This window comes from Mesorhizobium sp. 128a (assembly GCF_053848025.1).
In genome coordinates, this window is sequence record NZ_JBSPKY010000008.1 from 220,513 (window position 1) to 264,347 (window position 43,835).

Annotated in this window: 38 protein-coding genes (1 of these 38 running past the window's edge); 21 read left to right on the plus strand and 17 right to left on the minus strand. The window is 63.2% G+C overall.

The genetic code is table 11. The features are described from left to right. The 9 genes from ACWTU9_RS15955 to ACWTU9_RS15995 all read left to right on the plus strand — a co-directional run. Window positions 1-16, plus strand: partial view of a type II toxin-antitoxin system TacA family antitoxin gene (locus tag ACWTU9_RS15955; protein ID WP_455859111.1) — the final stretch only. 251 nt of this gene lie to the left of the window's left edge; 16 of the gene's 267 nt are visible here — the last part of the coding sequence; its start codon lies off the left edge, out of view; the stop codon is at window positions 14-16. After that, on the plus strand, window positions 4-528 hold the full coding sequence (locus tag ACWTU9_RS15960) for a GNAT family N-acetyltransferase (RefSeq protein ID WP_455859112.1): 525 nt from the start codon (window positions 4-6) through the stop codon (window positions 526-528). The genes ACWTU9_RS15955 and ACWTU9_RS15960 overlap by 13 nt, the downstream gene beginning before the upstream one ends. A gap of 198 nt (window positions 529-726) precedes the next feature. Continuing rightward, window positions 727-1,029, plus strand: coding sequence for a virulence factor (locus ACWTU9_RS15965; RefSeq protein WP_454587842.1), 303 nt, complete (start codon window positions 727-729; stop codon window positions 1,027-1,029). Then, on the plus strand, window positions 1,022-1,645 hold the full coding sequence (locus ACWTU9_RS15970) for a methylenetetrahydrofolate reductase C-terminal domain-containing protein (RefSeq protein WP_454574347.1): 624 nt from the start codon (window positions 1,022-1,024) through the stop codon (window positions 1,643-1,645). Before ACWTU9_RS15965 ends, ACWTU9_RS15970 begins: the two co-directional genes overlap by 8 nt. After that, window positions 1,642-2,733, plus strand: coding sequence for a methylenetetrahydrofolate reductase (locus ACWTU9_RS15975; protein WP_455859113.1), 1,092 nt, complete (start codon window positions 1,642-1,644; stop codon window positions 2,731-2,733). Before ACWTU9_RS15970 ends, ACWTU9_RS15975 begins: the two co-directional genes overlap by 4 nt. Window positions 2,734-2,810: 77 nt before the next feature. Beyond that, window positions 2,811-3,785 (plus strand): methyltetrahydrofolate cobalamin methyltransferase, encoded by a 975-nt coding sequence (locus ACWTU9_RS15980; protein WP_455859114.1) that lies wholly within the window; start codon window positions 2,811-2,813, stop codon window positions 3,783-3,785. Continuing rightward, complete coding sequence (locus ACWTU9_RS15985) at window positions 3,736-5,865, plus strand: ASKHA domain-containing protein (protein WP_455859115.1); 2,130 nt, start codon at window positions 3,736-3,738, stop codon at window positions 5,863-5,865. Before ACWTU9_RS15980 ends, ACWTU9_RS15985 begins: the two co-directional genes overlap by 50 nt. A gap of 186 nt (window positions 5,866-6,051) precedes the next feature. Next, on the plus strand, window positions 6,052-6,219 hold the full coding sequence (locus tag ACWTU9_RS15990; RefSeq protein WP_454574351.1) for a hypothetical protein: 168 nt from the start codon (window positions 6,052-6,054) through the stop codon (window positions 6,217-6,219). Between the two features lie 250 nt (window positions 6,220-6,469). After that, a complete protein-coding gene (locus ACWTU9_RS15995; protein ID WP_455859116.1) occupies window positions 6,470-7,435 on the plus strand; it encodes an alpha/beta hydrolase in 966 nt (321 codons plus the stop codon). Window positions 7,436-7,496: 61 nt separating this feature from the next. Here the strand turns inward: ACWTU9_RS15995 and ACWTU9_RS16000 are convergent, their stop codons facing one another. Beyond that, window positions 7,497-8,396 (minus strand): LysR substrate-binding domain-containing protein, encoded by a 900-nt coding sequence (locus ACWTU9_RS16000; protein ID WP_455859117.1) that lies wholly within the window; start codon window positions 8,394-8,396, stop codon window positions 7,497-7,499. A gap of 203 nt (window positions 8,397-8,599) precedes the next feature. Between ACWTU9_RS16000 and ACWTU9_RS16005 the strand changes: the two genes are divergently transcribed. After that, window positions 8,600-8,785: a hypothetical protein gene (locus ACWTU9_RS16005; RefSeq protein WP_454574354.1), complete on the plus strand. Its 186-nt coding sequence runs from the start codon at window positions 8,600-8,602 to the stop codon at window positions 8,783-8,785. A gap of 170 nt (window positions 8,786-8,955) precedes the next feature. Here the strand turns inward: ACWTU9_RS16005 and ACWTU9_RS16010 are convergent, their stop codons facing one another. Further along, a complete protein-coding gene (locus ACWTU9_RS16010) occupies window positions 8,956-9,375 on the minus strand; it encodes a hypothetical protein (protein ID WP_455859150.1) in 420 nt (139 codons plus the stop codon). A 229-nt stretch (window positions 9,376-9,604) separates the two neighbouring features. On the opposite strand from ACWTU9_RS16010, the gene ACWTU9_RS16015 reads away from it, so the two are divergent. Next, window positions 9,605-10,543, plus strand: coding sequence for a GlxA family transcriptional regulator (locus tag ACWTU9_RS16015; protein ID WP_455859146.1), 939 nt, complete (start codon window positions 9,605-9,607; stop codon window positions 10,541-10,543). A 10-nt stretch (window positions 10,544-10,553) separates the two neighbouring features. Here the strand turns inward: ACWTU9_RS16015 and ACWTU9_RS16020 are convergent, their stop codons facing one another. From ACWTU9_RS16020 to ACWTU9_RS16085, 14 genes are all read right to left on the minus strand, one after another. Next, window positions 10,554-11,351 carry an ABC transporter ATP-binding protein gene (locus ACWTU9_RS16020; RefSeq protein ID WP_455859118.1) on the minus strand — a complete coding sequence of 266 codons (798 nt, stop codon included), beginning with the start codon at window positions 11,349-11,351 and terminating at the stop codon, window positions 10,554-10,556. Then, window positions 11,348-12,121, minus strand: a complete 774-nt coding sequence (locus ACWTU9_RS16025) for an ABC transporter permease (RefSeq protein ID WP_455859147.1) — start codon at window positions 12,119-12,121, stop codon at window positions 11,348-11,350. Before ACWTU9_RS16025 ends, ACWTU9_RS16020 begins: the two co-directional genes overlap by 4 nt. A gap of 107 nt (window positions 12,122-12,228) precedes the next feature. Continuing rightward, window positions 12,229-13,179 carry an ABC transporter substrate-binding protein gene (locus ACWTU9_RS16030; RefSeq protein ID WP_455859119.1) on the minus strand — a complete coding sequence of 317 codons (951 nt, stop codon included), beginning with the start codon at window positions 13,177-13,179 and terminating at the stop codon, window positions 12,229-12,231. Window positions 13,180-13,325: 146 nt separating this feature from the next. After that, on the minus strand, window positions 13,326-14,171 hold the full coding sequence (locus ACWTU9_RS16035) for a DUF1194 domain-containing protein (RefSeq protein WP_455859120.1): 846 nt from the start codon (window positions 14,169-14,171) through the stop codon (window positions 13,326-13,328). A 96-nt stretch (window positions 14,172-14,267) separates the two neighbouring features. Then, on the minus strand, window positions 14,268-16,829 hold the full coding sequence (locus ACWTU9_RS16040) for a GcvT family protein (protein WP_455859121.1): 2,562 nt from the start codon (window positions 16,827-16,829) through the stop codon (window positions 14,268-14,270). Window positions 16,830-16,983: 154 nt separating this feature from the next. Beyond that, window positions 16,984-17,742 (minus strand): FkbM family methyltransferase, encoded by a 759-nt coding sequence (locus tag ACWTU9_RS16045; protein ID WP_455859122.1) that lies wholly within the window; start codon window positions 17,740-17,742, stop codon window positions 16,984-16,986. Next, window positions 17,739-18,974, minus strand: coding sequence for a hypothetical protein (locus ACWTU9_RS16050; protein WP_455859123.1), 1,236 nt, complete (start codon window positions 18,972-18,974; stop codon window positions 17,739-17,741). The genes ACWTU9_RS16045 and ACWTU9_RS16050 overlap by 4 nt, the downstream gene beginning before the upstream one ends. Window positions 18,975-19,009: 35 nt before the next feature. Next, window positions 19,010-20,443: an aspartate aminotransferase family protein gene (locus ACWTU9_RS16055; protein ID WP_455859148.1), complete on the minus strand. Its 1,434-nt coding sequence runs from the start codon at window positions 20,441-20,443 to the stop codon at window positions 19,010-19,012. 69 nt (window positions 20,444-20,512) lie between these two features. Beyond that, window positions 20,513-21,520: an NAD-dependent epimerase/dehydratase family protein gene (locus ACWTU9_RS16060; protein WP_455859124.1), complete on the minus strand. Its 1,008-nt coding sequence runs from the start codon at window positions 21,518-21,520 to the stop codon at window positions 20,513-20,515. Continuing rightward, window positions 21,517-21,966 carry an EamA family transporter gene (locus tag ACWTU9_RS16065; RefSeq protein WP_455859125.1) on the minus strand — a complete coding sequence of 150 codons (450 nt, stop codon included), beginning with the start codon at window positions 21,964-21,966 and terminating at the stop codon, window positions 21,517-21,519. The genes ACWTU9_RS16060 and ACWTU9_RS16065 overlap by 4 nt, the downstream gene beginning before the upstream one ends. Before the next feature lie 122 nt (window positions 21,967-22,088). Beyond that, the gene (locus tag ACWTU9_RS16070) at window positions 22,089-23,441 is read right to left on the minus strand and encodes an FAD-binding oxidoreductase (RefSeq protein ID WP_455859126.1); all 1,353 of its coding nucleotides are present in this window, start codon (window positions 23,439-23,441) and stop codon (window positions 22,089-22,091) included. 3 nt (window positions 23,442-23,444) lie between these two features. Continuing rightward, on the minus strand, window positions 23,445-24,878 hold the full coding sequence (locus ACWTU9_RS16075; RefSeq protein WP_455859127.1) for a UbiA family prenyltransferase: 1,434 nt from the start codon (window positions 24,876-24,878) through the stop codon (window positions 23,445-23,447). Window positions 24,879-25,085: 207 nt separating this feature from the next. Beyond that, window positions 25,086-25,349 carry a hypothetical protein gene (locus ACWTU9_RS16080; RefSeq protein ID WP_023670370.1) on the minus strand — a complete coding sequence of 88 codons (264 nt, stop codon included), beginning with the start codon at window positions 25,347-25,349 and terminating at the stop codon, window positions 25,086-25,088. 146 nt (window positions 25,350-25,495) lie between these two features. Then, the gene (locus ACWTU9_RS16085) at window positions 25,496-27,985 is read right to left on the minus strand and encodes a mechanosensitive ion channel family protein (protein WP_455859128.1); all 2,490 of its coding nucleotides are present in this window, start codon (window positions 27,983-27,985) and stop codon (window positions 25,496-25,498) included. Between the two features lie 297 nt (window positions 27,986-28,282). On the opposite strand from ACWTU9_RS16085, the gene ACWTU9_RS16090 reads away from it, so the two are divergent. From ACWTU9_RS16090 to ACWTU9_RS16110, 5 genes are all read left to right on the plus strand, one after another. Next, on the plus strand, window positions 28,283-29,542 hold the full coding sequence (locus ACWTU9_RS16090) for a sarcosine oxidase subunit beta (RefSeq protein ID WP_455859129.1): 1,260 nt from the start codon (window positions 28,283-28,285) through the stop codon (window positions 29,540-29,542). 10 nt (window positions 29,543-29,552) lie between these two features. Further along, window positions 29,553-29,849: a sarcosine oxidase subunit delta gene (locus tag ACWTU9_RS16095; RefSeq protein ID WP_455859130.1), complete on the plus strand. Its 297-nt coding sequence runs from the start codon at window positions 29,553-29,555 to the stop codon at window positions 29,847-29,849. Further along, the gene (locus ACWTU9_RS16100) at window positions 29,846-32,839 is read left to right on the plus strand and encodes a sarcosine oxidase subunit alpha (RefSeq protein ID WP_455859131.1); all 2,994 of its coding nucleotides are present in this window, start codon (window positions 29,846-29,848) and stop codon (window positions 32,837-32,839) included. Before ACWTU9_RS16095 ends, ACWTU9_RS16100 begins: the two co-directional genes overlap by 4 nt. Next, the gene (gene soxG, locus ACWTU9_RS16105) at window positions 32,832-33,419 is read left to right on the plus strand and encodes a sarcosine oxidase subunit gamma family protein (RefSeq protein ID WP_455859132.1); all 588 of its coding nucleotides are present in this window, start codon (window positions 32,832-32,834) and stop codon (window positions 33,417-33,419) included. The genes ACWTU9_RS16100 and soxG overlap by 8 nt, the downstream gene beginning before the upstream one ends. A 176-nt stretch (window positions 33,420-33,595) precedes the next feature. After that, window positions 33,596-35,038, plus strand: coding sequence for an MFS transporter (locus tag ACWTU9_RS16110; RefSeq protein ID WP_455859133.1), 1,443 nt, complete (start codon window positions 33,596-33,598; stop codon window positions 35,036-35,038). A gap of 9 nt (window positions 35,039-35,047) precedes the next feature. Here the strand turns inward: ACWTU9_RS16110 and ACWTU9_RS16115 are convergent, their stop codons facing one another. Beyond that, a complete protein-coding gene (locus ACWTU9_RS16115) occupies window positions 35,048-35,752 on the minus strand; it encodes a nitroreductase (protein ID WP_455859134.1) in 705 nt (234 codons plus the stop codon). 282 nt (window positions 35,753-36,034) lie between these two features. Between ACWTU9_RS16115 and ACWTU9_RS16120 the strand changes: the two genes are divergently transcribed. From ACWTU9_RS16120 to ACWTU9_RS16140, 5 genes are read left to right on the plus strand one after another with little or no spacing between them, the layout of a single operon-like run. Continuing rightward, complete coding sequence (locus ACWTU9_RS16120) at window positions 36,035-36,577, plus strand: helix-turn-helix domain-containing protein (protein WP_455859149.1); 543 nt, start codon at window positions 36,035-36,037, stop codon at window positions 36,575-36,577. Between the two features lie 14 nt (window positions 36,578-36,591). Further along, the gene (locus tag ACWTU9_RS16125) at window positions 36,592-39,045 is read left to right on the plus strand and encodes a GcvT family protein (RefSeq protein ID WP_455859135.1); all 2,454 of its coding nucleotides are present in this window, start codon (window positions 36,592-36,594) and stop codon (window positions 39,043-39,045) included. Beyond that, a complete protein-coding gene (locus ACWTU9_RS16130; RefSeq protein ID WP_455859136.1) occupies window positions 39,042-39,941 on the plus strand; it encodes a homocysteine S-methyltransferase family protein in 900 nt (299 codons plus the stop codon). Before ACWTU9_RS16125 ends, ACWTU9_RS16130 begins: the two co-directional genes overlap by 4 nt. Further along, complete coding sequence (locus ACWTU9_RS16135) at window positions 39,941-41,122, plus strand: pyridoxal phosphate-dependent aminotransferase (protein WP_455859137.1); 1,182 nt, start codon at window positions 39,941-39,943, stop codon at window positions 41,120-41,122. Before ACWTU9_RS16130 ends, ACWTU9_RS16135 begins: the two co-directional genes overlap by 1 nt. Further along, window positions 41,119-43,581, plus strand: a complete 2,463-nt coding sequence (locus ACWTU9_RS16140) for a GcvT family protein (RefSeq protein ID WP_455859138.1) — start codon at window positions 41,119-41,121, stop codon at window positions 43,579-43,581. The genes ACWTU9_RS16135 and ACWTU9_RS16140 overlap by 4 nt, the downstream gene beginning before the upstream one ends. Window positions 43,582-43,835 lie beyond the last annotated feature (254 nt).

A 43,835-nucleotide genomic window follows, 5' to 3' on the forward strand; every position in this document is an offset into this window, starting at 1 on the left:
AGTATGGCAGGACTGACGCCGCCCCGGCCGCTTGCGGCCGATGATGACAGGGACGGCTTCGACTGCGGCCGCGAGTCACTCAACAGCTGGTTTCGCCGTCATGCCTGGCGCAATCAGCAGGACGGAATTTCGCGAACCAGCGTCATTTTCGATTCGGCCAGCGGCATGGTTGCCGCCTATGTTTCCTTGAGCGCCGGCCAGATCGAACGTGCCTATCTGCCAAAATCCGCGCAGCGCAACCGCCCGGACGCCATCCCGACGATTCTACTCGGCCAGCTCGCCGTGGATCGAAGGTATCAAGCTCGCGGCTGTGGGCGCTCGCTTCTCCTCTTCGCACTCAGGACGGCGGTTCGATTGTCGGCGGATATCGGCTGCTTCGGTGTCCTGACACACCCGCTTGATGAGAGCGTGCGAGCGTTCTATCGCGGCTTCGATTTCGTCGACACTCCCTTCGATCCCAAGCGAAGCATGATCGTGCGCATCGCCGACCTCAAAGCAAGTGGTTTCGGAGACGCGCGGCAAGCCTGAACGGACCACCTCGGTCAGCTGCCGGCACGGCCTTCTTCGCGCGCTCACTCCCAGCGTCGTTTTTGAATGCGCGCGCGTCGTCCCATAACAAGCAGCCTCATGGCGCATGCGGCAATGCTCGACACTGCTGAATAAAGCGGTAGAGCGTCCTTTGTGCGTCCAACTGGACGCACGGCGTTCTACGGGAGTGAGAGTTTCATGGCCGATCTGATTGTCGTCTACTGGCGCGACATCCCTGCCCAGGTCATCGTCAAGAAGGGTCGGCAGAACGCCAAGCGCGAACTGCCGCTGCGCTTCACCGAGGCGATCGACATGTGCGCCATGCGAACCGGCGCCGGCGGCACCGACGACTACCTCGCCGAATGGCGCAAGGCCGAACCGGTTCCGGTTGGTGACGATCTCGAAGCCGAAGTCGAGAAGGCCTTTCAGCAGCTCGATGCGAAATACGACCGCGAGCGGCTGGTCGCTCTGGTCAAGGCGGGTGGGAAAGAAAATGTCTGAAACTGTTCCTGGCAAAGACGGCCAAAGGGAAATCCAGACGGTTACCCAGGCCACTCTGGTCAAGAAGGCAGCGCCGAAATCCGACTACAAGCCGGCCGACGTGTCGCCGCAGCGGCGCGTGCAGCGCTCTTTTGCGGTGCGGCTGTGGTCGATCCGCCATTCGCGCCTGCTCGAATGGTTCTACTCTCGGTTCGCCGACATGTTTCTGCTTCTCCATCCTTTGTGGAAAGGCCTTGGCTACGGCCGCGTCGAGGCGCCGATCAAGTTCGTTGAAAAGCGCGTCAAAGGCTTCATGTTCGACTGCCGCATGTGCGGCCAGTGCATCCTGTCGTCGACCGGCATGTCGTGCCCGATGAATTGCCCTAAGCAGCTGCGCAACGGCCCTTGCGGCGGCGTACGCGCCAACGGCAATTGCGAGGTCGAGCCCGATATGCCTTGCGTCTGGGTCAAGGCCTGGGAAGGCTCTCAGAACATGGAGCATGGCGACAAGATCCTGACCGTGCAGAAGCCGGTCGACCAGTCGCTGCGCGAAACATCGGCCTGGCTGCGGGTGACGGCGCAGTCGGCAGCAGCCCGCGAGGCCGCGGCCAATGCCAAGACCGGAGCTGCCGCATGATCGCCCGCCAGCGCGACGAGAACCCGGCCGGCATCCATCTGCCGCTCGATCCCCTGCCCGGCCACTCCTCACGCGGCCGGCTGGAGCGCGTGCTGCGGCGCGGCGAATTCGCTGTCACCACCGAGCTCAACCCGCCCGACAGCGCCGATCCGGAAGACGTCTATAACCGGGCCAAGATCTTCGACGGCTGGGTCGATGCCATCAACGCGGTCGATGCGTCGGGCGCCAACTGCCACATGTCGTCGGTCGGCATCTGCGCGCTTCTGACCCGCATGGGCTATGCCCCGATCATGCAGATCGCCTGCCGCGACAGGAACCGCATCGCCATCCAGGGCGACGTGCTGGGTGGGGCTGCGATGGGCGTGGCCAACATGCTGTGCCTCACCGGTGACGGCGTGCAGGCCGGCGACCAGCCCGGCGCCAAGCCGGTGTTCGATCTCGATTCCATGTCGCTGTTAGAGACCTGCCGCATCATGCGCGACAACGGCAAGTTCCTGTCTGGCCGCAAGCTGACGACACCGCCGCAGATTTTCCTCGGCGCCGCCGTCAATCCCTTCGCGCCGCCCTTCGACTTCCGTCCGATTCACCTCGGCAAGAAGATCGCCGCCGGGGCGCAGTTCGTGCAGACGCAGTACTGCTTCGACGTGCCGATGTTCAAAACCTTCATGCAGAAGGCGCGCGATCTCGGCCACACCGAAAAGGTCTTCATCCTGTGCGGCGTCGGCCCGCTGGCCTCGGCCAAGACGGCCAAATGGATCCGCTCCAACGTGCCGGGCATCCATATCCCGGACGCCATCATCAAGCGGCTGGAAGGCGCGCAGGACCAGAAGAAGGAAGGCAAACAGCTCTGCACCGACATCATCAATGAGGTGAAGGAAATCCCAGGCGTCTCCGGCATCCATGTGATGGCCTACCGCCAGGAGGAATATGTCGCCGAGATCGTCGATGAATCGGGCGTGCTGAAAGGCCGCCAGCCGTGGAAACGTGAGATCCGCCACGACGACCAGATGGTCGCCGACCGGCTCGACCGCATATTGCATGACGAGATTACCGAAACACAGGTGGACATGGTAAAGACCGCGCACTAAGCCCGGCCGAGCACCAGACCCTGGAACGAAACCAGACACGATATAAAGAAGCACTTTATATCAGGCGGAGAGACTTCATGACCCGGACCATCGTCGCCTCGGCGACTCGCGAGATCATCATCGGCTTCGACCAGCCCTTTTGCGTGATTGGTGAGCGCATCAACCCCACCGGCCGCAAGAAGCTGGCCGCTGAGATGATCGCCGGCAATTTCGAGACCGTCATCAAGGACGCGCTGGAACAGGCCGCCTGCGGCGCCACCATGCTCGACGTCAATGCCGGCGTCACCTCGGTCAATCCGAACGAAACTGAACCAGGCCTCCTCGTGCAAACGCTTGAGATCGTCCAGGGGCTGGTCGACCTGCCGCTGTCGATCGACTCCTCCGTCACCGCCGCCATCGAGGCAGCCCTCAAGGTCGCCAAGGGCCGCCCGCTGGTCAACTCCGTCACCGGCGAGGAAGAAAAGCTCGAAGCCATCCTGCCGCTGGTCAAGAAATACAATGTGCCGGTCGTCGCAATCTCCAATGACGAGACGGGTATTTCGATGGATCCGGATGTGCGCTTTGCCGTCGCCAAGAAGATCGTCGAGCGCTGCGCCGATTTCGGCATTCCGGCGCATGACGTCGTCGTCGACCCGCTGGTGATGCCGATCGGCGCGCTGGGCGATGCCGGCCGCCAGGTGTTTGCGCTGCTGCGTCGCCTGCGCGAAGAGCTCAAGGTCAACACCACCTGCGGCCTCTCCAACATCTCGTTCGGCCTGCCACACCGCCACGGCATCAACGCCGCCTTCATCCCGATGGTGATCGGCGCCGGCATGACCTCGGCGATCATGAACCCGGTGCGGCCGCAGGAAATGGAAGCCGTGCGCGGCGCCAATGTGCTCAACGGCACCGACGAGAACTGCACCAACTGGATCAGGACCTACAAGGACTACAAGCCGGCCGAAGGTGGCCAGGCGGTTGCCGCGCCCGTGGCGGTCAACGCTCCGGGCGAAGCTGGCGGCAATGGTGGCCGCCGGCGCGGCGGCCGTGAAGCCCGCATGGCCAGGGGATAAGCGCGCAATCGTGAACTCGCCTGCCAACATCACCGATCCGCTCGTGCTGTTCATGCCGTCGGGCAAGCGCGGGCGGTTTCCGGTCGGCACGCCGGTGCTCGATGCCGCGCGCCAGCTCGGCGTCTATGTCGAAAGCGTCTGCGGTGGCCGCGCCACCTGCGGGCGCTGCCAGATCGAGGTGCAGGAAGGCAATTTCGCCAAGCACAAGATCGTCTCGTCCAACGACCACATCTCGCCCAAGGGCGCCAAGGAAGAACGCTATGAGCGCGTGCGCGGCCTGCCTGAGCGGCGGCGCCTGTCCTGCTCGGCGCAGATCCTCGGCGACCTCGTCATCGACGTGCCGCAGGACACCGTCATCAATGCGCAGACCATCCGCAAGGATGCCGACACCAGGGTCATCGCCCGCGATGCGGCGATCCGCATGTGCTATGTCGAGATCGAAGAACCCGACATGCACAAGCCGCTCGGCGATCTCGACCGCCTGAAGATCGCCTTGATGAGGGATTGGGGCTTCAAAAACCTCGAATTCGATTTCTACCTGATGCCGCAGGTGCAAAGCATACTGCGGAAGGGCAACTGGACCGCGACCGCCGCCATCCACAAGGATGCCGAGAGCGACATCGCCCGCGTCATCGCGCTGTGGCCCGGCCTCAAGAACGAAGCCTATGGGCTGGCCTGCGACATCGGCTCGACCACCATTGCCATGCATCTTGTGTCGCTGCTGTCGGGCCGCGTCGCTGCTTCCTCGGGCACATCCAATCCGCAAATCCGCTTCGGCGAGGATCTGATGAGCCGCGTCTCCTATGTGATGATGAACCCGGACGGCCGCGAAGGCATGACGGTCGCGGTGCGCGAGGCGATCTCCGGCCTCGTCGACAAGGTCTGTGCCGAAGGCAATGTCCAGCGCAACGATATCCTGGACAGCGTCTTTGTCGGCAATCCGATCATGCACCATCTGTTCCTTGGCATCGATCCGACCGAGCTTGGCGGCGCGCCCTTCGCGCTCGCCGTTTCGGGTGCCGTGCGCATAAAGGCTACCGATATCGGCCTGAAGCTCAACCAGGGCGCCCGCCTTTACATGCTGCCTTGCATCGCCGGCCATGTCGGCGCTGACGCCGCGGCCGTGACTTTGTCGGAAGGCCCGCACCGCCAGGACGAGATGATGCTGATCGTCGACGTCGGCACCAATGCCGAGATCGTGCTCGGCAACCGCACGCGCGTTGTCGCGGCGTCCTCGCCCACTGGTCCGGCCTTTGAGGGCGCTGAAATCTCCGGCGGCCAGCGCGCCGCACCCGGCGCCATCGAACGCGTGCGTATCGATCCCGACACGCTGGAGCCGAAATACCGCGTCATCGGCTCGGAACTCTGGTCCGACGAACCAGGTTTCCTCGACAGCGTGCAGGCGACCGGCGTCACCGGCATTTGCGGCTCCGGCATCATCGAGATCGTCGCCGAGATGTACCTCGCCGGCATCATCTCCGAGGACGGCGTTGTCGATGGCTCCCTTGCCGCCCGCTCGCCACGCGTCACCGCCAATGGCCGCACCTTCTCCTATGTGCTGAAGGAAGGCGAGCCCAAAATCACCATCACCCAGACCGACGTGCGCGCCATCCAGCTTGCCAAGGCAGCACTCTATGCCGGCACCAAGCTTTTGATGGAAAAGCAGAACACCGAGCACGTCGACCGTATCCATTTCGCCGGCGCCTTCGGCTCCTTCATCGATCCGAAATACGCCATGGTGCTTGGCCTGATCCCGGATTGCGACCTCGACAAAGTGTCAGCCGTCGGCAACGCCGCTGGCGCCGGCGCCCGCATGGCGCTGCTCAATCGCGGCTATCGCCGCGAGATCGAGGACACGGTCAGCCATATCGAGAAGATCGAGACCGCGCTCGAGCCGAAATTCCAGGAGCATTTCGTCTACGCTATGGCGCTGCCGAACAAGGTCGATCCGTTCCCGAAACTGTCGGCGGCGGTGAAATTGCCGCCGCGCAAGACGGTAAGCGAGGATGGCGTCGCCGGCGATGCTGCCCCACGCCGGCGTTCGCGCGAAGGCCACGCGGCCAGGCGCAGCCGCGAATAGGCCGGCCGCCAAGGCCGGCGAATTCTTTCAATTTCATTTGTATGCAAATGTTTCCAGATCGCCCCGATCCGGAAACCGAAGCGCTGTTTTCGCGCAATCCATCCGATACAGACGTGAAGCATTTAACGGACACCGAAAGGCGGGCCGGACTATTGCGCCCTCACAACGCTTCAAAGGAGAATGACGATGTTCGAGACCCTCGGCCGTTTTCGCGCGGCCATCAAGCATGCGCAGTCCGTGCGTGCCATGAACAGCCTGCCGCCTGAAGTGCAGAAGGACATCGGCTGGCCCGTGTCGCCGCGCATCGACGCGCAGGCCAATCTGACGCGCCTGATCCTGGGCTCGGGACGCTGATGACCTTCGCCGACAAGTGCAAGTTGCTGGCCAAACGCCGGGACCGCCGTGTGGTCCCGGCGACCACCGACATCAAGCTGCGCGCTGCGCTGCTGCCCCGGCGCTGAGACCGTTTGCGGGAAAACCGCAAACTCGGTTGATCAAACAACCGTGTTGCGCTGGCCAAATTCTTGACATTTCGGCTGGAGGTACGATCTTCGAGGTAGTGGAGAATTCTCTTAGTCGGCTGCGGCCGAGCCTGTGTATTCGAATGCCCAGTTTCAAAAGCCATCTCGTTTCCTTCATCCTTCGGCATAGCCGCAAGAAGGCATTTGCCAGCCCGGAAAACCTGCAGCGCTGGATCGCGTATGCGCGCAAGACCGAGGACCATCATCCGCCGGCATTACTGCATGAGCGTCTCCATATCACCGAGCGCAGCGTCGACGGCTTCCCCGTCTACGAGATCGCGCCGAAGTCCGGCGAGCGCAGGCGCATCCTCTACATGCATGGCGGCGCCTATGTCTTCCAGATCACCTCCTATCATTGGGGGCTGATCGCCGAGATGGCGGAACGGTTGGGTTTCGGCATCACCGTGCCGATCTACCCCATCGCGCCCGAACACGATTTCCACGCCATGTTCGGCATGGTCGGCGACGTCTACCGGCAGATGCTGGATGAGACGGACGCCGAAGATATCGTTTTCATGGGCGATTCCGCCGGCGGCAACATGGCCGTGGTGCTGACGATGATGGCGGCCGAAGAAGGCCTGCCCCTGCCGTCGCGCCATGTGCTGATCTCGCCCGGGCTCGACATGTCGCTGGCCAATCCCGAGGTCTTCGAGGCCGAGCGCAACGATCCGTGGCTGGGCATTCCGGGCGGCCTGGAAGCGATCCGGATGTACAGCGCCGGCATCGATCGCCGCGACTGGCACATCAGCCCTCTCTACGGCGATCTCTCCGTGCTGCCGAAGACGCTGTTGCTGGCCGGCTCGCGCGATCTGCTCAGCCCCGACAATCTGATCTTTGCCGAAAAAGCGCGTGCCGCCGGCGTCGATATCGACGTGGTCTACGAGGAAGGCATGTTCCACGTCTGGCCGCTGATCGAGATGCCGGAGACGCGCCGCGCCAGGGACAGCATCGTCACCTTCCTCGCCGGTGAGCCCACCATGCGACGCGCACCTGCGCGGCGCAGAGCGCGAACCGCTTTCGCGGCGCGTCCTGCCGAAGCAGCGGAATAGAGCAACTCCAGGAAAAGCGTGTAGCGCTTTCCCTTGCGCAGTTGCGTCCGACAAAGAACGATCAGAACTTCCCGGTTTCGCGGAACAGTTCGAACGTCGCGCGGATATGGTCGGCGACCGCCTTGACCGGCGCGCTGGCGTCCGGCGACACCACCATCGCCAGATTGTAGGTGCCGATGTCGGGCATGCCGTCCTTCGGGCAGAGCTCGACCATATCGTTGCCGAGGAACGACTTCGGCAGCGGCGCAACCGCGAGATCCGACATGATGGCGGCGCGCTGGCCGGCGGTGTGCGCACTCATATATGCGATGCGGTAGTTGCGGCCTTCGCGTCCCAGTGCCTCGAGCGCGCCGGCCCGCCAGGCGCAGCCCTCTTCCCATAGCGACACCGGCAATGGCTCACGCAGATGCGCGCAACCGCCCTTGGCGCCGGCCCAGACGATGGGCTCGGTGAGCAGCACCTCGGCGCCGAGTGCGCTGGTCTTGTAGGAGTTGGTCAACAGCGTGATGTCGAGCGCACGGTCGTCCATGCGCCGGCGCAGATTGCTGCTCTGGTCGATGGTTACGTCGACGGCGATCGACGGATGCGACTGCGCGAAGCGCTTCAAGACATGCGGCAGCACGCGCTCGCCATAGTCGTCCGGCGAGCCGAGTCGCACCACGCCGACGATCTCGGGGATGATGAACTTCGACACCACCTCGCGGTTGATCGACAACAGCCGGCGGGCATAGCCAAGCAGCATCTCGCCATCGGTGGTCAGCGTCACCGAACGCGCATCGCGGGCAAAGACGGAACGGCCGAGAATGTCCTCGAGTTTCTTGATCTGCATGGAGACCGCCGACGGCGTGCGGAACACCGCATTGGCCGCGGTGGTGAAGCTGCCGGTCTCGGCAATGGCCACAAAGGTGCGCAAAACGTCGAGATCGAGCAGCGGCAGCGGATGATTAAGTGGGGCGTTCATCGGGATCGACCTTCAATTTTTCTGATGTGAAGCATCATTCCATTTCGTTTGATTGAACATCAGATTGGGAGGATAGTCAACTCCATCGAAGGCAGGAGGTGTCATCGCCTCGAAACATCCTGACACGAAACTGCAATCGGTTCGGAATATCCCGGCGACGAAACGCGTTCATGCGGGACGTGCCACAACCAAAGGAGAATGAAATGTCTATCCTGTCATCCATCGGTCGGTTTGCGACCGAGTTCAGCGCGGCCCGCGCCCGCTTCCAGACCGAACGTGCGATCCGCTCGCTGCCGATCGAACTGCAGAAGGATATCGGCTGGCCTGAAGCTGCCGACACCAAGACCGGTGCACGCCACGGCGTCGGATCCTGGGCTGGAGCAAAGTAACAATTGTGTACCATGTGCTGAAGGCCTGCCGCGCGCACCAGCCCGGCAGGCCTTCTCTATTTTAGCACCAGCCCTTGGCTGAAAATTATTTGCACTCAAACGACTTTTTAGAGCCATGCGGCCATTGCATGCCGCTTATGTGCAAGTTGCATAGCGCTTGAGCGTCGCGGTTAAAATGTTGTAAGTAAACATAAATTCTGAGCATCATGCACAAAAATGTCGCAATCGATGTCGCTTTTCTGATCTAGCGCTTCGCATTTGCGATTTAGTTTTCCTTCACGCAAGCCTATATGAGCCCCAGCAAACGAGCTGCCCCACTCCATCAAGCGAAGGCGACCCGTCTGAGCAACCGATAGGAGATGATGATGAAGCTTTTTGCCCGCCTCTTTGCCCGCCGCGAAATGAACCTGACGACCGCTCTCGAGCGCCAGCGCCTTGCCAACACCATGCCCGGCCAGACCGGCGCCATGAATGCGGTGCGCCTCGGCTTCGTCGCCTGAGATACCGACAGCTGATAACAGCGCCGCTTCGGTTTGACCGAGGCGGCGTTTTTCGTTCTGAAGCCGATGTTGCCGGATAGCGATGCTCAATCCGGCGGCAGCCCGTGCCTATCGCCCCGGACCATTGCCCATTTGCGACCCGTGTCGCAAATTTAGTTGCCGCTTGGCCGCCTAGCCGATTGACAGGAATGGTTTTTCCTGATGTCGCTATGCTGTTCGCGACATCCTGTTCGCGCCATGGCTGCGTGAGGTTCCCTTGAACGCCGTAAAGCATCCGATCAAGCGATCGTTTGTATTCTTCCTCGTCCCCGACTTCACCATGATCGCCTTTGCGACGGCGCTCGACCCGCTGCGCTCGGCCAACCGCATGCTCGGCTATGAGGCCTATCGCTGGCGCCTCGCCAGCATCGACGGCAAGCCGGTGCGCGCCTCCAACGGCGTCGAATGCGCCGTCGACACCTCGCTCGAGGAAGAGCGCAAGAAAATGGCAGGGCCGGATCGGCCGAACATGGCCATCGTCTGCAGCGGCATAAATGTCGAGCGCTACCAGAATAGATCGGCCTTCGCCTGGCTGCGCGAGGAGTACAACAGAGGCGTCGCCGTCGGCGGCCTGTGCACCGGCGCGCATATCCTTGCCGCCGCCGGCCTGCTCTCCAACAAGCGCTGCGCCATCCATTGGGAAAACCTGCCGGGTTTCTCCGAAGCCTTCCCGAAAGCCAACGTTTTTGCCGACCTCTTCGAAATCGACCAGAACATCTACACCTGCGCCGGCGGCACCGCAGCCCTCGACATGATGCTGAAGCTGATCGGCGACGATTTCGATGACAATCTGGTCAACCGTGTCTGCGAGCAGGTGCTGACCGACCGAGTGCGCAGCCCGACCGATCGCCAGCGCCTGCCGCTGCGCGCCCGCCTCGGCGTCCAGAATTCCAAGGTGCTGACCATCATCGAACTGATGGAAGGCAACCTCTCCGAGCCGCTGTCGCTGATCGAGATCGCCGACCATGTCGACCTGTCGCGCCGTCAGATCGAGCGCCTGTTCCGCACCGAGATGGGGCGCTCCCCTGCCCGCTACTATCTCGAGATCCGCCTCGACCGCGCCCGGCATTTGCTGATCCAGTCGTCAATGCCGGTGGTCGAGGTTGCCGTCGCCTGCGGCTTCGTCTCGGCCTCGCATTTCTCCAAATGCTACCGCGAACTCTACGCCCGCTCGCCGCAGCAGGAGCGCGTCGACCGCAAGCAGCTTTTGGCCGCCTGATCCGAAAGGATCAGGCCCCGGCCGGTTGCACCTCGGCCGTGCGCATCGCCTCGACGCGGATATCCTCTGTGAGCCGCGCCTTGAGCACCGAAAATTCCGGGCTGGTCTTCAGCGTGTAATGGCGCGGGTGCGGCAGGTCGATGGCGACATCGGACTTGATGCGGCCGGGCCGCGCGCTCATCACGATCACCCGCGAGGCCATGAAGATCGCCTCCTCGATGTCGTGGGTGACGAACAGCACCGTCTTCTTGCGCCGCTCCCAGATGCCGAGCAAAAGCTCCTGCATCAGCCCGCGTGTCTGGTTGTCGAGCGCGCCGAACGGCTCGTCCAGCAACAGGATCTCGGGATCATTGGCGAGCGCCCGGGCAATCGCGGTGCGCTGCTGCATGCCGCCGGAAAGCTGTTTTGGCCAGTGGTTCTCGAAGCCTTTCAGCCCAACGAGATCTATATAGGAGGCGACGATTTCGGCCCGCTCCCGCTCGGCCAATTGCCGCTCATGCAGGCCAAAGGCGATATTCTGCGCCACCGTCAACCAGGGAAACAGCGTGTAGGACTGGAACACCATGCCGCGATCCGGGCCGGGCCTTGTCACCGCCTTGCCCTCGAGCAGCACGCGGCCTTCGCTGGGCGCTTCAAGTCCGGCAACGATCCTGAGCAGCGTCGACTTTCCGCAGCCCGACGGTCCCAGGATGGTGATGAAGTCGTTGGCCGCGACCGAAAGGTCGACCGGCATCAGCGCCTTGACCGGCTGCCCGCCGCGCACGCCGGCGAAGGTGCGCGAAACGCCTTCGATCGAAAGCTTGATCATGCCAGGCTCCACGGAAAGAGCCAGCGGTTGAGCGCCTTGAAGGCGAAATCGGACAACAGCCCGATCAGCCCGATGACGATGATGCCGAAGATGATCTGCCCCGTGGCCAGCCGCGACTGGCTGTTGATGATCATGTAGCCGATGCCGGACGAAGAGCCGATCAACTCGGCAACGATGACATAGGTCCACGCCCAGCCGAGCACCAGCCGCAGCGTCTCGGCAATCTCGGGCGCATTGGCCGGCAGGATCACACGCCGCACGATGCCGTTGTTGGTCGAGCCCAGCGTATAGGCAGCCTCGACCAGATCGCGCCGCGTGGAGCCGACCTTGACGGCGACGATCAGGATGATCTGGAACACCGAGCCGACGAAGATGACGAGCAGTTTTTCCAGCTCGCCGATGCCGGCCCACAGGATGAGCAGCGGAATGAAGGCCGAGGCCGGCAAATAGCGGGCAAAGGAGACGAACGGTTCCAGAAACGCCTCCACCGGCTTCCAGGCGCCCATGGCGATGCCGATCGGCACGGCAACGATAGAGGCCAGCACAAAGCCGCCGAAGACACGCCAGATGGTAATCAATATGTCGAGCCAGAAGCGATCCTCGACCAGCAGCCGCCAGCCATCTCTCAGCATCGACAGCGGATCGGCGAGGAAGATGCGGTTGACGTGACCGCCAAACGTGATCCACGCCCAGAAGGCGACGAACAGCACGAAGAAGGAAATGCCGAGCACGGTGCGAAGGCCCGGCGACACCGGATGCAAGGGGCGCATCATCGAATCGTCGCCATCTTCAAATGGTCCCCATGCTCAAATCGTGCTTTGTCCAGGAGAAGGCGGCGGCGCCAAGCGGCGCCGCGCAACAGTCAAAGGCCGGACTGTCAGTTCGACACCGCGCTGGTGTCGGCCAGCGTGGCGACATCCGGCGCTTCCTTGATCAGCCCCATCTGCAGCAGGAGTTCGCCGGCCGTCTTGGAAAACTCCTGGAATTCCTTGGTGAAGAACTGCTTGTTCTCAGCCTTGTCGGCCCATTTCAGATACTTCGCCGAATCCTCGAATTCCTTGGCCGACTGTTTTACGTCGGCGCCCATGATCTCGTAGGATTTCTGCGGATCCTTCTTGATCAGGTCGAGTGCCTCGAAATAGCTGTCGGCCAGCGCCTTGGCCGCATCGGGGTTGGCCGTCAGGAATTCAGGCGTGCAGCCGACCGTATCGAGCACCATCGGATAATCGAGCGTCGTCGCCAATATGTGGCCCTGGTCGGCCTTGTCGCGCACCGCCGAGATGAACGGCTCATAGGTGACGGCGGCATCGTTCTGCCCGGCGAGGAAGGCCTGCGCTGCCGCATCCGGCTCCAGGTTGACGACTGTCACGTCCTTGGTCGACAGGCCGTTCTTGTTCAGCACCCAAGCCAGCATGAAATAGGGCGATGTTCCCGGCGCCGAGGACGCGACATTCTTGCCCTTGAGATCGGCGACGGTCTTGATGTCGTTGCGGACGACAATGCCGTCGGCGCCATAGGATTTGTCGAGCTGGAAGATCTGCTTGGTGGTGACGCCGCTGGCGTTCCACACCAGCCAGGTTTCGACCGTGGTGGCGGCGCATTGCAGATCGCCGCTGGCGATGGCGAGCGGGCGGCTCGCCTGCGGCACCTTCTTCAAGGTGACGTCGAGGCCATGCTTTTCAAAAATGCCCGCCTGCTTGGCGAGTGTCAGGGGTGCAAAGCCGGTCCAGCCACTGATGCCGATGGTGACTGACGTGGCAGCCTTGGCGGGAGCTGAAAAGCCTGCCGCAAGGGTCAATGCCGCGGCAAGTTTGGTGATCCTGTTCATGTCGGTTCCCCTTCTTATTGTGCTGGATGGGGAAGTGTTCACAGACGCCATTCTGCTTGTCAATGAACAGGAACGTGTACGATGAACCCGCAATCGGCGGCGTGTGGCCAAGGCGACTGGCTGCGGAAGACGAAAGCGCAGCCTGGTCAGTGGGCGTCGAACATCCAGCTGCGGTCGCGCCACATTTTTTCGCCGACCTGGCAGTCGGCGGGGCGGTCCTGTGCCAGCACCACTGGTGGATGCGCGGCCTCTTCGCTCGCCCATTGCGGCGAAGCGGGGCCGGCCAGTTCCAGCACCAGCTTGCGGCGGATGGCTTCGGGAAACTGCGTCCAGTCATTGACCGGGATCATGAAGGCGCCGGGGCCGCCGATGACGCAGTCGCTGTAGTAGCGGTCGAGATTGTTGACGTCATAGCCGCCAAACCCGCTGCCGCGCGTCATCAGCGGCAGGCCATTGATGATGATACCTTGCTTGACCACCGCGTCGCGGGCGACGTCGACGGGCGCGCCCTGGTTGTTGGGGCCGTCGCCGGAAATATCGATGACGCGCTTTGTCCCCTGGAAGCCGCTCTCCGCAAAAAGATCGCTGCCGAACTCCAGCGCGCCTGAAATCGAGGTTCGCCGGACGCTCGCCGGCGGATGGGCGGAAAGCTGCGCCGCCACCCGCTCGGCATCGGCCCGGCTGGCGATCACCGTCCACGGCACGACGACCACCTGCGTGGTCGCGCCCGCCCATTCGACATAGGTGACGGCGACCTTGCCATAGGCGCCGTCGGCGATGGCCTGCAGCACATTGTCGTGCGTCAGCGCAGCCGCATAGCCGTGACGCTGGATTTCGAGTTCGCCCGGCGACATCGACAGCGACACGTCGACCGCCAGCACCAGCTCGACATCCACCGGCTCGGCTGCCTCAACCGGCGACGTCAGCCAGAGACCCAGCGCCAGCGCGGCGCTGCCTGAAAGGAAATGTCTTGCGCGCGAAAAAGCAGGCATGCCCCAAGGTAAGCGAGAATCGGCGGCTGACAAAGGGAAAAGCCCGACCACGAGCCGGGCTCTGCATTAAGGATTCTGCCTACGCCGATTCTATGCTCAGCTTCGCGGCTTCAAATTCTCCGGATCGTAGAGCGGCTTGTAGCCGACGGCCGCGACCTCGACCGGATAGGTCTCGCCGAAATATTCGATGGCGAGCTTGCGGCCTTCCTGGGCCTGGGCCCAGGGCAGATAGGCGAGGCCGATGTTCTTGCCGATGGTCGGGCCATAGGCCATCGACGTCGTGAAGGACCGGCGGCCGAGCTCGTCGACCAGCGTCTCGCCCGTCTTCGGGTCCATCACCGGCATCGTGCCGACGGGATAGCGGGCAACACCCTTCGAATCGACATTCTCGGTCATCACCAGCGTGCACAGGATCGCCGGCTGATGCTCGCGGGCGCGGTACTCGACATGTTTCGCCTTGCCGCAGAAATCATTCTCCTTGACCTTCGGACGCGCGAGATCGGCTTCGAGCAGATTGTACTCAGTCAGGAGGTCGGCGTTCTGCAGACGCAGGCTCTTTTCCATGCGGCGCGTGTTGGCATAAGTCTCGACGCCGAACGGCATCACGCCGGTCGAACGCAGCGCATCCCAGACGGCGAGACCGTCTTCGTAGCGCATATGCAGCTCCCAACCCTGTTCACCGACATAGGAGATGCGGAAGGCGGTGACATCCTTGCCGCCGATCCTGACCGGCTTGATCGCCGCGAACGGGAAGTTCTCGGGCGACAGGCCGTCCGGATTCTCGACCACCTTCTGCAGCGTCGCCCGTGCGTTCGGACCCCAGATGCCGATGGTGACGTATTTTTCCGTCACGTCGGTGATGGTGACGTCAAAGCCTTTGTCCTGCGCGGTACGCTGCATGTAGCGGAAATCGCGCGGGCCGGCATCGGCGCCGTCGATCAGACGGCAGCGATCGGCCATGCGGATCACCGTGAAGTCGGCGCGCACCATGCCTTCCTCGTCGAGGAAATGGGTATAGATGCCCTTGCCGATGTTGTTGTCGCCGCCGACCTTGGCCGCGCACAGCCATTCCAGCAGCGCGACATGGTCGGGTCCCTCAATGTCATACATGGAGAAATGCGACAGGTTGACGATGCCGCAATCCTCGCTCATCGCCAGGTGCTCGGCATTGGACACCCGCCAGAAATGGCGGTTGTCCCACTCGTTCTCACGCACGGGAACCCGGTTGCCATACTTCTCCAGCAGATGCTCGTTGGCGGCGTAGCCATGCGCCCGCTCCCAGCCGCCCAGCTCCATGAAGTAGCCGCCGAGTTCCTTCTCGCGCTCCCAGAACGGCGAGCGCCTGATGTTGCGGCCTTTTGAAAACGGCTCGCGCGGATGCACTGCCGGATTGTAGACCTTCATCGCCGTTTCGGTGCAGCGATCCCAGATGAACTGCTCCTTCGTCTGGTGCGGATAGAAGCGCGCATAGTCGATGGCGTGGTGGTCGATTTCCGTGCGGCCGTCCGTCATCCAGTCGGCGATCAGCTTGCCCATGCCGGGACCGTCCTTGACCCAGATGGCGACGGCATACCACAGGCCCCTGACCTTCTGGCTCTCGCCCATCGACGGGCCGCCATCGGCGGTCACCTGCAAGAGGCCGTTGAAGGAATGGCTTTCATTGTAACCGAGCTCGCCGAGGATCGGGGTCAGCTCCATGGCGCGCTCAAGCGGCCCGATGATCTGCTCCATGTCGAGGTCGCGCTGCGACGGCGACAGCCGCGCCTGGTCCTTCTCCAGCAGGTCGCGCGGATGGCAGAGCCGCGGATTGGTCTCTTCGTAGTAGCCCCATTCGATCTGGCCGCCCTCGGCGGTCTTGGGATCGCCGGTGTCTCGCATATAGGCCGAATTGCCCTGGTCGCGCAGCAGCGGCCAGCCGATCTCCTTGCCGGTGCCGGCAAACTCGGTGTAGGGGCCGAAGAAGGTCAGCGGATGGTCGATCGGCATCACCGGCAGGTCCTCGCCAACCATTTCGGCGATCAATCGGCCCCATATGCCGGCGCAGACAATGACGTAGTCGGCCATGATCGTGCCGCGGTCGGTGACGACACCCTTGATGCGGCCCTCTTCGACGATGAGGGATTTGGCCGGCGTGTTGGCGAAGGATTTGAGCTTGCCCGACGCTTCCGCCTGGTCGACCAGCTTGCCGGCGACCGTCTGCGAACGCGGAATGACCAGGCCGGCATCCGGATCCCACAGGCCGCCCTGCACCATCGATTCTTCGATCAGCGGGAATTTTTCCTTGATCTCGGCCGGCTCGATCAGCCGGGCGCGGGTGCCGAAGGATTTGGCCGAGGCGATCTTGCGCTTGATCTCGTCCATGCGGCTGTCGTCGCCGACGCGGGCGACCTCAAGCCCGCCGATGCGGGCGTAGTGGCCCATCTTCTCGTAGAAATCGATGGAATAGAGCGTCGTCCAGCAGGACAGGAAGTCATGGCTGGTCGTGTAGCAGAAGTCCGAGGCGTGCGCCGTTGAGCCGATATCGGTCGGGATGCCCGACTTGTCGATGCCGACAATGTCGGTCCAGCCGCGTTCGATCAGATGATGGGCGATCGATGCGCCGACAATGCCGCCCAGGCCGACGATGACGACCTTCGCCTTTTTCGGAAACTCTGCCATTGACCGCTGCTCCAAGGGAATACGCGGGCGCGCCGGCGCCCGTTCGAATGGCGCACAATATGCAGAGGACGAGGACCGAGCTACCGCCTGTTTGCGACACGCCGCAAGTACGGCGCGACGGCGGACGCAAGCTTGCCGTCAAAGCCTTTTGTCATCAGGCGAAAGCCCAGATATCCTCGGCCTGGAAACCGACCCGGTAGCCTGCAGTCTTCAGCTTGACCACGACATGGCCGATTTCCGTTGCCGGCAGCGCGCCGACCTCGACCTTGATCATGCCGGGGCGGTAGCGCTTGAGGTCGAGCTGTTCGAAGACGATCCAGTCGGCGCCCTCGCAATCGACCAGAAAGGCGTCGATGTGCGTGACGCCGTTGCGGTCGAGCAACGTCTGCAGCGTTTCCGACGGCACCTCGATATCCCTGAGGTGCGGCGCGAACTTGTTGAAGTTGGGGTCATCCTCCCCCCAGGCATTCTTGCCCGACATCAGATTGGTGTCGGTGACCGACGAGCAGCCGATGAACTCGATCGGCAGCGTGCCGGCCTCGAGCGCTGCTGCATCGAAGGTGTGGACGGTGATGGTGCCCTTGGTCTTGGTCACTGCCACCGGCTCGATGACGAATCGTTCCGCGTCGGGATAGTTGGCGCGCAGGCGCTTCTGATTGTAGGGGATCGGCTCGACCAGCACGGCCCGGGCGCGCGGAATGCGATGCAGCCACGGCGTTACATCGTCGAACAGCGCGCCGTCGCAGGCGCCGACATTGACCATCTGGAACGGCTGTTTACCTCCGCCGAAGCGTGCCTTCAGCGCCGCCTTGGCCAGGAATTTCGTGCCGAGCAGCGCCGGTCCGCGATCGAGCAGACCGGCGGGCAGACCGAGTGAAAGGGCAATGCGCGCCAGGCTGGATACAGAACTCAAGGCTTATCTCCCGATACGACCTGCAAGGCGATGGGCCGCCTTCCATTCAAGCTTGCCGACGCCCACAGCGCCATGATCGGCCCCACCAGCAGCAGGAACGGCGGCAGAAGGTTGGGGAAGTAGATGCGGGTATCGTGGATCGGGAAGACGGTGAATTTCGCCAGCACGCCGAGCACAAGAGCTGCAAGCAGGATGCCGGCGCGGCGTTCGAGCCGAAAGCCCGCGCGGCTGAGCGCAAACCAGCCGGCCAGCGCGAGCACGCAGACGCCAACCCAGCTGTTGTTGCTGATGGCGCGAATGAAGGAGGCGGCAAACGCCTTGAGATAGGCGCCGACCGAGAACGGCGGCTCGAACCCATCCATATTGTAGTGCTGCTCGATGCTGGAGAACCACAGATGCGGCCACCAGCCGGGATGCTGCGCCCAGTGCGAGATGGCGAAATAGGCGATGAAGGACGCGGCAAAGCCGGCCAGCGCGCCCCATGCCCGCTGCCGGAACACCAGCAGCAGCACGGCGAAGATGGCCAGGAAAACAATGTTGTCCGGCCGCGCCATGAAGGCGAGGAAGAGCAGGACGGCCGTTGCCGCTTCGCGGCCGCGCACATAGGCAAGCAACCCGCCGAGGAACAGCGCCGAGCACAACAGATCCGGCGTCGACGCGCGTGCCGCATCACCGAAATCGGCCATGATCAGCACCGCGCCAACCAAGGGCGCCAGCGCTAGCGCGCCTTCGGTTCTGAGCCACAACAGCACGATCATCCCGAACAGCAGCACCGAGGCGACCTGTAGCACCCGCATCGCCTCGACCGGCGACATCACCACGCTCATCGTCGACAACATTTCGGCGTAGAGGAACTTGATCCGGTACATGCCGAGCAGCGAATGGAAGTCGGCGGCATTCTGCGCCATGTGGCTGCGGAAGCCGCCGCCATCGTCGGTCAGCGCCTTGTAGTCGGCGGCCGACACGCCGGCCTGGACCGTGCTGTAGGCATAGTCATGCAGCGCCTGCGCATCCGGGTATGCGCCCTCCTCCGCGATAGCGAGATAGGGCAGCATGTCCCAGTTGGCATCAGGCATCGTCCAGGCGGCGAACGCCGTGAGCAGGATGTAGAGCGAAAACGCCACCGCCCCAATGGCTGCTGCCCATCGCGCATAAGTCCCCTCGCCCCACGCCAAGACGGCCGAGGTCAGCCGGTCGAGTGCGTTTTGCGGGGCGGGAGATTTGCTCAGCATTGTCAGGCTCAGGACTTCATTTGACGATTTTGGCTTTACTTACCGACTTGGCTTTTGACGAAATCCTTCACGATCGAAACGATGCCGCGCGACAACAGGCTGTCGAAGGCATCGACGAAACGGTCGACATGCTCGCGCTGGCAGATCAGCGGCGGCTCGAGACGGATGACGTTGCGGTTGTATTCGGTGAAGGCGACGAGCACGTCATAGTCGCGCAGCAACAGCGCGCCGACAAAGCCCGACAGCGAGCCCTTCAGCTTGTCGTCGAGCACGCTGACGATCGGACGCAACACCATCGGCAAGGTCTGCGAGAAATCGTGGAACTCGAGCCCGACCATAAAGCCCTTGCCGCGCACATCCTTGATGATCTTCGGATATTTTTCCTTCAGCGCCTGCAGCCGCTGCAGCAAATAGTCGCCGGTCGAGGCGGCATTGTCGATCAGCCCCTCATCATAGAGCACATTAATGCCTTCGATCGCGGTGACGCAGGCCTCGCCCATGCCGCCAAAGGTGGCCATGGCATGGATCATCGCCGTCTTCGGCGTGCCGTAGGCCTTCATGTAGACCTCGCGCCGGGCAATCATCGCGCCGACCGCAGCCTTGCCGGCGCCGAGCGACTTGGCCAGCGCCGTCACATCCGGGACGACGCCGTAATGCTCGAAGGCATAGAAGCGGCCGGAACGGCCATAACCGCACTGCACTTCGTCGGCCACCCACAGCACGCCGTACTGGTCGCACAGCGCGCGCAGCTTCTGCCAGTACTCGGCGGGCGCCTGGATGATGCCGCCGCCGCCCTGGATGGTTTCCAGCACGATGACACCGACCTCCGGGTCGGAGCGGAACAAGCGCTCGACCGCGTCGATGTCGGCGAACGGAATGCGGACCGTGTTTTCGGCCATCTTGAAGTCGGCGCGGTAGAGCTGGCCGTCGGTGATGCCCAGCACGCCCTTGGTCTTGCCGTGGAAGGAGTTCTCGGCATAGACGATTTTCGGACGCTTCGGGCCGGCGGCGCGCTCGGCGAGCTTCACTGCCGCTTCCATGGCCTCCGAGCCGGACGAACCCAGAAACACCATGTCGAGATCGCCGGGCGAGCATTTGGCGATGTTGTGCGCCAGCGCCGACGCATATTGCGACATGAAGGCAATGGCGATTTCCTGGCGCTTCTCCTCCTGGAACTTGCGGCGGGCCTCCAGGATGCGCGGATGGTTGTGGCCGAAGGCCAGCGAACCGAAGCCGCCGAAGAAGTCGAGAATCTTGCGGCCGTTCTGGTCGATGTAGAACATGCCTTCGGCGCGTTCGATCTTGATCTTGTGGAAGCCGAGCAGCTTCATGAAATGCAGCTGGCCCGGGTTGAGATGCGCCTTGAACAGGTCTGTCATGCGCGCGACATCCATCGACTTGGCCTGCTCGACGCTGATCAGGTCGGGCTTGGCGATCGCGGCGGGCGACAGCGCCGGTGCGCTGACCATGGTGCGCGCGTTCGTCTGCTCAGGCTTGGCCATGACGGTCATCTCGGAGTTCTCCTGGTCGTCCCATCTTTACTCGGCGGGGACATGATTGGCGGTGACGGCAAGACCGTCCTTCTTGGCGCGGTATTCGCTGTAGGCGGCGATCAGCATGTCCTCGTCGCGATATTGCGGCACCCAGCCGAGCTGGCGCTCGGCCTTGGACACGTCGAGCACACACTCCTCATCGGCGATCAGATATTGTTCGGGATCCATGATCGGCATGTTCATGAGATCGAGCAGGTCGAGCGTGCGCTTGACCGCCCAGCCCGGCGTCGGGATCAGCAGCGATTTCGATCCGGCATGCTTGATCAGGTCGCCCAGCAATTTCTTCACCGGCGGCGGATTGAGTGAGCCGAGATTATAGGGCTCGTTGGGCACGCCGGCCTTCCAGGCCGCGCGCGCGGCTTCCGCACAATCGAACACTGAGATGAACTGATAGGGATTCTTGCCCGAGCCGATCATCGGCACCGGAAGGTTCCAGTCGATCAGCTTGAACAGCTTTTCCAATATACCGAGGCGGCCGGGGCCGATGATCAGGCGCGGCCGAAACAGCGAGATCGACATGCCGCGCTTGCGCCATTCAGCGGCGAGCTCTTCTGTCTTCTGCTTCGACCAGCCATATTCGCCGAGCGGGGCGACCGGGTGCTCCTCGGTCATCGGCTGGGTCACCGTGTGGCCGTAGATCATGTCTGTGGTGTAGTGGACAAGCTTGGGCGCGCCGGCCTTGTCCATGGCCTGCATGATGTGTTCGGTGCCGTGGAAATTCACCGGGAAGAAGAAGTCGTGGCGCTTGGCGCGCACCTGGATTGGCGACAGCATCTTGGCCGACAGATTGTAGACCATGTCGTCGGCCTTGAGGCCGACCTTGGCCACCGAGGCCGGATCGGTGACATCGCAGGTGACGAAGCGGACCGAACGATAATGCGGCAGGTCGCTCTTGACGATGTCGGCAACGACAACCTCTTCACCATCGGCCACAAGCTTCGGGGCCAGATGACGGCCGACGAAGCCGTCACCGCCGAAAATCACATGTCTCATCGAACGGTCTCGTTTGCGTGGATCTTGTCGGGGGTGATGGAAGCGGTCTGGTCGTCATGTCCGCGCCCGCCCAAATCTCTGCCACTTTGCGCGATCAGCACGGTGCCGACACAGATGAAGACGATGCCGGCAATGCGCCAGGCGTTGAGGTCCTCGCGGAAGATGAAATAGGCGAAGATCGCGACCGCGACATAGGCAAGGCTGAGGAACGGATAGGCAAAGCTGAGCTCGACCTTGGACAGCACATAGAGATGCGAGGCCATCGAGATGACGAAGGTGCACAGGCCGAGGAACACCCACGGGCTGAAGACGATCTGCAACGGCTTCAGAAGCGGGTTGGTGCCTTCGAACGAGATCGGGCCGAGCGACATCATGCCTTGCTTCAGCATCAGCTGCGCCGCGGCATTGGTCATGACCGTGAACAGAATGAAGACGATATATTTCATATTTTCCACTCGTCGCTTGCAAGCGTCCTATTACAAACCTGCAAACATTTCGTGAAGCCACGACAATGTTTGAACTACGCTAGGATTGGCGGACTATTGACCACAATTTATTCGAATTCTACCTATTCCGCCGCCTCGATGCGCCCCAGCCGCATGTCGAGCTTTTTCGCCGTCCGCAGCCAGAAACCGGACATGAAAGCCGGGTCGCGCAGCGCCTCCAGCCGCTGCCAATCCGGGAAGGACGCCGCGAAACTCTCAGCCCCCATGCGCGCATCCTTGTAAGGGTTGACCGCGCCGCCGGCCGCGACCGTGATGCGGTCGAGTTCGCCAAGCAGTGTCAGCGTCTTGTCGCCCCGATTGGGGAAATCGAGCGTCAGCGTGAAGCCGGGCCGCGGAAATGACAGCAGACCCGGCGAACGGATCGACCCGAAGCGCTTCAGCACGGTGAGGAAAGAGCCCTGTCCGGCTCGCCGCGCGGCGTCCAGCAGCGTCGGCACGGTCTGGCGCGCGGCACTTTCCGGCACCACGCTCTGGTGCTGGTAGAGACCCCTCGGCCCATAGAGCCTGTTCCAGTCGCCGACGCCGTCGAGCGGAAAGAAAAAGTTCTGATAGCCGGTTTGGCGCGGTTCTGCCGAGCGCCCTTTCTTCCACCGGTAGGCGGCGTTGAAAGCAGTCAGGAACGGCCGGTTGAGCACATTGAAGGGCGGCGGGACCGGCACCGAAAGGCGAGAGCCGGCGCGAGACGCCGCATGAGAGCCATGTTCGGCATGATTGCCGGTCAACAACAAACCGCGTCCGCGGCCATGGCCGCCGGCCAGCTGGTCGATCCAGGCGACGGCATATTCATTGGCTTCGTCGGCGGCCTCCGCCAGTTCGAAGAATTCGCCGAGATCGGCAAACCGTGTCGCCGTCTCGACGATGTCCAGCGAAGGCACCCGCATCAGCCGGATCGAGGCCGACAGGATCAGGCCGGTCAGCCCCATGCCGCCGATCGTTGCCCCGAACAGCCGGGCATTGTCGGTTGCCGAGCAGGTGTAGGTTCGCCCGTCCGAGCGCAGCAGCGTCAGCGCTTCGACATGGCAACCAAAGGTGCCGCGCCGGTGATGGTTCTTGCCGTGAACGTCGTTGGCGATGGCGCCGCCAAGGGTCACGAACTGGGTGCCCGGAACCACCGCCGGAAAGAAACCGTAGGGCGCGGCGTGCGCAATGATGTCGGACAGCAACACGCCGGCTTCCGCCTCGATCAGGCCGGTCTCGGCGTTGAAGGCACCGATACGGTTCAGCGGCCGCATGTCGACGACCGCGCCCGCTTCGTTCTGACAGGAATCGCCGTAGGAGCGACCGTTGCCATAGGCGAGCAAGCCGTTTGCCTTTGCCTTGCCGCTCTTCATCAGTTCGATAGCCGTGTCAGCCGCGACGGTCCGCTTTGCGGCGGGCGTGGCGCGGCCGAAACTCTGGAATCGTGCGCCCGCCATTCCTTACCAGCCTCCAGCGACCAGCAGTGCTGCGCCGATAACTACGATGATCTGGCTGCGCCAGTCGCGGATGATGAAGACGACTGGATCGTCGTTCATCTCGTCGCGGCGCGCCAGGATCCAGACGCGCATGGTCAAATACAGCACGATCGGCGCCAGCGGCCAGACCAGCCAGGGATGCGGATAGAGTTCGCGCACGGCGGCGCTGTCCATGTAGAGCGCCAGCACCAGCGCCGAGGAGAAGGCCGACGCCATGCCGGCCTGGGCGACGATCTCCTGGTCTTCGATGCGGTAGCCGCGGCCTGCAATACGCTCGCCCACTGGAATGGCAGTGGTGCGCAGTTCGACATAGCGCTTCACCAGCGCCAGCGACAGGAAGAAGAAGATCGAGAAGGCGAGCAGCCAGAACGAGACCTCGACGCCGGTCGCCGCAGCGCCCGCCAGCACGCGCAGCGTGTAGAGGCCGGCCAGCGTCAGCACGTCGACCAAAAGCATGCGCTTGAACGACAGCGAATAGGCCGTGGTCACCACAATGTAGCCGGCGAGCACGCCCAGGAACTCGATCGGCAACAGAAGCCCGGCGGCGATGCCGATCACCACAAGCACCGCCATCGCCCCGATACCGAACGGGATCGACAGCGCGCCGCTGGCGAACGGCCGGTTGCGTTTGGTCGGGTGATTGCGGTCAAGCGCAAGGTCGAAGAAATCGTTGAGGATGTAGATGGCCGAAGCCACCGCACTGAAGGAGACGAACGCCAGCAGGCACTGCCATATCATGTTGGCGTTGAAGTATTCGTGCGACAGCACCATCGGCACCGCGATCAGGGAATTCTTCAGCCACTGATGCATCCGCAACATCTTGATGAATGTCTTCAATGTCCTTTTCGGCGCCGGCATCGTTTCGGCGCTACGCGTGGCCTGCCAGCGCTTCGCATGGCGGTCGGGCGCCACGACGATGGCGTCGCGCGCGGCTTCGAACACCTTGAGATCGTGACGGCTGTTGCCGGCATAGTCGAAACCGCCATCGCCATAGGCGGCGATGAGCGCGTCGCGCTTGCGGCCTGAGGTCATGTTGTGCGGACCGTCGGTCGCCAGCACATAGTCGAAGATGCCCAGATGCGCGGCAATCGCCTCGGCGAACTTGCGTGGCGTACCTGTCGCCAGCACGATCTTGCGGCCGTCGGCATGCTCGGCGCGCAGGCGCTGCAGCAGCGCTTCGCGATAGGGGAGCGAGGCCGGATCGATGTCGATGCGGTCGGCGATGGCTTGCTTCAGCCGCGCAGGGCCGGCGGCCAGCCAGAATGGAACCAGGAAAACATAGAGCGGATTCTTCTTGAGAAGGATGAACAGGCCTTCCCACAGAAGGTCGGTCGCAATCAGCGTGCCGTCGAGGTCGACCGCAAGTGGGATTGCGTTCTTGTCCGACCGCGCATCCATGTCTGTCCTGTCCTGCTCATAAACCCGTCGCGCCGTATTTGGGCGTCTTCGCATGGGTATAGCGGCGGAACGGCATAGTGAACGTTAAAACGCCTGGTTGCAGCCGGTAGGTGCCACGATATTTCCTGCGTCATTGTTAAGCAATCACTACCACGAACAATAAAAGGCCGGGCATTGCCCGGCCTCTGCAAGAGCTTCCTGCCGACTTTACTTGATGCGGGCAACGCCACCCGAGATTTCGACCGTTTCCGAACCGGTCAGGGCCTCGAGGTCGCCATTGGGCAAGGTGACGAAACAGCCGTTCGGGCAGAATTCCACGGTCTCGCCGGCGGCCAGCGCCAGTTCAGTCTTGCCGCCGCCTTCCGTCACGATCAGCGTACGGGTCTCAGCGTCCTTGTTGACCGCGCTGGCGGCAAAGGCCGAGCCACTCGCTGCGGTAAGAGCGATGGCGACGACGAGCGACTTCCACATTTTGCAATATCGGTGTTTCCACACCGCCTCTGTTGCATTTGGCAAGGCATTCTCGCCTTTGCATGGGAGCTTATATGAGATGCAAGCTGAACCGCAACTGAATGCCGCATTCATGCCGCAATTGGTTTGGGAGGAGCCCGGGGCCCCTAACTGGGATCGGGTTTGCGCGCCTTTCGGCCCGATTTGGCCAGGCGCGCCTTCTCGGCTGCCGCTTCGGCTTCGGCGTGCTCCTTCGCAGCGAACTCGACTTCGATCTTGTCGTCGTCGAGCGGCCATGCCTCGGTCTGCGTGACCTTGATCTCGGCGCGCGGCGTCGAGGGGATCTCGATATGCTCGCTCTCGAAGGCATCGAGTACGGCAAAGCGGATATCGTTCTGAACGATCGCGCCGTTCAGCACGTCGGCCAGGAACACGCGGATCTCGAATTCGAGTGCCGCCGGCCCGAAATTGGTGAACAGAACGAACGGCTCCGGGTTCTTCAGCACCAGCGCATGGCCGCGCGCGATCTCCAGCAGGATGGCGTGCACCCGCTTGACGTCGCTGCCATAGGCGACGCCGACCTTGATCTCCACACGTCCGAGCTTGTTGCGGTGCGTCCAGTTGCCGACGGCATTGTTGATCAGGTTCGAGTTGGGCAGGATCACCGACTGCCGCTGGAAGGTCTCGATCTCGGTGGCGCGCACGCTGATCTTCTTGACCGTGCCCGAGGTGTCGCCGGCGACGATCCAGTCGCCGACCTTGAAGGGCCGCTCGGCGAGCAGGATCAGGCCTGACACGAAGTTGGACACGACATTCTGCAGGCCGAAGCCGATACCCAGCGAAAGTGCGCCGGCAACGAGCGCCAGGTTGGAGAGATCGATACCCGCAGCCGAGATGCCAACGAGACCGGCAACGGCGACGCCGGCATAGCCGACCGCCAGCCGGATCGAATTGCGCACGCCGGTATCGACCTTGCCGCGCGCCATCACCGAGCCGTCGAGCCAGCCCTGGAACCATCGGGTCAGGAAATAGCCGATGATGAAGACGACGATGCCGGTGAGGATGCCGGTGACCGAAATCGTCACCGAGCCAATGGTGATGCCTGTCGCCAGTTTGTACGCCCAGGCCTGGATGTCGCCGGGCTGGAACCCCCACATCAACAGGATCAGCGGCAGGAACACCAGCACGATCATCAGATTGATCGCGACGCTGACCACCAGGCCGAGTTGGTCTAGCGCAGTATCCTCATAGCTGGAGTTGGTCTTCAGCCAGCGCCCGATCGAGGTGCCGGCGAAGCCACCCTCCTCGCCGATCTCGCGCGCCGAGAGGAAGCCGATATAGGCGGTGAGCAGGATGGTGCCGGTGACCACGACCTGCAGCGAGACGAAGATGGCGAGGCCGATATAGCCGAACAACGCCGCCGTGATGGTGAACAGGCCGAGCGCGACGCAGGTATAGCGCAGCCAGGCCGGCCAGGGGCGCCAGCTTCCGTCGGCTCTCTTATACGGCCTCAGCAACGCCATCAGGATCAGGATGACGCCGACGATGACAGTGGCGACAAAACTTCTGGCGATTGTCAGCGACAATGGCGAACCCATCTTGTCGTTGACGATCGACAGGAAGTTATTGACGCCGATGACGACCGCCATGGCCGTCGTCAGCCGCACCAGCCAGCGCGCCGGGCCGGTCTCGACCTGGATCAGGCGCCAGTTCGGCATCCGTGGCTCCAGCGCAGCATTGGTCAGGCGGTTGACGCAGAACACTATGGCGATGACGGCGGCCAGCGCATTGAGGAAGACGCCTATGTCGCCGCGCAGCACATTGTAATAATTGTAGAGAAAGACCGTCGAGGCGAGGAAGGCGCTGACCGCCAGCGTCGGCAGCAAGGTCGACCAGAACGCCACCGATAGGCGGCTGAGATAGGTGGGGTCCTCAACCGACGGATCGGCTTCGAAGATACGCCCGAACAGACGGCGTCCCCCGACGAGAAGCACCGCCGCCAGCCCCAGCGACATGAACGTCGCGGCAAGCATCGCCTGGAACTTGAACTTGAAGGCAAAGCTCAGCCACGACGATACCGCCCTGAAAAGGTTGGCGTATTCGTCCCTTGCGTCGGAGAACACCTGCGAGCTCAGCGCCTCGGACAGTGCGTAGCGCTTGGTCAAAAAGTTGCGGAACTGCTCACTGCGCATATTGCCGATCTTGTCGATCAGCCCGCTGATGCGGATCGACAGGTTCTGAGCGCTGGCGACGACCGCGTTGATCTCGGCCTTTTCCGAAGCCAGCGCCTGGCGCTCGCCGGTCACGATGTCGGGCTCCTGCGGCTGGCCCGCCGCCGGCGGCGGACCCAGCACTTCGATGCGATTGTTGATGTCGGTGAGCCGCGAACGGAACGCCAAAGCACTGGTCAGCGCCGCCCGCGACAGATCCTCCAGCCGCAGACGGATATCGACGAGGGAGGCATCGTCCTGGCCGTCCTGCTGTAATTTCTTCTCGAGATCGTCGGTCTTGGCCGTCAGGCCCTGGATGACCTTCTGCTGATCGGTGATCAAGCCGGCGGAGCCCTGGCCCAGCGCCTGCGCCATCGCCTCGAACGAAGGCGACGCCGAAATGATCAGCGTGAAAGCCAAAATCAGGCGAAGCAATCTCAAAAGCATGACTATTGGCGACTCACGGGCGGCAAAGGCATTCAAAAACCCTGTCCTTGATAAAGACGGCCATATCGTGGGGCAAGCCGTCGCATCGCGGAGTCGGCCAGTCGAAAAGCCATGGCGCAATCTTGGCTTTGCACCCGCCGCCTGCTCTATAGTCTGCCGCATCGCACCCGAGCCGGATGATCTCAGGTCTGTTCGACCTGAGATCATCCGGCTCTGAAAATCAAAGATATAGAGCATGATGTCGCCCGAAAACCGCTTCACACTTTTCGGCATCATGCTCTAGGGATGGCATGAAGAATGGCGGAATATTCAGCCTTTTCGCTTCTCACGAACGCGCTCAAGGGAAACCAGGACTGGAAGCCGGCCTGGCGCAAGCCGGATCCGAAGGCTTCCTATGATGTCATCATCATCGGCGGTGGCGGCCATGGCCTGTCGACGGCCTATTATCTGGCCAAGGAGCACGGGATCACCAATGTCGCGGTGCTGGAGAAGGGGTGGCTGGGTTCCGGCAATGTCGGCCGCAACACCACGGCGGTGCGCTCGAACTACCTTCTGCCCTCCAACACCCGTTTCTACGAATATTCGATGAAGATGTGGGAGAACCTCTCGCACGACCTCAACTACAACGTCATGTTCTCGCAGCGCGGCTGCCTGAACCTTGCCCACACGCCGGCCCAGTTCGACGACTATGCACGGCGCGGCAACGCCATGCGCCATCTCGGCGTTGACGCAGAACTGATGAGCACGGCAGAGATCAAACGGCTGGTGCCGGCGCTCGACATGTCGGCCTCGGCGCGCTTTCCCATCGTCGGCGGCCTGATGCAGCCGCGCGCCGGGACTGCCCGCCACGACGCCGTCGCCTGGGGCTATGCGCGCGGCGCAGACCGCCGCGGCGTCGACATCATCGAGAATTGCGAGGTCACCGGCTTCCTGCGCGACGGCGACCGCGTCACCGGCGTGCAGACGACGCGCGGCGAGATCCGCGGCAAGAAGGTCGCGGTGGCGGTGGCCGGCAGCACCGGGCGGGTGATGCAGCTTGCCGGTATCGACAGAATGCCGATCGAGAGCCATGTGCTGCAGGCATTCGTCACCGAATCGCTGAAACCCTTCATAGATACGGTGCTGACCTTCGGCATGGGGCATTTCTACATGTCGCAGTCCGACAAGGGCGGCCTCGTCTATGGCGGCGATATTGACGGCTACAACAGCTACGCCCAGCGCGGCAATCTGCCTGTTGTCGACGAGGTGATGAGCGAGATGCTGGCGCTGTTTCCGGGCCTTGCCCGCGTGCGCATGCTGCGCTCCTGGGGCGGCGTCTGCGATATGTCGATGGACGGTTCGCCGATCATCACCACCGGGCCGCTGCCCGGCATGTATCTCAACTGCGGCTGGTGCTATGGCGGTTTCAAGGCGACGCCGGCCTCCGGCTGGTGCTTTGCATACACCATCGCCAAGGACGAGCCCCACGCGTTCAACGCGCCGTTCACGCTCGACCGGTTTTATCGCGGCCTGGTGATTGACGACAAAGGCCAGGGCGCGACGCCCCGACTGCACTAGGGAAAGAAAAATGCTTATTACCTGTCCCTATTGCGGCCCGCGCGACGTCATCGAATTCACCTATCAGGGCGACGGCAACCGCGAACGCCCGCAGCCCGCCTCGCAGGACCTCGACGGCTGGAACGCCTATGTCTACGACCGGCTGAACCCCGCCGGCGACCACAATGAGATCTGGCAGCATTCCGGCGGCTGCCGCACGCATCTGAGGATGGTGCGCAACACGGTCACACATGAGATTTCCAGCACCGGCTTCGCCCGCGGCGACCACAACGCCGCCGCCCGGCACAAGACAGGGGGCAAGTCGTGAGCCCGCGCCGCACAGAGACCGGCGGCCGGATCGACCGGCTGCGCACCATCCGTTTCACCTTTGAAGGCACGCCCTACACCGGCCACGCCGGCGACACGCTGGCTTCGGCCCTGCTTGCCAACGGCGTCACGCTGTTCGGGCGTTCGTTCAAATACCACCGTCCGCGCGGCGTGCTCTCCGCCGGGGTCGAGGAGCCGAATGCGCTGGTGACGGTGCTGCGCGGCGAAGTGCGCGAGCCGAACATCGCCGCGACCATGGTCGAGATCTATGACGGGCTGGTGGCCGTCAGCCAGAACCGCTTTCCCTCGCTCGCCTGGGACGTCAACGCCGTCAACCAGCTTGGCGGCAAGATCCTGGCCGCCGGCTTCTACTACAAGACCTTCATGGGTCCGGTCTTCGGCCCACTGAAGGGCACCCGCTTCTGGATGTTCTGCGAGCATTTCATCCGCCGCGCCGCCGGGCTAGGCCGCGCTGGCATTGCCGCCGACGCCTCACGCTACGAGCGCATGAACGCGTTCTGCGACGTGCTGGTGGTCGGCTCCGGCCCGGCCGGCCTGTCGGCCGCAAAGACGGCTGCTGATCAGGGCGCCCGCGTCATCCTTGCCGAACTCGAGCCGCGTTTCGGCGGCTCGGCCAACTGGTCCGGCGAAACCATCGACGGCACGCCGGCCGCCGAATGGGCGGCGCGCACCGTCAGCCAGCTCGAAGGCCATGACACGGTCCGTCTGCTGCCACGCACCACGGTGTGGGGCTATTATGACGGCAACACGCTCGCCGCACTCGAGCGCGTCACCGACCACAAGGAAACGCCCGGGAAAGGCGAACCGCGCCATCGTTACTGGGCGATCCGCGCCAAGACGGTGGTGCTGGCCACCGGCTCGTTCGAGCGGCCGCTGGTATTTCCGGGCAATGACCGGCCGGGCGTCATGCTGGCACATGCCGGTGAGCGCTATGCCAACGATTATGGCGTGCTGCCGGGTGACAGGATCGCGCTGTTCACCAACAATGACAGCGCCCATCGCTCGGCGCTGGCATTGAAGAAAGCCGGCGCGGCCATCGTCGCCATCGTCGACGTTCGCCCCGAACTGTCCGCCGAGATGCGCAGCCTGGCCACCGAGGCCGAAGCCGAAATCCTCACCGGCCATGCCGTGGTTGCCACCGAAGGCGGCAAGGCGCTCTCCGGCCTCAAGGTGCAGCGCTTCGACATGAACTCGGGCACGCTGAGCGGCGATATCAGGAGCATCCACGCCGATTGCCTGCTGATGTCAGGCGGCTGGTCGCCGACCATCCATCTCGCAAGCCAGGCTGGTGCCAGGGCAGAGTGGAACGCCGACCGCCAGGCCTTCCTGCCGCCGAAACCGACTCGGCAATGGATTGGCGCCGGCGCCTTCAACGGCAGCTTTTCAACCGTCGAAGCCATCACTGAGGGCCGTGCCGCCGGCCTGTCCGCGGCAGGCGGCGCGAGTGCGCCGGCAGCCTTGCCGGATGTCGAGGCAGCACCCGGCAATCCCGATCCGGCGCCGGTGTTCGAGATCAAGGCGAAGGGCAAGAGCTTCGTCGACTTCCAGCATGACGTCACCGCCGAAGACGTGCGGCTGGCGCATCGGGAAGGGTTTGTTTCGGTCGAGCACCTGAAGCGCTACACCACGCTCGGCATGGCGACCGACCAAGGCAAGAACTCCAACGTGCCGGGCCTCGCCATCATGGCTGAGGCGTTGGGCAAGCCGATCCCCGAAGTCGGCACGACGCGGTTCCGCCCGCCCTATTCGGCGGTATCGATCGGCTCGCTCGCCGCTGAACGTTTCGGCGATTTGAAGCCCGAGCGGCTGACGCCGATCCATGACTGGCACTTGGCCAATGGCGCCACGATGTATTCGGCCGGCCTCTGGTTCCGGCCGATGATCTACGGCCTTGCCGGCGAGACGATCGAGCAGGCTTATGTTCGTGAAGCCAAGGCCACGCGCGAAAGTGCCGGCATCGTCGATGTCTCGACGCTGGGCAAGATCGCCGTACAGGGACCGGATGCGGCGGAATTCCTCGACCGCGTCTACACGAACATGTTTTCCACCCTCGCCGTCGGCAAGGCCCGCTACGGGCTGATGCTGCGCGAGGATGGGCTTGCCTTCGACGACGGCACGACCTGGCGGCTTGGCGAACAGGATTTCCTGATGACCACCACCACGGCCAACGCCGGCAAGGTGATGCAGCATCTGGAATATTTCCTCGACGTCGTCTGGCCGGACCTGAAGGTGCACGTCACCTCGGTGACCGATGAATGGGCGGGTGCCGCCATCGGCGGGCCGAAGGCACGCGCCATCCTGGCCGCGTGCGTCACCGGCACTGCGGTAGACAACACAGCCCTGCCCTTCATGGGCATTGTGCACGGCCAGATTGCCGGTGTGCCGGTGATGATTTGCCGGCTGTCCTTCTCCGGCGAGATGGCGTTCGAGGTCTATTCCGGCGCCGGCCACGGCACTCATGTCTGGGAAGCGCTGGTCGAGGCCGGCAAGCCGTTCGGGCTGGTCACCTACGGACTGGAAGCGCTGGGCACCATGCGCATCGAGAAAGGCCACGTCACCGGCGCCGAGATCGACGGCCGCACCACGGCGCGCGACCTGCATCTCGACTGGATGCTGTCGAAGAAAAAGCCGTTCATCGGCTCGGCGATGATGGATCGCGAAGGCCTGATCGCGCCGGACCGGCTGCAGCTGGTCGGCCTGGTCTCGCTCGACAACCGGCCGTTCAATGGCGGCGCCCATATCGTCGAGGAACTGGACGAAGCCAACCCGCACGATTCCATCGGCCACATCACCGCCTGCTGCTATTCGCCGGCGCTGGGCAAGCACATCGCGCTCGCTTTGGTCGAGGGCGGCAAGGCGCGCCATGGGACCCGCGCGTTCGTCTCCGATCCGCTGCGCAAGCGGTTCGGGCCGGTGGAGATCGTCTCCAACCACTTCTACGACCCGGACGGGAGCCGCATGCATGGTTGAGCGTCAATCACCGCTTGAACCGGTCTTTCATCCTGGCTCGCACGGCAATTTCGAGCATGGCGTTGAAATCCTGTTGTCCGAAACCAGGCCGGGATCGATCCTGCAACTCGCCGCATGGCCCGGCGAGGAGAAGAAACTCATCGCCGCCATCCGCAGTGTCACCGGCCTCGCTCTGCCCGATGGCGCCGGCGGCGGCATCGCCGATGGCGCCAAAGCTGTGTTCGGCTTTGCGCCGGGAAAATTCACCGTCGTCGATGCGGCCGAGGGCCTGGCAGCGGCCTTTGCCAAGGTCATCACCCCGGCCATGGGCACGGTGACCGACCTGTCGCATGGCCGCACCGCGATCCGCATCGCCGGGCCGAAAGCGGAATGGGTGCTGGCGAAATTCTTCGCCATCGATTTTGCGCTGCCAGCATTCCCCGTTGGCGCCGGCCGTTCGACCACCCATCACGACGTCTTCGCCCAGATCCAGCGCACCGGCGCCGACCAGTTCGACATCTATATCTTCCGCTCCTTTGCTCGTTCGTTCTGGAAGGCGCTCTGCCATGCCAGCGAGGAAGTCGGCTACGAAGTGCAGTAGCGGAAGCGGAAAAAAGGCTCCGTCATCCGGCCTCTGGCATCAAGGCCAGCCGGTTCTGCCGCTAGAGAATCCTGCCGCGGAAGGCCATGGTGGGAAACGTGGCCGCCCAACCGGTCCAAGGGGTTTAAAAGAATCCCGTCTCAGAGTCGGCATCGTCGTTTGGTTCGAACATCCCCATGACTGCAGAAATATCCGCCGGCGCCACGGATCGCGCCGATGTGTCGGCCAGAGCCTTGCTCTTGCTGCCGCTGACGGTCGCCTGCGGCGTGTTCATGACCAGCCTCGACCAGAATGTCGTGGTCACCGCCCTGCCCGGGATCGGCGAAAGCCTCGCGCGCCCGCCGAGCCAGCTCGGCCTGTTGATCACCGTCTATGTCGCCAGCCTGATCATCTCGATGCCACTTGGCGGCTGGGCCGCCGACCGCTTCGGCCTGCGCAATGTCTACTGCTTTGCCTTGCTGGTGTTTGCGGCGTCATCGGCGCTGTGCGGGCTGTCCAACGACATCTGGACGCTGGTCGGCGCCCGTGCGTTGCAAGGCTTCGGCGGCGCCTTGATGGGGACGCTCGGCCAGGTCGTTATCCTGTCGACCTTCCCGCGCAGCCGCACGCTCAAGATCAATATGTATATCTCGCTCGCCGGCCAGTCCGGGCCGTTGGTCGGCCCGCTCGTCGGCGGCGCGCTCACCACTTACATCTCCTGGCGCTGGATCTTCTTCATCAACGTGCCATTCGCACTGGCAGCGGCCGTGCTTGCCGCCTCGCTGTTTCCGACGGTCACCAAACCGGTGCGCACGCCGTTTGATTTTCCGGGTTTCCTGCTGGTCGGCAGCGGCATGGTGCTGCTGGTCTTCGGCATGGATTCGCTTGCCGCAAAAGACGCGGGCAGCAGCATGATTGCGGCTGAGCTGGCGCTGGCGATCGTCATCCTGACGATTGCCTCATTCTACTGCCTGCGTGCCCGCAATCCCTTGCTTGATCTCAAGCTGTTGCGCATCCGCACCTTCCGCATCTCCTTCCTCACCGGCGGTGGGCTGGACACGATCGGACTAAGCTCCGTCGTCTTCCTGCTGCCGCTGATGTTCCAGCTCGGCTTCGGCATGAGCGCGGTGCAGGCGGGATCGCTGACCTTCGTCGCGGCGATCGGCTCGCTGATCATGCGTGTCTTCATGCCGCGCCTGCTCAACCGCTTCGGCTTTCGCCGCGTGCTGGTCGTCAACACGCCGATCGTTGCCGGCATGGTTGCGGGCTTCGCCCTGATAGAGGCAACCACGCCGGTCTGGATCGTGCTTGCCTATATCTTCGCCTTCGGTGTTCTGCGCTCGGCGCAATGGGCCTCGACGGGCAATCTCGCCTATTCCGATATCGCGCCAGACCAACTCGCCCGCTTCAGCGCCCTCTATTACATCCTGTGGCAGCTGGCGGTGGCGATCAGCGTCGGCCTGGCAGCCGCACTGCTCTCATTCCTGGCCGGCGGCGGGCCGGCCGTGACCAACGACTTCCGCATCCTGTTCGTGGTTGAGGGCATCATCACGCTCTGCGCGCTGATCGCCTATCTCAAGCTGACACCGCAGGACGGTGCCCATGTCAGCGGCCACGGCGCGCAATTGACCGTGGAATAGAGCCGGGGCCTATTCGCTGAACGTCACCCACTCTTCCAGCGGCACGCGGTCAGTGCGGAAGTCGTTTTCGGGCTTGGACGTATCCTCATGGCCGAGTGCCATGCCGCAGACGACAATCTCCTCGTCCGGAATGTTCAGCACGGGCCGGATCTGCCGGTGATAGGGTGCGAAGGCGGCTTGCGGGCAGGTGTGCAGGCCCCTGCCCCGCGCCGCCACCATGATGTTTTGCAGGAACATGCCGTAGTCGATCCACGAGCCCTGGTTCAGCCGCCGATCGATGGTGAAGATCATGCCGACAGGCGCATCGAAGAAGACGAAGTTGCGGTCGTGCTGGGCGCGCATCTTGTCGACCTCGCGGCGGCCGATGCCGAGCGCGCCGTAAAGCCCGAAGCCGTTGGCGCGCCGGCGAGTGAGATAAGGCTCGAAGAACTGGGTGGGATAGTAGCGATACTCGTCCCAATCCGCCTTTTCGGCGCGGATGCCGGAATTGAGGATGGCATCGGTGATCTGCTGCTTGATCTCGCCCTTGGTCACATAGACACGCCAGGGCTGCATGTTGGTGCCCGAAGGCGCACGCGCGGCAACGGAAAGAATGGCGCGGATCGTCTCGTCGTCCACCATGTCGGGCAGGAAGGCTCGCACCGAACGACGAGACAGGATCGCCTCGTCGACAACAGCCGCGTCTTGCGCAATTTGGGCGTTTTTTTCCAGCATGGGCCGTCCCTTTGCGCATACCGTCAAGCTGAACGGGCTTCCGGAAAAATCATGCGCCGATTCCAAACCTTTGGTCGTCGACCGGACGCCCCCAATTCAACCGTTCGTGGCCGAGCCTTTGCATGAACCGTCAAAATCGCGCAAGCAAATCTTGTGATCCCATGAAAATCCTCTTGATTTTTTCATGGGTGTGGTTTCTCATGAAATTCACCTCCGATTTTTCATCATGTGACCGCTGTGCCTTCAGCTACCGCCGAACCATTGCAGGGACCTGACGAACGCCTGCTGGCGAGCGATATCCGTGCGCTGCGCAAGGCGCGTGGGCTGACGCTTTCCGAGATCGCACTGAAGCTCGGCCGCTCCGTCGGCTGGGTCAGCCAGGTCGAGCGCGGCCTGTCGACCCCTTCGCTCGGCGACCTCAGGGCCTTCGCCGACCTGTTCGGCGTGCCGCTCAGCCTGTTCTTCAGCCATGACGTGCCGATCGAGAAGGAGCGCGGCGTTGTCGTGCGCGCCGGCAGCCGGCGCACGCTTGGCACAAGCGAATCCGGCCTGGTGGAGGAGCTTCTGTCGCCCGATCTCGGCGGTAGTTTCGAGATGGTGCGCTCGATCTTCGCGCCGGGCGCGGAACTGAAGACCGAGCATCTGCGGCCAACCGAAGAGGCCGGCTACATCGCCTCCGGGATTTTCGAGATCGAGATAGCAGGCGTCTGGCACCGGCTCGTTGAAGGCGATTCCTTCCGCTTCGAGCGCAAGCCTTACCGCTGGCGCAACCCGGGCACCGAGCCGGCAGTGGTCATCTGGGTGGTTTCACCGCCTGTTTATTGAATGAGGGTTTTGATATGGCCGGTTTGCCGACCACGGCACGCGTGGTGATCATCGGAGGCGGTGTCGTCGGCACCTCCTCGCTCTACCACCTCGCCAAGGCGGGCTGGACCGACTGCATGCTCCTGGAAAAGAACGAGCTGACATCGGGCTCGACCTGGCACGCCGCCGGCAACGTGCCGACCTTCTCGTCGTCCTGGTCGCTGATGAACATGCAGCGCTATTCGACCGAGCTTTATCGCGGCCTCGCCGATGCGGTCGACTACCCCATGAACTACCATGTCACCGGCTCGCTCCGTCTCGCCCACACCAAGGAGCGCATGCAGGAATTCCAACGCGCCAAGGGCATGGGCCGCTACCAGGGCATGCACATCGACATTGTTGGCCCCGACGAGATCAGGCGCCGCTACCCATTCATCGAGACGCACGATCTCAAGGGCGCGCTCTACGACCCGAGCGACGGCGACATCGACCCAGCGCAGCTGACGCAGGCGCTGGCCAAGGGCGCACGCGACATGGGCGCGAAAATCGTCCGCTTCTGCCCCGTCACCGGTGTGCGCCGCGACAACGACGAATGGGTGGTTATAACCCCGCAAGGCGAGATCCGCTGCGAAATCGTCGTCAACGCCGCCGGCTACCGTGCCGCCGAAGTCGGCAAAATGTTCGGCCGTGACGTCCCGATGATGGTGATGAGCCATCAGTACATCTTGTTCGAGGAAATCCCCGAACTGATGGCCTGGTCGAAGGAACAGGGTAGGAAACTTCCGCTGCTGCGCGACGTCGACACCTCCTACTATCTGCGCCAGGAAAAGAACGGCATGAATCTCGGTCCCTATGAGCGCAATTGCCGCGCGCATTGGGCGACCCATAACGATCCGATGCCGGAGGATTTCTCCTTCCAGCTGTTCCCCGACGATCTCGACCGTCTCGAACATTATCTGGCGGACGCCGTAGCCCGCGTGCCCATCCTTGGCACTGCCGGCCTGTCCAAGGTCATCAACGGACCGATCCCCTATGCCCCGGACGGCAACCCGCTGATCGGGCCGATGCCGGGGGTTCCCAACGCTTTCGAGGCCTGCGTTTTCACCTTCGGCATCGCGCAAGGCGGCGGCGCCGGCAAGGTGCTGGCCGAATGGGTGACCGAAGGCCAGACCGAATGGGACATGTGGTCCTGCGATCCGCGCCGCTTTACCGCCTTTGCCGCCGCACCCGACTATGCCGTCGCCAAGGGCATGGAGATCTATGGCAATGAATACGCCATCCAGTTCCCCAGGCATGCCTGGCCGGCCGGCCGCGACCGCAAGCTGTCGCCGATCCACGACCGTATCAAGGCGCTCGGCGCCCAGTTCGACGCCTACAATGGCTGGGAGCGTGCCACCTGGTATGCGAAGGAAGGCGACGGCACGTCGGAAGAAGCAACGCTGACCTTCAACCGCGACGGACCCTGGCAGCATCGCGTGCGCGAAGAATGCCTGGCGGTGCGCGACGCCGCCGGCATTCTGGACCTGCCGGGCTTTTCGCGATTCCGCCTGGAAGGTCCCGGCGCCCGCGCCTGGCTGGAAACGATGATCACCGGCCTGGTGCCGAAACCCGGCCGTATCGGCCTCGGCTACTTCTCCGACGACAAGGGTCGCATCGTCACCGAGATGTCGATCATGGCGCTTGCCGAGGACCTCTTCTTCCTGATCACCGCCTCGGTGGCGGAGCTGCACGATTTCGAGTGGCTGCAGAACCATCTGCCACAGCCCAATCAGCTCACGCTGCAGAACCTGACCGACGCTTTCAGCTGTCAGATCCTGTCCGGGCCGAAATCCCGCGACATTCTCGCCGAACTGACGGACGCCGACCTCTCGCTGCCCTGGCTTTCGCACCAGTCGGCGCAGATCGCCGGGCACTGGTGCCAGTTGGTGCGCGTGTCCTTCGCCGGCGAACTCGGCTGGGAAATCCACACCAAGGTGGAAGACACCGGCGCCATCTTCGATGCCGTCTGGGCAGCGGGACAAAAGCACGGACTAAAACCGTTCGGGATGTATGCGCTGGATTCGCTGCGCCTCGAAAAAGGCTACCGCACCTGGAAGGGTGACCTGTCGACCGACTACACGATCCTGCAAGGCGGGCTCGAACGGTTCGTCAAATGGGACAAGCCGGAGTTCCGCGGCAAGACAGCCCTGCAGAACGAAAAGCAGCAAGGCGTGAAGAAGCGCTTCGTCACACTGGTCATCGAAAACCCCGGTGAGTGCGATGCGCCCTCGGTGTCGACGCTGTGGCATGACGGCAAGATCGTCGGCGAGACGACGTCGGGCGGCTGGGGTCATCGCATCGACAAATCGATCGCGCTCGGCATGCTGCGCGCCGACCTGGCTGAACCCGATACCGCCATCGAGATCGAAATCTTCGGCGACCGCTTTCGGGCGATCGTGCAGAAGGATGAGCCGCTATGGGATCCCAGGAACGAGAGGCTGCGGGCGTGAAAACAGTCATCCTCACCGATGGCGGCATGGGCCAGGAGCTGGTCCGCCGCAGCAAATCCGAGCCGACGCCGCTGTGGTCTGCCAAGGTGCTGATCGACGAACCGGATCTGGTGCGCGGCCTGCATGCGGAATTCATCCGTGCCGGTGCCCGCGTCATCACCATCAACACCTACTCGGCAACGCCGGAGCGACTGGCGCGCGAGGGCGCGGAGGAGCTGTTCAAGCCGCTGCAGAAGCGTGGCATCGAACTCGCGAGGCAAGCTTGCGAGCAAGCTGGAGAGGCAACCATCGCCGGCTGCCTGTCGCCGCTGTTCGGCAGCTATGCGCCGGCACTGACCATTTCCTATCAGGACACACTCGACATCTACCGCCGCATCGTTGCCGAGCAGGCGGACGGCGTCGATCTCTTTCTGTGCGAAACCATGGCCTCGGCCGATGAAGCGCGTGCGGCCGTCACGGCGGCATTGGAAAGCGGCAAGCCGGTCTGGGTATCATGGACGCTGGCCGACCACGGTACCCCGCGCCTGCGCAGCGGCGAGACAATAGCAGCGGCGGTCGGTGCACTTGACGGCCTGCCCGTGGCGGCGCGGCTGCTCAACTGCTGCCGCCCTGAAGCGATCGCAGCAGCATTGCCCGAGCTGATCGATCTCGGCGGCCCGGTCGGCGCCTATGCCAACGGCTTCACTTCCACCGAAGCGCTCAAGCACGGCGGCACGGTGGATGTGTTGCATGCCCGTCACGACCTTGGTCCGGACGCCTATGCCGAGCAGGCCATGGGCTGGGTCGAGGCCGGCGCTGATATCGTCGGCGGCTGCTGCGAGGTCGGTCCCGCCCATATCGCGGCCTTGCGCGACCGGCTCGAACAGGCCGGCTACCACATTTCGGGAGTTCAATGATGCCCAGACCCTCATCACGCATTACTGGTATCGTGCCTTCGGGCAGGGATGGCTGGGAGGTCCATACCGAGGCCTGGGCTCGCAAGGAGGCTGGCCAGGACATCATCATGCTGTCGGTCGGCGACCACGATTTCGACACGCCGTCGCAAACCATCGAAGCTTGCGTGACGGCGGTGCGCGGCAGCAACCATCACTACACCCCGCTTTCGGGTGTTCCGCGCCTGCGCAGGGCAATGGCGGCGGCATCGACCGCCTGCAACGGCATCGAAACAGGCCCCGAGCAGGTGATTGCCACGCCCGGTGGCCAGGCTGCCCTTTATGCGGCGGTGCAGGCGGTGCTAGACCAGGGCGATCACGCTATTGTGGTGGCGCCCTACTACGCCACCTATCCCAACACATTCAGCGCGGCCGGCGCTGGTTTCACCGTGGTCGAGACGCCGGCCGAGGACGGTTTCCAGCCACGCGCCGACAGGATCCGCGCGGCACTGAAGCCCAACACGCGCGCCATATTGATCAACACGCCGAACAACCCGACGGGCGCCGTCTATTCGCGCGAGCGGCTGGAAGAGCTGGCCGACATCTGCAAAGAGCGCGATCTCTGGCTGCTTTCGGACGAGGTTTACTGGACACTGGGCGGCGGCGAGCACATCTCGCCTCGCGGCCTGCCCGGCATGGCCGACCGCACGCTGGTCATCAATTCGATGTCCAAGAGCCACGGTATGACCGGCTGGCGAATGGGCTGGCTGACCGGCCCGGCCAAGATGATCACGCTTTTGACCAACCTCAATCTGGTGACGACTTACGGCTTGCCGGCCTTCATCTCGATCGCTTGTGCCGAGGCGCTGGAGAACCGGTATGGCGTCAAGGAGATCGCCGAACGCTACGCGGCGCGCCGCACCGTCCTGCTCGATGCCGTGCGCGGTATGAACAACGTCACCGTGCACGGCTCGGAAGGCGGCATGTATGTCATGCTCGACATCTCCGCCGTCGAGCCGGACGACGAGAAATTCGCCTGGGCCTTTCTCGACAAGGAGAATGTCGGCGTCATGCCTGGCTCCAGCTTCGGCCATGCCGCAGCCGGCCATATCCGCATCAGCCTCTGCCAGCCGGAGCCCGTGCTTCAGGAAGCAGCAAAACGCCTGCGCCGCTTCGCATCCAGCTATCGCCGCGAGGCCGCATGAGCAAGACGATACCGACCAAGGCCATTCCCAATAAAGCGAGGGCCGTGATCATCGGCGGCGGCGTCTCCGGATGTTCGGTGGCCTATCACCTGGCCAAACTCGGCTGGACCGATATCGTGCTGTTGGAACGCAAGCAGCTGACCTCCGGCACGACATGGCACGCCGCCGGTCTGATCGGCCAGTTGCGCGGCTCGCAAAATATGACGCGGCTGGCGAAATATTCGGCCGACCTCTACGTCAAGCTGGAAGCCGAAACCGAAGTCGGCACCGGCATGCGCCAGGTCGGCTCGATCACGGTTGCGCTGACCGAGGAGCGCAAGCACGAAATCTATCGGCAGGCCTCGCTCGCCCGCGCCTTCGATGTCGACGTGCGCGAGATTTCTCCGAGGGAAGTCAGTGAGATGTATCCGCATCTCAACGTGTCCGACGTCGTCGGCGCTGTCCATCTGCCGCTCGACGGCCAGTGCGATCCGGCCAACATCGCCATGGCACTCGCAAAAGGTGCGCGCCAGCGCGGCGCCACCATCGCCGAGAACGTCAAGGTCACCAAGGTTCACACCAATGCCGGCCGCGTCACCGGCGTGTCATGGGCGCAAGGCGAGGATCAGGGCACCATCGAGGCCGACATCGTCGTCAACTGCGCCGGCATGTGGGCGCGCGAACTCGGCGCGCAGAATGGCATCACCATCCCGCTGCATGCCTGCGAGCATTTCTATCTCGTCACCGAGCCGATCCCCGGTCTGACCCGCCTTCCGGTGCTGCGCGTGCCGGACGAGTGCGCCTACTACAAGGAAGATGCCGGCAAGATGATGCTCGGCGCCTTCGAGCCGATGGCCAAGCCCTGGGGCATGGACGGCATACGCGAGGATTTCTGCTTCGACCAGTTGCCCGAGGACATGGAGCATTTCGAGCCCATCCTCGAAATGGGCGTCAACCGCATGCCAATGCTGGCCACAGCCGGCATCCACACCTTCTTCAACGGCCCCGAAAGTTTCACCCCGGACGACCGCTACTATCTCGGCGAGGCGCCGGAGCTATCCGGCTACTGGATGGCGACCGGCTACAATTCGATCGGCATCGTCTCCTCCGGCGGCGCCGGCATGGCGCTGGCGCAATGGATCAATGACGGTGAAGCGCCCTTCGACCTCTGGGAGGTCGACATCCGCCGCGCCCAGCCGTTCCAGAAGAACCGCCGCTATCTCAAGGAGCGCGTCTCCGAAACGCTCGGCCTGCTCTATGCCGACCATTTCCCCTACCGCCAGATGACGACCTCGCGCGGCGTGCGCCGCTCGCCCCTTCATGAGCATCTGAAGGCGCGCGGCGCCGTGTTCGGCGAGGTCGCCGGCTGGGAACGCGCCAACTGGTTCGCCCGTGAAGGACAGGAGCGCGAATACCGCTACTCCTGGAAACGACAGAACTGGTTCGACAACCAGCGCGAGGAACATCTCGCCGTCCGCAACAAGGTCGGTCTGTTCGACATGACCTCGTTCGGCAAGGTCCGGGTCGAGGGCCGCGATGCCTGTGCGTTCCTGCAAAAGCTCTGCGCCAATGACATGGATGTGGCACCGGGCAAGATCGTCTACACCCAGATGCTCAACCAGCGCGGCGGCATCGAGAGCGACCTGACGGTGTCGCGGCTGTCGGAAACAGCCTACTTCCTCGTCGTCCCCGGCGCGACGCTGCAACGCGATCTGGCCTGGCTGCGCCGGCATGTCGGCGGGGACTTCGTCGTCATCACCGACGTGACGGCGGCCGAAAGCGTGATCTGCGTGATGGGCCCGGACGCGCGAAAGCTGATCCAGAAGGTCAGCCCCAACGATTTCTCCAACGAGAAGAATCCCTTCGGCACGTTCCAGGAGATCGAGATCGGCATGGGCCTCGCCCGCGCCCATCGCGTCACCTATGTCGGCGAGCTCGGCTGGGAGCTCTACGTCTCGACCGATCAGGCAGCGCACGTCTTCGAGGCGATCGGTGAGGCCGGCGCGAATGTCGGCCTGAAACTCTGCGGCCTGCATACGCTGGATTCCTGCCGCATCGAAAAGGCCTTCCGTCATTTCGGCCACGACATCACCGACGAGGACAATGTGCTTGAGGCCGGCCTCGGCTTTGCGGTCAAGACAACCAAGGGCGACTTCATCGGCCGCGACGCGGTGCTGAAGAAAAAGGAAGCCGGCCTGTCACGCCGGCTGGTGCAGTTCCGACTGAAGGACCCCGAGCCCCTGCTCTTCCACAATGAGGCGATCCTGCGCGACGGCAAGATCGTCGGCCCGATCACTTCCGGCAATTACGGCCACCATCTTGGCGGCGCGATCGGGTTGGGTTATGTGCCGTGCAAGGGCGAGAGCGAGGCGGATGTGCTTTCCTCGTCATACGAGATCGAGATCGCCGGCGAGCGTTTTGCGGCGGAGGCATCGCTGAAGCCGATGTACGATCCGAAGGCGGAACGGACGAAAATGTAGTGCAGTTTCTTCCTTCTCCCTTGTGGGAGAAGGTGGCCGAGCGAAGCTCGGACGGATGAGGGGTGTTGGAAGGATCGCAACTTCAAAGGGTATAAGCACCTGACAGCGCCAGATTCTTCCTTGCCTCATTCCTTCGCGCACCCCTCATCCGTCTCGGCGCTGCGCGCCGATCCACCTTCTCCCACAAGGGACCTGTTGCACAGTACGAGAGAGTGCGGCCGGGATGCGAATACAGTGGTTCGTTGCTTGCCTCT

What these genes read in the sequence shown, in the direction of transcription:
- ACWTU9_RS16115 (WP_455859134.1), bottom strand. Translation starts at nt 35,752, where the DNA reads ATGCTGGAAAAAAACGCCCAAATTGCGCAAGACGCGGCTGTTGTCGAC.
- ACWTU9_RS16090 (WP_455859129.1), top strand. Translation starts at nt 28,283, where the DNA reads ATGGCGGAATATTCAGCCTTTTCGCTTCTCACGAACGCGCTCAAGGGA.
- ACWTU9_RS15995 (WP_455859116.1), top strand. Translation starts at nt 6,470, where the DNA reads ATGCCCAGTTTCAAAAGCCATCTCGTTTCCTTCATCCTTCGGCATAGC.
- ACWTU9_RS16050 (WP_455859123.1), bottom strand. Translation starts at nt 18,974, where the DNA reads ATGCTGAGCAAATCTCCCGCCCCGCAAAACGCACTCGACCGGCTGACC.
- ACWTU9_RS16110 (WP_455859133.1), top strand. Translation starts at nt 33,596, where the DNA reads ATGACTGCAGAAATATCCGCCGGCGCCACGGATCGCGCCGATGTGTCG.
- ACWTU9_RS16040 (WP_455859121.1), bottom strand. Translation starts at nt 16,829, where the DNA reads ATGGCAGAGTTTCCGAAAAAGGCGAAGGTCGTCATCGTCGGCCTGGGC.
- ACWTU9_RS16005 (WP_454574354.1), top strand. Translation starts at nt 8,600, where the DNA reads ATGTCTATCCTGTCATCCATCGGTCGGTTTGCGACCGAGTTCAGCGCG.
- ACWTU9_RS15985 (WP_455859115.1), top strand. Translation starts at nt 3,736, where the DNA reads ATGGTGGCCGCCGGCGCGGCGGCCGTGAAGCCCGCATGGCCAGGGGAT.
- ACWTU9_RS16035 (WP_455859120.1), bottom strand. Translation starts at nt 14,171, where the DNA reads ATGCCTGCTTTTTCGCGCGCAAGACATTTCCTTTCAGGCAGCGCCGCG.
- ACWTU9_RS16140 (WP_455859138.1), top strand. Translation starts at nt 41,119, where the DNA reads ATGAGCAAGACGATACCGACCAAGGCCATTCCCAATAAAGCGAGGGCC.
- ACWTU9_RS16030 (WP_455859119.1), bottom strand. Translation starts at nt 13,179, where the DNA reads ATGAACAGGATCACCAAACTTGCCGCGGCATTGACCCTTGCGGCAGGC.
- ACWTU9_RS16135 (WP_455859137.1), top strand. Translation starts at nt 39,941, where the DNA reads ATGCCCAGACCCTCATCACGCATTACTGGTATCGTGCCTTCGGGCAGG.
- ACWTU9_RS16020 (WP_455859118.1), bottom strand. Translation starts at nt 11,351, where the DNA reads ATGATCAAGCTTTCGATCGAAGGCGTTTCGCGCACCTTCGCCGGCGTG.
- ACWTU9_RS16060 (WP_455859124.1), bottom strand. Translation starts at nt 21,520, where the DNA reads ATGAGACATGTGATTTTCGGCGGTGACGGCTTCGTCGGCCGTCATCTG.
- ACWTU9_RS16065 (WP_455859125.1), bottom strand. Translation starts at nt 21,966, where the DNA reads ATGAAATATATCGTCTTCATTCTGTTCACGGTCATGACCAATGCCGCG.
- soxG (WP_455859132.1), top strand. Translation starts at nt 32,832, where the DNA reads ATGGTTGAGCGTCAATCACCGCTTGAACCGGTCTTTCATCCTGGCTCG.
- ACWTU9_RS16070 (WP_455859126.1), bottom strand. Translation starts at nt 23,441, where the DNA reads ATGGCGGGCGCACGATTCCAGAGTTTCGGCCGCGCCACGCCCGCCGCA.
- ACWTU9_RS16000 (WP_455859117.1), bottom strand. Translation starts at nt 8,396, where the DNA reads ATGAACGCCCCACTTAATCATCCGCTGCCGCTGCTCGATCTCGACGTT.
- ACWTU9_RS16075 (WP_455859127.1), bottom strand. Translation starts at nt 24,878, where the DNA reads ATGGATGCGCGGTCGGACAAGAACGCAATCCCACTTGCGGTCGACCTC.
- ACWTU9_RS15970 (WP_454574347.1), top strand. Translation starts at nt 1,022, where the DNA reads ATGTCTGAAACTGTTCCTGGCAAAGACGGCCAAAGGGAAATCCAGACG.
- ACWTU9_RS15960 (WP_455859112.1), top strand. Translation starts at nt 4, where the DNA reads ATGGCAGGACTGACGCCGCCCCGGCCGCTTGCGGCCGATGATGACAGG.
- ACWTU9_RS16095 (WP_455859130.1), top strand. Translation starts at nt 29,553, where the DNA reads ATGCTTATTACCTGTCCCTATTGCGGCCCGCGCGACGTCATCGAATTC.
- ACWTU9_RS16080 (WP_023670370.1), bottom strand. Translation starts at nt 25,349, where the DNA reads ATGTGGAAGTCGCTCGTCGTCGCCATCGCTCTTACCGCAGCGAGTGGC.
- ACWTU9_RS15980 (WP_455859114.1), top strand. Translation starts at nt 2,811, where the DNA reads ATGACCCGGACCATCGTCGCCTCGGCGACTCGCGAGATCATCATCGGC.
- ACWTU9_RS15965 (WP_454587842.1), top strand. Translation starts at nt 727, where the DNA reads ATGGCCGATCTGATTGTCGTCTACTGGCGCGACATCCCTGCCCAGGTC.
- ACWTU9_RS16015 (WP_455859146.1), top strand. Translation starts at nt 9,605, where the DNA reads ATGATCGCCTTTGCGACGGCGCTCGACCCGCTGCGCTCGGCCAACCGC.
- ACWTU9_RS16055 (WP_455859148.1), bottom strand. Translation starts at nt 20,443, where the DNA reads ATGGTCAGCGCACCGGCGCTGTCGCCCGCCGCGATCGCCAAGCCCGAC.
- ACWTU9_RS16125 (WP_455859135.1), top strand. Translation starts at nt 36,592, where the DNA reads ATGGCCGGTTTGCCGACCACGGCACGCGTGGTGATCATCGGAGGCGGT.
- ACWTU9_RS16025 (WP_455859147.1), bottom strand. Translation starts at nt 12,121, where the DNA reads ATGCGCCCCTTGCATCCGGTGTCGCCGGGCCTTCGCACCGTGCTCGGC.
- ACWTU9_RS15975 (WP_455859113.1), top strand. Translation starts at nt 1,642, where the DNA reads ATGATCGCCCGCCAGCGCGACGAGAACCCGGCCGGCATCCATCTGCCG.
- ACWTU9_RS15990 (WP_454574351.1), top strand. Translation starts at nt 6,052, where the DNA reads ATGTTCGAGACCCTCGGCCGTTTTCGCGCGGCCATCAAGCATGCGCAG.
- ACWTU9_RS16085 (WP_455859128.1), bottom strand. Translation starts at nt 27,985, where the DNA reads ATGCTTTTGAGATTGCTTCGCCTGATTTTGGCTTTCACGCTGATCATT.